The 57,671-nt window shown below is 33.3% G+C and carries 50 protein-coding genes, 2 pseudogenes, 1 riboswitch and 2 other annotated features (1 of these 55 cut by a window edge); of the genes and pseudogenes, 41 read left to right on the top strand and 11 right to left on the bottom strand.

Translation table 11 applies throughout. The features are described 5' to 3' along the window. The 4 genes from TX86_RS11100 to TX86_RS11085 form a co-directional block, all read left to right on the top strand. A protein-coding gene (locus tag TX86_RS11100) for a TIGR00282 family metallophosphoesterase (RefSeq protein ID WP_042348816.1) crosses the window boundary here: on the top strand, positions 1-89 show its end. Its footprint begins 709 nt before the window's first position; only the last 89 of its 798 coding nucleotides appear in the window; its start codon lies beyond the left edge, outside the window; its stop codon occupies positions 87-89. A 407-nt stretch (positions 90-496) separates the two neighbouring features. Next, on the top strand, positions 497-757 hold the full coding sequence (gene spoVS / locus TX86_RS11095; protein ID WP_003211281.1) for a stage V sporulation protein SpoVS: 261 nt from the start codon (positions 497-499) through the stop codon (positions 755-757). A 392-nt stretch (positions 758-1,149) separates the two neighbouring features. Next, on the top strand, positions 1,150-2,880 hold the full coding sequence (locus tag TX86_RS11090) for a 2-oxoacid:acceptor oxidoreductase subunit alpha (RefSeq protein WP_042348815.1): 1,731 nt from the start codon (positions 1,150-1,152) through the stop codon (positions 2,878-2,880). Between the two features lies 1 nt (position 2,881). After that, positions 2,882-3,748, top strand: a complete 867-nt coding sequence (locus TX86_RS11085; RefSeq protein WP_042348814.1) for a 2-oxoacid:ferredoxin oxidoreductase subunit beta — start codon at positions 2,882-2,884, stop codon at positions 3,746-3,748. Positions 3,749-3,839: 91 nt separating this feature from the next. On the opposite strand, the gene TX86_RS26725 is transcribed toward TX86_RS11085, so the two are convergent. Continuing rightward, positions 3,840-4,199: a hypothetical protein gene (locus TX86_RS26725; RefSeq protein ID WP_154663101.1), complete on the bottom strand. Its 360-nt coding sequence runs from the start codon at positions 4,197-4,199 to the stop codon at positions 3,840-3,842. Positions 4,200-4,871: 672 nt separating this feature from the next. Here TX86_RS26725 and miaB point away from each other — a divergent pair. The 6 genes from miaB to mutL all read left to right on the top strand — a co-directional run bounded on the left by miaB (position 4,872) and on the right by mutL (position 13,192). Further along, positions 4,872-6,410 (top strand): tRNA (N6-isopentenyl adenosine(37)-C2)-methylthiotransferase MiaB, encoded by a 1,539-nt coding sequence (miaB, locus tag TX86_RS11080; RefSeq protein WP_042348813.1) that lies wholly within the window; start codon positions 4,872-4,874, stop codon positions 6,408-6,410. A 1-nt stretch (position 6,411) separates the two neighbouring features. Continuing rightward, a complete protein-coding gene (locus TX86_RS11075; RefSeq protein WP_042348812.1) occupies positions 6,412-6,843 on the top strand; it encodes a YlbF/YmcA family competence regulator in 432 nt (143 codons plus the stop codon). Positions 6,844-6,950: 107 nt separating this feature from the next. Further along, a complete protein-coding gene (locus TX86_RS11070; RefSeq protein ID WP_230203612.1) occupies positions 6,951-7,592 on the top strand; it encodes a DNA alkylation repair protein in 642 nt (213 codons plus the stop codon). A 317-nt stretch (positions 7,593-7,909) separates the two neighbouring features. After that, a complete protein-coding gene (cotE, locus tag TX86_RS11065) occupies positions 7,910-8,455 on the top strand; it encodes an outer spore coat protein CotE (protein ID WP_042348811.1) in 546 nt (181 codons plus the stop codon). Between the two features lie 108 nt (positions 8,456-8,563). Next, positions 8,564-11,224 carry a DNA mismatch repair protein MutS gene (gene mutS, locus TX86_RS11060; RefSeq protein ID WP_042348810.1) on the top strand — a complete coding sequence of 887 codons (2,661 nt, stop codon included), beginning with the start codon at positions 8,564-8,566 and terminating at the stop codon, positions 11,222-11,224. A gap of 36 nt (positions 11,225-11,260) precedes the next feature. Continuing rightward, the gene (mutL, locus tag TX86_RS11055) at positions 11,261-13,192 is read left to right on the top strand and encodes a DNA mismatch repair endonuclease MutL (RefSeq protein WP_042348808.1); all 1,932 of its coding nucleotides are present in this window, start codon (positions 11,261-11,263) and stop codon (positions 13,190-13,192) included. 189 nt (positions 13,193-13,381) lie between these two features. On the opposite strand, the gene TX86_RS11050 is transcribed toward mutL, so the two are convergent. From TX86_RS11050 to TX86_RS11040, 3 genes are read right to left on the bottom strand one after another with little or no spacing between them, the layout of a single operon-like run. Next, on the bottom strand, positions 13,382-14,494 hold the full coding sequence (locus TX86_RS11050; protein WP_042348806.1) for a Ger(x)C family spore germination protein: 1,113 nt from the start codon (positions 14,492-14,494) through the stop codon (positions 13,382-13,384). Beyond that, the gene (locus TX86_RS11045) at positions 14,484-15,599 is read right to left on the bottom strand and encodes a GerAB/ArcD/ProY family transporter (RefSeq protein WP_042348804.1); all 1,116 of its coding nucleotides are present in this window, start codon (positions 15,597-15,599) and stop codon (positions 14,484-14,486) included. The genes TX86_RS11050 and TX86_RS11045 overlap by 11 nt, the downstream gene beginning before the upstream one ends. Further along, positions 15,596-17,140, bottom strand: a complete 1,545-nt coding sequence (locus tag TX86_RS11040; RefSeq protein WP_052343643.1) for a spore germination protein — start codon at positions 17,138-17,140, stop codon at positions 15,596-15,598. Before TX86_RS11040 ends, TX86_RS11045 begins: the two co-directional genes overlap by 4 nt. A gap of 246 nt (positions 17,141-17,386) precedes the next feature. Between TX86_RS11040 and miaA the strand changes: the two genes are divergently transcribed. From miaA to TX86_RS10995, 9 genes are all read left to right on the top strand, one after another. Further along, entirely contained in the window at positions 17,387-18,304 is a 918-nt protein-coding gene (miaA, locus tag TX86_RS11035; protein ID WP_042350413.1) for a tRNA (adenosine(37)-N6)-dimethylallyltransferase MiaA, read from the top strand. A gap of 35 nt (positions 18,305-18,339) precedes the next feature. Beyond that, complete coding sequence (hfq, locus tag TX86_RS11030) at positions 18,340-18,573, top strand: RNA chaperone Hfq (RefSeq protein ID WP_042348802.1); 234 nt, start codon at positions 18,340-18,342, stop codon at positions 18,571-18,573. Positions 18,574-19,168: 595 nt separating this feature from the next. Beyond that, complete coding sequence (gene spoVK / locus TX86_RS11025; protein ID WP_042348801.1) at positions 19,169-20,113, top strand: stage V sporulation protein K; 945 nt, start codon at positions 19,169-19,171, stop codon at positions 20,111-20,113. A 435-nt stretch (positions 20,114-20,548) separates the two neighbouring features. Further along, on the top strand, positions 20,549-21,820 hold the full coding sequence (locus TX86_RS11020) for a methionine gamma-lyase family protein (protein WP_042348800.1): 1,272 nt from the start codon (positions 20,549-20,551) through the stop codon (positions 21,818-21,820). 247 nt (positions 21,821-22,067) lie between these two features. Beyond that, a complete protein-coding gene (locus tag TX86_RS11015) occupies positions 22,068-22,472 on the top strand; it encodes a MerR family transcriptional regulator (RefSeq protein ID WP_439096763.1) in 405 nt (134 codons plus the stop codon). A gap of 37 nt (positions 22,473-22,509) precedes the next feature. Beyond that, positions 22,510-23,844, top strand: a complete 1,335-nt coding sequence (glnA, locus tag TX86_RS11010) for a type I glutamate--ammonia ligase (protein ID WP_042348799.1) — start codon at positions 22,510-22,512, stop codon at positions 23,842-23,844. Positions 23,845-24,204: 360 nt separating this feature from the next. Then, positions 24,205-24,534, top strand: coding sequence for a hypothetical protein (locus TX86_RS11005; RefSeq protein ID WP_042348797.1), 330 nt, complete (start codon positions 24,205-24,207; stop codon positions 24,532-24,534). Positions 24,535-25,051: 517 nt separating this feature from the next. Next, positions 25,052-25,136: riboswitch (cyclic di-GMP riboswitch) on the top strand. A 150-nt stretch (positions 25,137-25,286) separates the two neighbouring features. After that, positions 25,287-31,787: an NPCBM/NEW2 domain-containing protein gene (locus tag TX86_RS11000; RefSeq protein ID WP_052343642.1), complete on the top strand. Its 6,501-nt coding sequence runs from the start codon at positions 25,287-25,289 to the stop codon at positions 31,785-31,787. Positions 31,788-32,007: 220 nt separating this feature from the next. Then, entirely contained in the window at positions 32,008-32,193 is a 186-nt protein-coding gene (locus tag TX86_RS10995) for a hypothetical protein (protein ID WP_042348795.1), read from the top strand. Between the two features lie 361 nt (positions 32,194-32,554). Here the strand turns inward: TX86_RS10995 and TX86_RS10990 are convergent, their stop codons facing one another. Then, positions 32,555-33,196 carry an acetate uptake transporter gene (locus tag TX86_RS10990; protein WP_042348793.1) on the bottom strand — a complete coding sequence of 214 codons (642 nt, stop codon included), beginning with the start codon at positions 33,194-33,196 and terminating at the stop codon, positions 32,555-32,557. 197 nt (positions 33,197-33,393) lie between these two features. Between TX86_RS10990 and TX86_RS10985 the strand changes: the two genes are divergently transcribed. The 5 genes from TX86_RS10985 (at position 33,394) to TX86_RS10965 (ending at position 38,333) form a co-directional block, all read left to right on the top strand. Then, positions 33,394-33,657 carry a hypothetical protein gene (locus tag TX86_RS10985; RefSeq protein WP_042348791.1) on the top strand — a complete coding sequence of 88 codons (264 nt, stop codon included), beginning with the start codon at positions 33,394-33,396 and terminating at the stop codon, positions 33,655-33,657. A 226-nt stretch (positions 33,658-33,883) separates the two neighbouring features. Further along, on the top strand, positions 33,884-34,120 hold the full coding sequence (locus TX86_RS10980; protein WP_042348790.1) for a hypothetical protein: 237 nt from the start codon (positions 33,884-33,886) through the stop codon (positions 34,118-34,120). A gap of 52 nt (positions 34,121-34,172) precedes the next feature. Beyond that, positions 34,173-34,397 (top strand) — a binding site (T-box leader). Between the two features lie 35 nt (positions 34,398-34,432). Beyond that, positions 34,433-34,657 (top strand) — a binding site (T-box leader). Positions 34,658-34,710: 53 nt separating this feature from the next. Next, positions 34,711-36,633 (top strand): threonine--tRNA ligase, encoded by a 1,923-nt coding sequence (gene thrS, locus TX86_RS10975; RefSeq protein WP_042348788.1) that lies wholly within the window; start codon positions 34,711-34,713, stop codon positions 36,631-36,633. A 352-nt stretch (positions 36,634-36,985) separates the two neighbouring features. Then, positions 36,986-37,747 carry a M15 family metallopeptidase gene (locus TX86_RS25775; RefSeq protein WP_052343641.1) on the top strand — a complete coding sequence of 254 codons (762 nt, stop codon included), beginning with the start codon at positions 36,986-36,988 and terminating at the stop codon, positions 37,745-37,747. Between the two features lie 118 nt (positions 37,748-37,865). Then, on the top strand, positions 37,866-38,333 hold the full coding sequence (locus tag TX86_RS10965) for a hypothetical protein (protein WP_042348787.1): 468 nt from the start codon (positions 37,866-37,868) through the stop codon (positions 38,331-38,333). Between the two features lie 118 nt (positions 38,334-38,451). Here TX86_RS10965 and lexA read toward each other — a convergent pair whose 3' ends face one another. Continuing rightward, the gene (gene lexA / locus TX86_RS10960; RefSeq protein WP_042348786.1) at positions 38,452-39,075 is read right to left on the bottom strand and encodes a transcriptional repressor LexA; all 624 of its coding nucleotides are present in this window, start codon (positions 39,073-39,075) and stop codon (positions 38,452-38,454) included. A gap of 202 nt (positions 39,076-39,277) precedes the next feature. Between lexA and yneA the strand changes: the two genes are divergently transcribed. The 10 genes from yneA (at position 39,278) to TX86_RS10905 (ending at position 47,869) form a co-directional block, all read left to right on the top strand. Further along, positions 39,278-39,589: a cell division suppressor protein YneA gene (gene yneA, locus TX86_RS10955; protein ID WP_042348784.1), complete on the top strand. Its 312-nt coding sequence runs from the start codon at positions 39,278-39,280 to the stop codon at positions 39,587-39,589. A gap of 42 nt (positions 39,590-39,631) precedes the next feature. Continuing rightward, positions 39,632-40,294 carry a YneB family resolvase-like protein gene (locus TX86_RS10950; RefSeq protein WP_042348783.1) on the top strand — a complete coding sequence of 221 codons (663 nt, stop codon included), beginning with the start codon at positions 39,632-39,634 and terminating at the stop codon, positions 40,292-40,294. 70 nt (positions 40,295-40,364) lie between these two features. After that, positions 40,365-40,601 (top strand): DUF896 domain-containing protein, encoded by a 237-nt coding sequence (locus TX86_RS10945; RefSeq protein WP_042348781.1) that lies wholly within the window; start codon positions 40,365-40,367, stop codon positions 40,599-40,601. Positions 40,602-40,772: 171 nt separating this feature from the next. Then, positions 40,773-42,776 carry a transketolase gene (gene tkt / locus TX86_RS10940; protein WP_042348779.1) on the top strand — a complete coding sequence of 668 codons (2,004 nt, stop codon included), beginning with the start codon at positions 40,773-40,775 and terminating at the stop codon, positions 42,774-42,776. A gap of 175 nt (positions 42,777-42,951) precedes the next feature. Further along, on the top strand, positions 42,952-43,413 hold the full coding sequence (sirA, locus tag TX86_RS10935) for a sporulation inhibitor of replication protein SirA (protein WP_042348778.1): 462 nt from the start codon (positions 42,952-42,954) through the stop codon (positions 43,411-43,413). An 85-nt stretch (positions 43,414-43,498) separates the two neighbouring features. Continuing rightward, positions 43,499-43,711, top strand: coding sequence for a YneF family protein (locus TX86_RS10930; protein ID WP_439096762.1), 213 nt, complete (start codon positions 43,499-43,501; stop codon positions 43,709-43,711). 1,937 nt (positions 43,712-45,648) lie between these two features. Then, entirely contained in the window at positions 45,649-46,362 is a 714-nt protein-coding gene (locus tag TX86_RS10920) for a metallophosphoesterase family protein (protein ID WP_042348777.1), read from the top strand. A 262-nt stretch (positions 46,363-46,624) separates the two neighbouring features. Next, positions 46,625-46,921, top strand: coding sequence for a hypothetical protein (locus tag TX86_RS10915; RefSeq protein WP_042348776.1), 297 nt, complete (start codon positions 46,625-46,627; stop codon positions 46,919-46,921). A gap of 31 nt (positions 46,922-46,952) precedes the next feature. Further along, positions 46,953-47,492, top strand: a complete 540-nt coding sequence (locus TX86_RS10910) for an RNA 2'-phosphotransferase (RefSeq protein WP_042348775.1) — start codon at positions 46,953-46,955, stop codon at positions 47,490-47,492. Between the two features lie 110 nt (positions 47,493-47,602). Further along, entirely contained in the window at positions 47,603-47,869 is a 267-nt protein-coding gene (locus tag TX86_RS10905) for a hypothetical protein (RefSeq protein ID WP_042348774.1), read from the top strand. Positions 47,870-48,001: 132 nt separating this feature from the next. On the opposite strand, the gene TX86_RS10900 is transcribed toward TX86_RS10905, so the two are convergent. Further along, positions 48,002-48,229, bottom strand: coding sequence for a hypothetical protein (locus tag TX86_RS10900; RefSeq protein WP_042348772.1), 228 nt, complete (start codon positions 48,227-48,229; stop codon positions 48,002-48,004). Then, positions 48,226-48,956, bottom strand: a pseudogene (locus TX86_RS27845) (MCP four helix bundle domain-containing protein). The gene TX86_RS10900 and the pseudogene TX86_RS27845 overlap by 4 nt, the downstream one beginning before the upstream one ends. A 375-nt stretch (positions 48,957-49,331) precedes the next feature. Between TX86_RS27845 and TX86_RS26720 the strand changes: the two are divergent. Further along, the gene (locus tag TX86_RS26720) at positions 49,332-49,502 is read left to right on the top strand and encodes a hypothetical protein (RefSeq protein WP_154663100.1); all 171 of its coding nucleotides are present in this window, start codon (positions 49,332-49,334) and stop codon (positions 49,500-49,502) included. Positions 49,503-50,036: 534 nt separating this feature from the next. Here the strand turns inward: TX86_RS26720 and TX86_RS10885 are convergent. Then, a complete protein-coding gene (locus TX86_RS10885) occupies positions 50,037-51,029 on the bottom strand; it encodes a DUF5050 domain-containing protein (RefSeq protein ID WP_042348768.1) in 993 nt (330 codons plus the stop codon). 1,529 nt (positions 51,030-52,558) lie between these two features. Here TX86_RS10885 and TX86_RS26280 point away from each other — a divergent pair. The 4 genes and pseudogenes from TX86_RS26280 to TX86_RS10880 form a co-directional block, all read left to right on the top strand. Then, positions 52,559-52,747, top strand: a pseudogene (locus TX86_RS26280) (YneF family protein); the annotation flags it as partial. Between the two features lie 579 nt (positions 52,748-53,326). Further along, entirely contained in the window at positions 53,327-53,503 is a 177-nt protein-coding gene (locus TX86_RS26715; RefSeq protein WP_154663099.1) for a hypothetical protein, read from the top strand. 38 nt (positions 53,504-53,541) lie between these two features. Further along, a complete protein-coding gene (locus tag TX86_RS26710; RefSeq protein WP_154663098.1) occupies positions 53,542-53,700 on the top strand; it encodes a hypothetical protein in 159 nt (52 codons plus the stop codon). Beyond that, entirely contained in the window at positions 53,687-53,911 is a 225-nt protein-coding gene (locus tag TX86_RS10880) for a hypothetical protein (RefSeq protein WP_042348766.1), read from the top strand. Before TX86_RS26710 ends, TX86_RS10880 begins: the two co-directional genes overlap by 14 nt. A 1,116-nt stretch (positions 53,912-55,027) precedes the next feature. On the opposite strand, the gene TX86_RS10875 is transcribed toward TX86_RS10880, so the two are convergent. Then, positions 55,028-55,141, bottom strand: coding sequence for an excalibur calcium-binding domain-containing protein (locus tag TX86_RS10875; protein WP_230203658.1), 114 nt, complete (start codon positions 55,139-55,141; stop codon positions 55,028-55,030). A 398-nt stretch (positions 55,142-55,539) separates the two neighbouring features. Here TX86_RS10875 and TX86_RS10870 point away from each other — a divergent pair, with 398 nt between their 5' ends. Beyond that, positions 55,540-55,845 (top strand): hypothetical protein, encoded by a 306-nt coding sequence (locus tag TX86_RS10870; RefSeq protein ID WP_042348762.1) that lies wholly within the window; start codon positions 55,540-55,542, stop codon positions 55,843-55,845. A gap of 141 nt (positions 55,846-55,986) precedes the next feature. Here TX86_RS10870 and TX86_RS10865 read toward each other — a convergent pair whose 3' ends face one another. Further along, positions 55,987-56,856 (bottom strand): SDR family oxidoreductase, encoded by an 870-nt coding sequence (locus tag TX86_RS10865; RefSeq protein WP_042348761.1) that lies wholly within the window; start codon positions 56,854-56,856, stop codon positions 55,987-55,989. A gap of 136 nt (positions 56,857-56,992) precedes the next feature. Here TX86_RS10865 and TX86_RS10860 point away from each other — a divergent pair, with 136 nt between their 5' ends. After that, positions 56,993-57,376 carry a winged helix-turn-helix transcriptional regulator gene (locus TX86_RS10860; RefSeq protein ID WP_042348760.1) on the top strand — a complete coding sequence of 128 codons (384 nt, stop codon included), beginning with the start codon at positions 56,993-56,995 and terminating at the stop codon, positions 57,374-57,376. Positions 57,377-57,671: the final 295 nt, after the last annotated feature.

Genomic DNA, 57,671 nt, shown 5'->3' with positions numbered 1-57,671 from the left:
CTGTCCTAATAGATATTGATGAGAAAACAGGATCGGCTAGAAAAATTGAAACAATACAAATAAATGATGACCGTCCATTCTTTGAATAATGAATGATTAAAAAGGTGTCCAAAAAGTGATTGTACTCACTTCTTGGACACCTTTTTTGCTTTTTTTAATCGAAATCGATTTGGAGTTAAGAAAAGAAGCATAAAAAAGACCGGTGACAGTTTTTCTCTGTCTAACCTTACACCTGCTATGCTTGGAAATAAGCCAATCTGTTTTGAAAACCAAGAGCGGGTTTTCAAGAACAGCTCGTCTTATTTCTGCGGCATAGCTCTTTTTTGATTGGGAGTAAATCAAGGAGTATAAACATCAATCCAAAAAGACCGGTGACAGTTTTTCTTAATTACAGTAATAACAAGTACAAATGCTGAATATAGTAGCAATGAAAGTGATTTACCTGTCACATCGTCCAATAACGATGAAGAAGGAATGGCACAAGGAGGAGCTAGGAATGGAAATATTAAAAGTTTCAGCAAAATCTAATCCCAACTCTGTAGCAGGCGCACTTGCGGGTGTTCTACGTGAAAGAGGAGCAGCCGAGATTCAAGCAATCGGTGCAGGAGCGTTAAATCAAGCCGTAAAGGCAGTAGCAATTGCAAGAGGATTTGTTGCACCTAGTGGAGTGGACTTGATATGTATTCCTGCTTTTACAGATATATTGATTGATGGTGAAGAAAGAACTGCCATCAAGCTGATTGTAGAGCCTCGATAATAAGGGATTATTATGAAGCGTTGTAAGTAATGAAAATTAATCTGTATGCAAATTGCATGCAGTTTTTTTTTCGTTAGAGAAAGATAATAAAGAATGGTGGAATGAAGCATTATTTTATGAATAACGGAAAGGTGAGTTGTATAATAGGAATTGTAAAAAATAATAGACACTACTCCTATTTTTTGTCAATAAATCGGCCGAAAAGCTTGATTTTTTGCTGTTATAGGTCTAGAATGTAACCATTTAGTACGTTTTCATTTAAGGCTAGATTTCTTCTTTAAAATTCTAAATTTTGAAAAAAATTACATTTTATTCACAGTGTCTAGTTGGGAAATGCGCTAAAGTTATTATCTTTTTAAAAATTTCATAGGGCGTCTAAAGGGGTGTAGGCAATGATCAATCAACTTTCATGGAAAGTTGGAGGACAACAAGGTGAAGGCATTGAGAGTACTGGTGAAATATTCTCAATTGCTCTTAATCGTTTAGGTTACTACTTATATGGGTATCGACATTTCTCGTCTCGTATTAAGGGAGGGCATACGAATAATAAGATACGTGTAAGTACAACACAAACACGTTCTGTATCCGATGACTTGGATATTCTTGTTGCATTTGACCAAGAAACAATCGATGTGAACTACAAGGAATTACATGAGAAAGGTATCATTATTGCGGATACTAAATGTAAGCCACAAAGTCCAGAAGATACAAAAGCAGCCTTGTATAGTATTCCATTTACAGAAATTGCAACAGAGTTAGGAACTTCATTAATGAAGAACATGGTGGCAGTTGGGTCATCTTGTGCAATTTTAGGTATTGATATTTCTGTGTTTGAAGAAGTAGTGGATGAAATATTTGGTCGTAAAGGTGAACAAGTTGTACAAAAGAATTTAAATGCAATTAAAGCAGGCTATGATTATATGATAGAAAAGCTTGATAATCAAGTCGGTACATTGCAATTGGAAAAAGGTGACGGCAAGAAACGTTTATTTATGATTGGAAATGATGCAATTGCATTAGGTGCACTAACTGCAGGTTGTCGTTTCATGGCTGCCTATCCAATCACACCAGCTTCAGAAATCATGGAATACTTAATTAAGAAGCTACCAGCAGTAGGTGGTACAGTTATTCAGACAGAAGATGAAATCGCAGCCGCAACAATGGCGATTGGTGCAAACTATGGCGGTGTAAGAACGATTACAGCATCTGCAGGACCAGGATTATCTTTGAAAATGGAAGCGCTTGGTTTAGCAGGTATTACGGAAACACCACTAGTTGTAGTTGATACACAAAGAGGTGGTCCTTCAACTGGGTTACCGACCAAACAAGAACAATCAGACTTGATGGCAATGATTTACGGAAATCATGGTGAGATTCCGAAAATTGTTATCGCACCAAGTACAGTAGAAGAAGCTTTCTATGATACAGCAGAAGCGTTTAATTTAGCAGAAGAGTATCAATTGCCAGTTATTATTCTATCAGACTTGCAATTATCTCTAGGAAAGCAAACAGCGCAACCACTTGATTTAAATAAAGTAGAGATTCGTAGAGGTAAATTAGTTCAAACTGAGCTTCCTGAAGTAGATGGCTATTTCAAACGTTATGAAGTAACGGAAGATGGGGTATCTCCACGTGTTATTCCAGGAATGAAGCACGGCATTCACCATGTAACAGGCGTAGAGCATGATGAAACAGGAAAACCTTCTGAAGCAGCACCAAACCGTGTGGCGCAAATGGATAAACGTATGAGAAAGATTAAGAATCTTAAATTCCAAACACCAGTATATACAAATGCAAAACATGAAGAATCAGATTTATTGATTGTTGGCTTTAATTCAACGCGTGGCGTTATTGAAGAAGGAATGACTCGTCTTGAGCAGGAGGGGCTTAAAGTCAATCATGCACACATTCGTTTGATTCATCCTTTCCCAGTTAAAGAAATGCAAGAGCTTGTTTCTGGAGCTAAGAAAGTCGTTGTTGTTGAAAATAACGCAACTGGACAATTAGCTAACATCATGAAGATGAACTTAGGCCATGTTGATAAAATTAAGAGCATTTTAAAATATGATGGTAATCCGTTCCTACCTCATGAAATTCATTCGAAATGCAAGGAGTTGTTCTAATATGGCTACGTTTAAAGATTTTCGTAATAATGTAAAACCTAACTGGTGCCCAGGATGCGGAGATTTCTCAGTTCAGGCTGCTATTCAACGTGCATCAGCTAATGTAGGATTAGAACCTGAGCAATTAGCTGTTATTTCAGGAATTGGCTGTTCAGGGCGTATTTCAGGATATATAAAATCATATGGATTCCATGGTATTCATGGACGATCTCTACCGATTGCTCAAGGTGTGAAGATGGCTAATCGTGATTTAACTGTAATCGCTTCTGGTGGAGATGGTGACGGTTTTGCTATTGGTATGGGTCACACTGTCCATGCAATTCGTAGAAATATTGATATTACATACATTGTTATGGATAATCAGATTTATGGTTTAACAAAAGGACAAACATCACCACGTTCAGGTACTGGTTTTAAAACTAAATCGACACCAGAAGGTTCTATTGAACCAGCTATTTCTCCTATGGAATTAGCATTATCTTCTGGAGCGACGTTTGTAGCTCAAAGCTTCTCTACAGATTTGAAAGATTTAACTGCAATTATTGAAGCTGGAATTAAGCATAAAGGCTTTTCATTCATCAATGTTTTTAGCCCATGTGTAACGTACAATAAGATAAATACGTATGATTGGTTTAAAGAGCATTTAACAAAATTAGCAGATGTTCCAGATTACGATTCTTCTAGTCGTGAAATGGCTATGCAAACGTTAATGAAACATGACAGCCTTGTAACAGGTATTATTTATCAAAATACGGAAAGAAAATCGTATCAAGAATTAGTACCTGGCTATGCTGAAACGCCGCTTGCAAATGCTGATTTAGAATTAAATCAAGAGAGTTTCGATAAATTATTAGCGGAATTTATGTAATGTAGATTCAAGATTTATAAAGGGGAGCCTAAAGTGATTTTTTCAATAGGCTTCCCTTTTTTACAATTTTATTAATGTATTAAAGGCTAAATTAGAAGAAAATGCCACAACAGCAACGACGACATCTGCATCTGCAGCGGCAACGACAGTCACAGCCACGTCTAAAACTACTAGATTCTTCACGATTACGGCGTCTGCAGTCTCTTACAGCTTCACAGAAATCATCTCGATTAAATCTAGTTCTAATGTTAAAATCACGATTACGACGTCTATGATCACAGGATTCATCGCGATTACGGCGTCTACAATCATTAGACTCGTTCTGATTACGACGTCTACAATCTCTTACAGCATCGCAAAAGTCATCTCGGTTTAACCGAGCTCTAATATGAACATCACGATTGCGATTATCATCACATCTATTATTATCTCTTTCTCTTGAACAACTCATAAAATAACCCTCTCCTCAAATGTTAGTTCTCTGTAATGTATGCAGAGAATAGGCGTGAGGAAAGGGCGTTTACCTAGATATAATATAAATGTCTAAAAGTCATATGTTGATTGAAAAGGAGAGCTTAGAAAATTTATTTCAAAAAGCTCTCTATTTATTAATTGATGGCTAATAGATGAAATGAATTACCAACTAGAACGGCAGCAGCAGCAGCTACGACGGCAACGGCAACAACGTTTTTTATGGTGCTCTCTCTTTTCACAGCTACTTGATTCGTGTTTTTTCTCTCTGCACTCTCTTACAGCATCACAGAAATCATCACGATTAACTTTTACTCTAAAGTTAAAATCGCGATTACGATTTTCGTTACAGCTTTCGTGTTTTTTACCTTCGTTTTTTGAACAACCCATTAAAAATCCTCTCCTTTTTGTAAGTTCACTGTAATGTATGAATATTTCGGACAAGAGGTAAGGGCGTCTCTATCATTAATTATAAATGTGTTAAAGTACTAAATGTAGTAATATCAAGTGTTAACATGTATTGTTAATTGTGAATAAAAGATTTATACTATTGTAATGTGTATAAGATAAGCACTATACATTTAATGGAATATTTGATATATACAACAATGCGACAAAACTTATTATTTATGTGTAGAAAGGAGATTAATGCATGAACGAGCAACAACGTGTAGAATCTCAACAAGTAAATTCAAAAAATCCAGCGGACAAAAAATCCGAAAAGGATTACAGCAAATATTTTGAAAAAACATATGAAGCACCATCTCTTAAAGACGCTAAAAAACGTGGTAAAGAAGCTGTTCAATATCATAATGATTTCACGATTTCTGAGCAGTTTAGAGGAATGGGAGTGGGGCGTAAATTCCTTATTCGTACGTACGGCTGTCAAATGAATGAGCATGATACAGAAGTTATGGCCGGAATCTTTATGGCATTAGGTTATGAGCCAACGGATGATGTGAATGAAGCGAATGTTATCTTATTAAATACATGTGCAATTCGAGAAAATGCAGAAAATAAAGTATTTGGTGAGCTTGGTCATTTAAAGCCACTTAAAATGAAAAAGCCAGATTTATTAATTGGTGTGTGTGGATGTATGTCTCAAGAAGAATCTGTAGTAAATCGCATCCTCCAAAAACATCATTTTGTAGATATGATTTTTGGTACACATAACATCCATCGTTTGCCTAATATTTTACAAGAAGCATATCTTTCTAAAGAAATGGTAATCGAAGTATGGTCGAAGGAAGGCGATGTAATTGAAAACCTTCCTAAAGTTCGTAAAGGTAATATTAAAGCTTGGGTTAATATTATGTATGGCTGTGATAAATTTTGTACGTATTGCATCGTGCCTTATACGCGAGGTAAGGAACGTAGCCGTCGTCCAGAAGAAATTATTCAAGAAGTACGTCATTTAGCTGCTCAGGGCTATCAGGAAATAACGCTTCTTGGCCAAAATGTAAATGCATACGGAAAAGATTTTAAAGACATGGATTATCGTCTAGGTGACTTAATGGATGAAATTCGTAAGATTGATATTCCACGTATTCGCTTTATGACAAGTCATCCTCGTGATTTCGATGATCATTTAATCGAAGTTTTAGCAAAAGGCGGAAACTTGGTAGATCATATTCATTTACCAGTTCAATCAGGTAGCTCAAGTGTATTAAAAATTATGGCGCGTAAGTATAATCGCGAGCAATATTTAGAATTAGTTGGTAAAATAAAGAAAGCTATTCCAAATTTATCATTAACTACCGATATAATAGTTGGGTATCCGAATGAAACGGAAGAGCAGTTTGAAGAAACGCTTTCATTATATAAAGAAGTGGGATTTGATATAGCATACACATATATATATTCACCACGAGAAGGAACACCTGCTGCTAAAATGAAAGATAATGTACCTATGGAAGTAAAGAAAGAACGCCTACAACGTTTAAATGCACTTGTGAATGAAATTTCTGCTGAGAAAATGAAGTCCTACGTAGGAAAAACAGTAGAGGTTTTAGTTGAAGGGGAAAGTAAGAAGAATCCAGATGTTTTAGCCGGATATACTAAGAAAAGCAAGCTGGTAAACTTTGTTGCACCTCAATCTGTAATTGGTACAATCGTAAAAGTGAAAATTACAGATGCGAAAACATGGTCATTAAACGGTGAATTGGTGGATCAAACAGTTGAGGTGAAATAAGGTGGCAAAGTATACGAAGGATGATCTTATTACAAAGGCAGAAGAACTTGCAACGATGATTGCTGAAACAGAAGAAGTAGATTTCTTTAAGAAAGCGGAAGCAAAAATTCATGAGAATCAACGTGTTCGTGAGTTAATCGCTAGTCTAAAAAGTTTGCAAAAGCAATCTATAAACTTCGAGCATTATGGCAAGGAGAAAGCGTTCAAGCAAGTTCAAGACAAAATTGAAGCAATTGAAAGTACGATTAATGAAATTCCAGTTGTACAACAATTTAAACAAACGCAAATAGAAGTAAATGAACTTCTACAGTTAGTTTCGTCAGCCGTTTCAAATAAAGTAAGTGACATCATCGTAGAATCCACAGGTGGAAATATTCTTCGTGGAGAGACAGGTTCTCAGGTGAAAAATCAAAGCCAAAACAGCTGTTCATAATGGAAAGACTTCGCATTTTGCGAGGTCTTTTTTTAATTTCAAAGTGAAAAAGGTTTGTTATGATTAAAAGTAGAAATAGGATATTGTAATAGGGAGGAATAGTACTAGTGGATATTTTTGGAATCTATATGACAAATGAGAATGAGGAAAAAGCGAAAAAAATGAGCGCGTATATGAAGGACCATTTCTTGTTTCTTGGAATTCAAAAACCTGAACGAACTAAAATTAGTAAAGAGTTTTTAAAGGAAAAGAAGAAGGAATGTGAAATAGATTGGGAGTTCGTACTTGCTTGTTATGATCGACTGGAAAGGGAATTTCATTACTTAGCTATTGATTATTTAATCGGAAACAAAGCGAAATTAAGAGATGACGATATACATACAATTGAAGGATTGATAAAAAGGCATTCTTGGTGGGATAGTACGGACACGTTGAATAATTTAATTGCGTATCTTTGTGAAAGGAATCCCAAACTGAAAGAAATCATACGAATTTGGATGGATTGTGACAATATATGGTTAAGGCGTGTTTCAATATTGTTCCAACTTAAATATAAAGCCAAGACAGATACTGAATTTTTAAAAATCGCGATTGTTCATAATTTGAATAGTGATGAGTTTTTTATTAATAAAGCTATTGGATGGGCATTAAGAGAATACTCAAAAACCAATCAGGAATGGGTTCGAGCGTTTATTAACGAGCATTCCCTTTCTCCATTAAGTGTTAGAGAAGCAAGTAAATACTTATAAACTATCTTAAGGAGGTTGTCTAAAAAGTGATTGAAAATTACTTTTTAGACAACCCTTTTTTCTTTTGTTTGAAAATTTCACTTTGTACTATTTGTGAGACAAATACACACTCGCCTGTATTATGCATACAATGAAATATAAAAAATGCCAAAATTCTTGTTGTACCAAAAGTTTTTTTACTGGCACTTTATGTTTTATCTTATTTTTTAGATTGATTTAGGAGCCTTAGTGCCAGTTTGAACAGGATAAATTAGTAATCACACTAGTCTTTTAACACGCATAGGATGAATTGAAACTGAACGAGGAGGGTTCGCTTCATGTCACACTATAGAGAGATAATTACTAAGGCAGTGGTTGCCAAAGGACGTAAATTTACAAAGTCCTGCGAAACAATCAAACCTGCTCATTGTCCTTCTAGCATACTTGGATGTTGGTTAATAAACCATCATTATACAGCGAAAAAAGTAGGGAAAACGGTTCATATTAGCGGTAGCTTTGATGTAAGCGTCTGGTATTCATATAACAATAATACAAAAACAGATGTTGCAACGGAAACGGTTAAATACACAGATGTCGTAAAACTAAAGTATCGTGATCCGAATTGCCATGATGATCGTGAAATTGTCGTAAAAGTTATTCAACAGCCAAATTGCGTAGAAGCTTGTATAGCATCTTGTGGAAAAAATGTTGAGGTTGAAGTAGAGAAAGAATTCTTTGTAGAAGTAATAGGTGAAACGAAGGTATGCGTAGCAATTAGTCCAAATAGTGAAGCCTGTGATGATGATGATTGGTTTTGCGATGTAGACGATGATGAGTTTGAAGAAATTAATCCAGATTTCATAATTAACAGCGATTGTGATTAATCAAGGACTAGGGAGGAAACTTCCTAGTTTTTTCTATTTGTTTCTATCATTAGTGTATATGTTATAATGGGTTTTGATGAATTTATGTTGGAAAGGTTTTGAAAGAGTATGACTACTTATACGCCTATGATTATGCAATATTTACAAGTAAAGGCAGATTATCAAGATGCCTTTTTATTTTTTCGTTTAGGTGATTTTTATGAAATGTTCTTTGAAGATGCGATTAATGCATCTCAAGAATTGGAAATAACATTAACAAGCAGAGATGGTGGATCGAAAGAGCGAATTCCGATGTGTGGGATTCCATATCATTCTGCTGCTAATTACATTGATACATTAATAGAAAAAGGCTATAAGGTTGCGATATGTGAGCAAGTGGAAGACCCTCGTCAAGCTAAGGGCGTTGTAAGGCGTGAAGTAGTACAATTAATTACACCGGGTACGATAATGCAAGGTCGAGGCATGGATGAAAAGGAAAATAACTACTTAACATCGCTTACTTTATTTGAAGATGGGACATTTGGTTTAGCATTTGCTGATCTTTCAACAGGTGAGAACAAAGTAACTTTACTTTCAGATTCTTTCCAAGACGTTTTAAATGAAGTGGCTGCACTTTCTGCGAAGGAAATTATTATACATGAAAGTTTTCCTGAAGAATTACAGCAACGTTTAGTAGAAAGCCATGGTGTTGTTCTATCGATTGAAAATGAAGAACAAGTTGATGCTAGTTTTGAAGCCATTATTAGCGGTTTAACACAAGAAAAGCTAGTCATTACTACATGTCGACTGCTTCATTATTTATTTAAAACACAGAAAAGAAGCCTAGATCATATACAAACAACTGAGACTTATGAAACTAACCGTTACTTAAAGATTGACTATCATTCAAAACGTAATCTAGAGCTAACTGAAACAATTCGCGGAAAAGGGAAGAATGGCTCATTATTATGGTTGTTAGATGAAACGAAAACAGCGATGGGTAGTCGGATGCTTAAGCAATGGGTTGACCGCCCATTGATTTCGCAAAATGCGATATCTGAGCGTCATGATATGGTAGAATCGTTAATTGCGAATTATTTTGAACGAGAAGAATTACGTGAGAATTTAAAGGAAGTATATGATTTAGAGCGTTTATCAGGAAGAGTAGCCTTTGGAAATGCGAACGCTCGTGATTTAATTGCCCTAAAAAAATCATTGCAGCAAGTGCCAAGAATCGCTGCGATATTTGAGAATATAAACAGTCAACAATTACAAAAACTACTTGCTCGCTTAGATCCATGTGAAGAAGTAGCAGATCTTTTAGAATCGTCACTTGTTGAAAATCCACCGCTTTCTATTAAAGAAGGAAATATGATTAAGGACGGCTATGATGAATCTCTTGACCAATATCGTGATGCAAGTCGTAACGGTAAAACATGGATAGCGGCACTAGAGAAACAAGAACGTGAAAAAACAGGGATTAAGTCATTGAAAATCGGCTTTAATCGGGTGTTTGGTTATTATATTGAAGTAACGAAGGCTAATATTCATCTTTTACAAGAAGGACAGTATGAACGTAAGCAAACTCTTACGAACGCTGAACGTTATATTACGCCAGATTTAAAAGAAAAAGAAACATTAATTTTAGAAGCAGAAGAAAAAATGGTGGACCTTGAATATAGCATCTTCTCAACCATTAGAGAGCATGTGAAAGAATATATTCCAAGGTTGCAAGCACTTGCGAAATGTATTAGTGAATTAGATGTGTTGCAATGTTTTGCTACAGTTAGTGAGAAGCGTCACTATACCAGACCTGTTTTCTCTGAACAACGACATGTGAACATTATTGATGGACGTCATCCAGTTGTAGAGAAAGTGATGCAAAAGCAGCAATATGTACCAAATGATTGTATTTTAAATGAAAATCGTGAAATGCTGTTAATAACAGGACCAAATATGTCTGGTAAAAGTACGTATATGCGTCAGATTGCTTTAACAGCTGTCTTAGCACAAATGGGCTGTTTTGTACCTGCTGAAAAAGCTGAGCTACCGATTTTTGATCAAATCTTTACACGAATAGGCGCAGCGGATGATTTAATATCAGGACAAAGTACATTCATGGTGGAAATGCTAGAGGCGAAACATGCGATTGCCCATGCTACTCAAAATAGTTTAATTCTCTTTGATGAAATTGGACGAGGTACATCCACATATGATGGAATGGCTCTCGCTCAAGCAATAATCGAGTATATTCATGGTAAAATTGGTGCAAAAACGTTATTTTCAACTCATTATCATGAATTGACATCTTTAGATCAAAGCTTGCATGCCCTACAAAATGTCCATGTTAGTGCTGTTGAGCAAAATGGGACAGTTGTATTCCTTCACAAAATCAAAGAAGGAGCAGCAGATAAGAGTTATGGTATACATGTGGCGCAGCTTGCAGAGCTTCCAGAGGAATTGATTAATAGAGCTAATGAGTTATTACAGCAATTCGAATCAGAGCAACCTGTAGCGGCTCCTAGCGTGATAAAGGAAGCTGTTAAACAAGAAGAAGTCAAAACTGTTGTAAATGAAGTCGTTAAAGAAGAAGAAATCAAAACACCGGCAACAGAGGATGAAGAAGCGCAACTCTCATTCTTTGAAACAACTAAAACAATAAAAAAAGAAAAGTTATCATCGTCTGAACAAAAATGTTTACAGCAGTTAAAAGCATTAAATATTTTGGATATGACGCCTTTAGACGCTATGAACGCGTTATATGATTTGCAGAAAAAAGTAAAAGCATAAGCATGTCTTTGAAAAGGAGAAAAGAGGTGAAGGAACTTGGGAAAAATCATCCAATTAAGTGATGAGCTATCTAATAAAATCGCGGCTGGTGAAGTAGTTGAAAGACCTGCATCCGTTGTAAAAGAACTGGTCGAAAACTGCATTGATGCTAATAGCACCATTATTGAAATTGAAATTGAAGAAGCGGGATTAAAAAGTATTCGCATTATTGACAATGGTGATGGTATTGAACAGGATGATGTTGTGAAAGCTTTTGATCGCCATGCAACGAGCAAAATAAAAGATGAAAATGATTTATTTCGTATTCGTACATTAGGCTTTAGGGGTGAAGCTTTACCAAGTATAGCTTCTGTTTCGATGTTCGATTTAAAGACAAGCACTGGGCGAGATGCTGGGACGCATGTAGTGTTAGAAGGTGGAAAGCTTCTTTCTAACACTAGTTGTTCAGCGAGAAAAGGAACGGATATTACCGTATCTGATTTATTCTTCAATACACCAGCGCGTTTAAAATATGTAAAAACAATTCATACAGAGTTAGGTAATATTACGGATGTAGTCAATCGCCTGGCACTATCGCATCCGGAGGTATCGTTTAAGCTTTCTCATAATGGTAAGAACATCCTTCATACTAATGGTAATGGTGATGTAAGAGCGGTATTAGCTTCTATTTATGGCTTTAATTTAGCGAAGAAAATGATACCAATCTCAGCACACTCTTTAGATTTTCGTTTGAAAGGATATATTTCTTATCCTGAAAGTACAAGAGCGTCGAGAAATTATATGTCGCTAATGATTAATGGTCGATATATTAAAAATTTCCTTTTGTCTAAGGCTATTCTAGAGGGTTATCATACACTCTTGCCAATTGGGAGATATCCAATCGTCTTGCTAGATATAGAGATGGATCCAATCATAGTTGATGTGAATGTTCATCCAGCTAAGTTGGAAGTTCGTTTAAGTAAAGAACAAGAATTAATGGAATTAATTACTGAGACCATTATTAAAGCCTTTAAGAAAGAAGTGCTTATTCCTTCAAATGTTGAGAAGCAAAAACCTACAAAGCAACAGTCGGAGCAGGTTGCGTTCTCACTAGAATCAAACTATACACCACCTAATAAGCTGGAAAAGCAAGCAATTTCGACTTTGAATACAACAATTCGTGAAGATGGAGCGCTACATTCCATTCCAACAGTTGAGCCGATGTTTATACCACCACCAAAATTGGAGGAGACAGAAACATTTATTACTCCAGTTGAAAATTACTCTTCTATATCATATGAAGAAGAGCCTGAACTAGAGGAAGAAATAGTTGAGGTAGAGGAAGAGATTTATAAAGAGCCAGAAGTAAGTGAGGTTGTAACGGGAAAAATAGAGGAGCCTACAAGTAGAATTCCTACGCTCTATCCAATTGGACAGTTGCATGGCACTTATATACTCGCTCAAAATGAAAATGGTCTCTATATGATAGACCAGCATGCGGCTCAGGAAAGAATTAAGTATGAATTCTTCCGTGATAAAGTAGGCCAAGTGGGTAATGAAATGCAAGATTTATTAGTGCCTATCACACTTAATTATTCGTATGATGAAAGTATTAAAATTCAAGCAAATATTGAGTTGCTAAAAGAAGTCGGGATTTTCTTAGAGGACTTCGGTCATAATGCCTTTATTGTTCGTTCGCATCCACAATGGTTTCCTTCTGGTGATGAGCAAGAATTAATTGAAAGCATTCTTGACCAATTACTACACATGAAGAAGGTTGACATTAAGAAATTGCGTGAAGAAGCTGCTATATTAATGAGTTGCAAAGCTTCGATAAAAGCTAATCATCATTTACGTAATGATGAAATTACTTCATTGCTAGAACAATTAAGACAAGCATCTGATCCGTTTACATGTCCGCATGGAAGACCGATTATTATTCACTATTCAACACGTGATATTGAGAAGATGTTTAAAAGAATTATGTGATTTTGAATAAAAAACAGGATGGTGTAATTTACCATCCTGTTTTTTGGATTGTCAATCGGCTTCAAATGATATAGCTGCAATTTGTTTGCTATCTACGATAAATGTGGAACTAGGTTCGGTTGTTTGATCAGAAAAGTAAGCACAGCCAGTTTTGTCGTTGAAGTTAATAAATCTTTTCTCTTTATGAACTTAATAAATTAAGCCGTGTTGAGTAACCTTTACATTGAAATCAACACTAATATCACCATTTTTGTAGCCTTCTTTTTCCCAATCTATTTTTTTGAATTCTCTACTATGGAAGGCCATAAATTGACGACCAAATGCTAATCCATCACAATTGGCTTTTTGTAATTTTTTAATTACTGCATTCCCTTGCTTAGTTAGTTTTTCCTCTAGTAAGCTTTGGATTTTATGAACATTACTTTTTACTTTTACTTTAGGAGACTCAACAATTTCAACACGTACATCCATTGTTAATTTGGCTGTTATTTTTCCGTTCACAATAGACGTTTTTATTTTATGCTTTACTTTTGTAAAGTTGATTGTAATATAATCCTCAATAGTAGGTTGATTATCATTAAAAATTTTTTCAATAAATTCTGGATGTACTACATTTGTTTCTTCATTCATGATATTGAAAAGGATGCTTTCATGGACAGAAAGAGTTTCCCCAGTAAATTTGCCTTCATTGAAAAGTGCGACCCCAGCAATTTTAGGTGTTTTATCGGAAGATTTACTTACATAAGGAACGACAATGTCTTTTCCTTTATTTTTAAATATTCGTGAAGCTTGAAGTAAATAAACTTCAGGGATAATATTCCTTTTAATTGCTGATCTAAATAAGTCCTCGTAATATTGTGAAGGTAGACCCTCATTTGGGATAGGGTCTGTAAAGTAACTTTTTGCTTTTCCTTTTGTTACAACAATAAATGAATTCATCGGATTATTTGGGTCACGTAAAGCGATATCAAGGAATGGATAAATACCGTCTTTTTGCGCTAATTTATCTTCGAAAAAGATCATCTTTAGTTTTGTTGAATCGAGAGTTTCAGCTACTTTATTATTCACATTTTGCGTTAAACTTCGTATGTCTGTTCCTTCTACTGTTGTAACGATTGTAGATTGTGGGAAATTATTTGAGTTTGGTGTTGTATAGGTTCCTTCAATTTTTCCTTTTTTGTCTTTATCTAAGCCGATAGAGAGAATAAATCTTGTATCTTTTAATAATTTTTCATCCCAGCAACCTGTTAGAAAAATGAAACAAATAAAAGTAACTACAACAATATACAACTTAGATTTCATTTGTTGTCACGCCTTTATTTCTTTTATTTTGAAAAAAGATTGTACAACCGACGATCAGTGGAATTAATAATATGATGGTATATGTACAATAATCTTGAGTTTTGGTTACGATTCTCCAAAAATCTTGACTTACGAACAATTGAGATATTATTGAAAGAATGAAGACACCTATGGAAACTGGCATGACAAATCGTATATGACTTTTCGATTTCTTCCATTTCGAGACGCCCAATGAGCAAACATACAAAAAGCAAATAAATGATGTTGCCATAATAACAGTCCATCCTGCTAAGAAAAACACTTCCACTCGTTCAACAATTGTAAATTGCATTGGAACTAATAAATAAACAACAGCATTTTCTACATTTCGAGCGGCATTAGGAAAATACATAAAACATATTAGGGTTGCGACTAAGTAGAGCGAAGAGACGATCCAGATGGCTATACTAAAAATCGATAGCTTCGTTTTTTCGGAAAAAGCGCTAAAGGAATGGACAAATAAAAAGGTCTCAAATCCTGCGAAGGCGATGGTTCCGTTATATGTACCCTTTAATATGTTTACAATCCCTGCTTCTCCAACAGGTAAAATGTATAAGTAGTTTAAATCCTTAATGGCCCATGAAAGAAAAAAAACGATTGTAAAAATAAAAACAGATGAAATAACCAAAAATCTACCGATTACTTTTAGCTCTGAAGAAACAATGAAATAACCAATAAATATGAATAACCCCATAATCACCCATGTAGGCGTTCGGTAATAAATCCATAAATTTAGGATAGAAGCACATTTTGCAGCGACTATAACTAAATATAGAAAATAGTAAATAATTAAAAATAAATTAATCAATTTTCCTAATGTTTTTCCAAATACGATAACTGTAATGTCGTAAAAGGTTTTATTAGGATAGTTTTTAACAATGTAGTAGTAAAGAAAACCGAGCAATTGGATAAAGACACCTGCTAGTATAACTGAAATCCAGCCATCATGACCAGCTTCCTCACCTAATACATGAGGTATTAATAAAAAGGCGATTCCGATTTGTGCGTGTAAAAGAAAACAACACATTTGTAGCTTTGACATTTGATTATTTGTTTGAGTATTCACGGTTTTTTCCACCACCTTGAAAATCTTTCGCGTATTGTATTAATATTACGGCTTCCTTTTGGTCTTCTATTCATCATAAGAATTGGTGCTCTTATAAATGTGTCTTTTATATCATTACCGATAAATGGAGCAATTGGTGATAAGTACGGAACACCGAATGGTTGTAACTTACATAAATGCCCTACTAAGATAAGGGAAGCAATTAAAATACCGTAAATGCCTAAAAATGAAGCTGCAATCATAAAAGGAAAACGCAAAATGCGAACGGTAAGACTCATTTCTTCAGTAGGGAAGAGGTATGCAGAGATAGCTGTTAATGCAACGACTACCACCATTAAGTTAGAAACTAATCCAGCTTTTACAATGGCATCACCAATAACGAGCCCTCCAACGATGCCAATGGTGGGTCCGATTTTTGTTGGGAGGCGTAAGCTCGCTTCGCGTATTAATTCAATCATTATTTCAACGATACTTGCTTCAATTAAAGGACGATATGGAATACCTTCAACAGATTGCTTTGCTAAAAAAAGTAAATAAGATGGAAGTACCTCTGAGTGAAAACCAACAATGGAAATATAAAAAGCAGGCATGATAATCGCAAGAAAAAACGCCATATAACGAATTAGTCGATAAAAAGATCCAACTGTAAAGCGAGTGTTATAATCATCTGGCGATTGAAAAAATGCGAAAAATGAAACAGGCAAAATAACTGCTGCAGAAGAACCTTCACAAAATAGAGCGATTCTTCCTTCCATTAAATTCGCAACGGCACGATCTACTCGTTCTGTTTTTAATGTTTGAGGAAAGGGTGTAACTGTATAATCCTCAATGAAAGCCTCTACATATGCAGAACTAAATAAAGTATCAATCTCGATACTATTTAGTCTGTTTTCAATATCTTGAACTAATTTTTTATCCGCTATGGTACTAATATAAGCCATACCAATTGGACGAGGAGCTTCCTTACCTATTTGATAGTTTTTAACAACTAAATTAGGTGTAACAAGATTTTTTCTTAATAGAAATGTATTTGTTTCTAATGATTCAACAAATCCTTCGTGTGAGCCTCGGACCACACTTTCATTAGGTGGTGGTTCCACTCCGCGTCCGTCATGTTTTCGAGCCATGAAGCTATATGGTAACTGCTGCCCTTCTAAAAAGATGAAAGCATATCCAGCTAATAAATCATTCAGAATATTAAAAGAAGCATCTTTCTCCTCGTATTTTTTTAAAGAGAAATTTAAAGACTCTTCTAATGAAAAACTACTGTCCATTAAGTCATCTATTGTTCTTTGAATATCCATCCGATCTGATAAAGTTCCGAAGAAGAGCAATTGGGCATTTACTCCCTGAAGTTTCATAGGTTTTGTAGTAATGTCTGAGCTATTGCCTAAAGTTTGTTTAATAATCTCGATATTTTCATTAGGGTTGTTCGTTAAATTTAGATTTATTTCTTTTATTTCTTGCGTTGTTTGAGGTTGTGGTTGTTGTTTTTGTTTGTTTTTATCCATCTTTTTTTTTCGAAAAAATGAAAAAGCCAACTGATTGCACCTACTTTGTAATGAATTATGATAGTTAGTATGCTTAAAAACTTAAATAATATAATCATTACTTTGTGTTTTAAATGTCGGGAATATGGGAATAACTTAATCGGTGAATGTCTTTGTTTAGCGAATAAATAATATCGAGATGAATGTCTGCTTTTTAAGAAATTATGATACTATAAAGGAAATAGATATAAGGTAGTTGAAAATATAGTGATTCGTAAACAAAAAGTAATATGTATTATGGGGCCGACAGCAGTAGGTAAAACAAAACTAAGCATTGAACTAGCCAAGAAATATAATGGTGAAGTAATTAGTGGTGACTCCATGCAAATATATCGCGGTATGGATATTGGTACAGCGAAAATCAAGAAGGATGAGATGGATGGCATTCCACATCATTTAATAGATATTAAAGATCCGAACGAAGCATTCAATGTTGCGCAGTTTCAAGAAATTGTGACAAATTGTATTAACGATATAACAGCAAGAGGAAAGCTACCGATTATTGTAGGTGGCACAGGATTGTACATAGAAGCGGTATTACAAAACTACACTTTCTCTGAGGCTATTAATGATTTAGGTTATCGAAATGAATTAGAGTTATTAGCAAAAGAGCAAGGTGTCGAGGTTGTTCATGAACGTTTACGTGAAGTAGATGAAGAAAGTGCGAAAGCTATTCATCCAAATAATGTTCGTCGAGTTATTCGTGCATTGGAAATTTTTCATTGTACAGGACAGAAGATGAGTGAACAAATACAGAAGCAAGACAAAGAATATATTTATGAAGTTGCACTCATTGGGTTAACGATGGAACGGGATAAGCTTTATGAAAGAATTAATCATCGAGTAGATATTATGATGGAGGAAGGTTTACTAGATGAGGTGAAATTCTTCTATGATCAAGGTTTGAGAGATTGTCAATCGATTCAAGCGATTGGATATAAAGAGCTTTACGACTATTTCGATGGAAGCGTATCATTAAATATGGCTATAGAGAATTTGAAACAAAATTCAAGACGTTACGCTAAAAGACAACTAACGTGGTTTAGAAATAAAATGAATGTGACATGGTTTGAAATGGATGGTCACAATTATGTAAAAAAGTTTGGTGAAATATCTGAATTTATAGAAGGAAAGTTGGCTTTGAAAAGCGAATAGTAAACAATAGTGTTAAATGAGGAGGATCAACTGTAATGAAAACATCCGTAAATATTCAAGATCAATTTTTAAATCAATTGAGAAAAGAAGGAACTTATGTTACGGTATTCCTTTTAAATGGTTTCCAAATAAGAGGACAAGTCAAAGGTTTTGACAACTTTACCGTATTATTTGAAAGTGAAGGGAAACAACAATTAGTATTTAAGCACGCTATTTCAACGTTTTCACCACAAAGAAATGTGCAAATAAATTTTGAAAGTAAAGAGTAATAATTCGATAGAAATGTTCTGGAAAGAGGCGTCCTGAAAGTGATTAAAAATCACTTTCAGGACGCCTCTTTCCGCTTTATAGAAGTTTAGTACGTCGTTACGGTTAATAGGTAATTTAGTAAGTTGCTTGAAAAGGTGAATATTTGGCATTTTGTTTGAGATGTAGACTCGTGTTTCATTTGAAAGTTTAAGCAAAACACTATATATAATGAAATATATTTAATAGGGCTTATTGGACAATCTTCTTTTCCGCTTTTGAATATGATAAAGCCCCATATACTTCTAAATAATCAAATTTTTAATTAGATATAAAAAATAAATCAAAAATGACTAAAATCATTCCTTTTTAGTTATGTGAGTTAAGCATGTCGATAAAAAAGTTCATGTATAAGTAGGATGATGAATATAGATAAACAGAGAAATTATTTCTTAGGAAAGCGCAAAATATGACAAAATTCAACATGGATAGACTGCTATTGTCATTCATGCGATAACTTATAAAAATGAGTCTAACTTCAAAATAGTAACCCTCTCGGAATAAGCCATTGAGGTGAAGATAGACCCTTTTAGCATATCGTGTGCGAGGTGAGTATTTTTGGATGAGTCTTCTAGAAAGCGAAATAATGGAACGATAAATGTTGTAATCAGTAACCAAAAAAGAAAAGTACTTAAAAAGGATTTACCGATAAAAGAAACATATGACAGAGAAATTCCCCAGCACCATCAAGCGTTAAAACAAATAGAAGAGGAGCTAGCAGCACTTGTTGGAATGGAGGAAATGAAAAAAACAATCAAGCAAATTTACGCGTGGATTTATGTAAATAAAAAACGAGAAGAAAAAGGCTTAAAAGCCGGGCGGCAAGTGTTGCATATGATGTTTAAAGGAAATCCAGGCACAGGAAAAACCACGGTAGCCCGATTAATTGGCAAGCTTTTTCTGAAGATGAATGTGCTATCGAAAGGGCATCTTATAGAAGCAGAGCGAGCGGATTTGGTGGGAGAGTACATTGGACACACAGCACAAAAAACAAGAGATTTAGTAAAGAAGGCCTTAGGTGGAATATTGTTCGTAGATGAAGCGTATTCGTTAGGGAGAGGCGGAGAGAAGGATTTTGGAAAAGAAGCAATAGATACGTTAGTGAAACATATGGAGGACAAATCACACGAATTTATTCTTATACTTGCCGGTTATTCAAAGGAAATGGAGCAGTTTTTAGCGTTAAATCCAGGTTTGCACTCTCGATTTCCAATCGTTATTGATTTTCCGGACTATGATGTTCCTCAGTTAATGGACATTACGGCACTAATGCTAAAGGATAAAGAATATTTATTAAGTAATGATGCGGAAGAAAAACTTCAAAATCATCTTACTTATATTAAGTCAACGTGGAGCCCAATTAGTTTTTCAAATGGAAGATATATTCGTAATGCCATCGAGAAATCAATACGAGCTCAAGCAATGAGGTTATTAATGAATGATATGTATGATAGAGATGAATTACTAACAATCCGCAGTCAAGACTTACAAATTGATGAATAAGAGAGGGGGAAATCGTCTCTCTTATTCATATAACCATTAAAAATAGAGGTATCTGATTTAATTTTTTTCTCTGATTTTTGCTGAGTTAATTCTTTGTATCTGATATATTGCATTCGTATGTAGAATGGTAAAAGATGTGCTAATTTTTCTCAGAAGCAGATGATTTATCTTCCGTTACGGTATACAATAAGAAAGATGTGATTTATCTATAATTTGTATTACAAGTTACGGAGTTGAAGTAGGTTAGTGCTTCTTTACTAAGATGATGTACGAGCACTACTGACGGTGATATTTGTATCATTAATAATGAAACAATATTTAATAAGTAAGACTTTCCTTAAATAGTAAGAATGCTATGCGTATCTTGATTATACGTCTATACTTAGCAATCAAATAGGGGAAATCAAAGAATATAACATATAGAGGAGAAACATAATGTATCAGCAATTAACATATGGACAACAACTAAAAGCATTAAGTGAGAAAGTAGAAGCTAAAATCGCAGATATGCATCGTATTGCCGATGATTATATTGATCAGAATCAATATCGGGTTTTAAAAAGTTTCCAAAATAACAGAGTGAGTGATTCTCATTTCAATCCGACGACTGGATACGGTTATGATGATATGGGACGTGACACATTAGAAAAGGTTTATGCAGAAGTTCTAGGAGGAGAAGCGGGTCTTGTGCGACCACAAATCATTTCAGGTACACATGCTATTGCTCTTTCTTTATTCGGTATTTTACGACCAGGTGATGAGCTTGTGTACATTACTGGTAAGCCTTATGATACTCTCGAAGAAATTGTTGGGATTAGAGGCAGTGGTAACGGATCGTTAAAGGAATATAATATTGATTATCGTGCGATTGATTTAACGAGTGAAGGTAAAGTCGACTTTGATGCAGTCAAAAATGCAATTTCGTCTAAAACAAAAATGATTGGGATTCAGCGTTCGAAAGGCTATGCTTCTAGACCTTCTTTTACAATTGATGATATTCGTGAAATGATTGCTTTCGTTAAAGAAATTAAACCAGATGTTGTGGTATTCGTTGATAATTGTTACGGAGAATTTGTTGAATTACAAGAGCCTTGTCATGTTGGAGCGGATTTAATGGCTGGATCTTTAATTAAAAATCCAGGCGGTGGTTTAGCGAAAACAGGTGGTTATATAGTAGGGAAGAAAGAATATGTTGAAACAGTTTCGTATCGCTTAACAACTCCTGGAATTGGAGCTGAGGCAGGTGCATCACTATATTCTCTTCAAGAAATGTACCAAGGGTTCTTTATGGCACCACATACAGTTGGACAAGCTATTAAAGGTGCTCAGTTTACAAGTGCTATTCTTGAAGAAATAGGCTTAAATACATTTCCAAAGTGGGATGAAAAGCGTACAGATTTGATTCAAGCTGTACAATTCGATAATCCAGATTTAATGATTACATTCTGTCAGGCAATTCAATATGCTTCGCCAATTAACTCACATGTAACACCTTATCCGAATTATATGCCAGGTTATGAAGATGATGTTATTATGGCAGCGGGAACATTCATTCAAGGTGCAAGCATAGAATTAACGGCTGACGGTCCAATTAGAGCACCGTATATTGCATATGTTCAAGGTGGGTTAACTTATTCACATGTTAAGGTAGCTGTACTAACAGCCCTTAATTCATTGCTTGAACAAAAACATATTACATTAGCGTAATGAAGATAGCCCTCGTGGCTATCTTTTTTTGATTGTAAAAATTTTGTGAAAATTATAACGTTTAATTGTGCTATTAACAATCATTTATGTTACATTCTATAGGGTGTTATTTTTGACTTTGTAATAGTACGTATTTAAAACATTCGAAATACCAGAAAATTTCGATGTGAGATTTTCTAACATCTGATTGACAAATTTTCTGACATAGAATAAGATGGGAATAACAATAAAGTGAGGAGGGAAAAAGTTGGATAAAAAAAACATTCGAAGATCTATGCCACTATTTCCTATCAGTATCGTTATGCAACTCACAGAATTGTCAGCGCGTCAAATTCGATATTATGAAGAACATCAATTAGTTGCTCCTGCAAGAACAGAAGGCAATAGAAGATTATTTTCTTTAAATGACATTGATACATTGTTAGAAATTAAAGAAATGCTAGAACAAGGGGTTAATCTTGCAGGGATTAAAAAAGTTTTTTCAGTAAAAGAAGAAGCACAAAAACAAGTAAGTACTGTTAATCAGCAAGAAAAAGTAAAACGTGATCTTACAGATGAAGAATTAAGAAAGCTTTTAAGAGCTGAATTAATTCATAATCAAAGAAGTCGTTCTAATCTTCGTCAAGGAGACATGTCTCGCTTTTTTCATTAATAAATAGAGAACAGTAAAAATGGGAGGAATTATAAGTATGGCAAAGTATACTCGTGAAGATATTACTCGTTTAGCAAAAGAACAAAATGTAAAGTACATTCGTTTACAATTTACAGACATTCTAGGAACAATTAAAAACGTTGAAATTCCAGTAAGTCAATTGCAGAAGGCGTTGGATAACAAAATGATGTTTGATGGATCTTCAATCGAAGGTTTTGTGCGTATCGAAGAGTCAGATATGTATTTATATCCAGATTTAGATACTTGGGTTGTATTCCCTTGGACTGCTGAAAAAGGTAAAGTTGCTCGTCTAATCTGTGACATCTATGATACATCTGGCAATCCTTTCGAAGGAGATCCACGTGCGAACTTAAAACGTGTTCTTGCAGAAATGAGAGAAATGGGCTTCACGGATTTCAATCTTGGACCTGAACCTGAATTCTTCTTGTTCAAGCTAGATGAGAAGGGTGAACCAACTTTAGAACTTAATGATAAAGGTGGATACTTTGACTTAGCTCCGACAGATTTAGGGGAAAATTGCCGTCGTGACATCGTTCTTGAGTTAGAAGAAATGGGCTTTGAAATCGAAGCATCTCACCATGAAGTAGCTCCAGGACAACATGAAATTGACTTTAAATATGCTGACGCTGTAACTGCATGCGATCATATTCAAACATTCAAATTAGTTGTAAAAACAATTGCTCGTAAGCACGGTTTACACGCAACGTTTATGCCAAAACCATTATTCGGAGTAAATGGTTCAGGCATGCACTGCAACGTATCTCTTTTCAACGGAAAAGAAAATGTATTCTATGATACAAAAGGAGATATTGAGCTAAGTGAAACTGCTATGCAATTCATCGCAGGTATCATTAAGCACGCACCAGGCTTTACAGCTGTAACAAATCCAACTGTAAACTCATTCAAACGTCTAGTTCCTGGATACGAAGCACCTTGCTACGTTGCATGGTCTGCTCAAAACCGTAGCCCACTAGTACGTATTCCAGCATCTCGTGGTTTAAGCACTCGTGTAGAAGTACGTAGCGTTGACCCAGCTGCTAACCCATATTTAGCTGTAGCTGTTCTACTACAAGCTGGTCTTGATGGAATCAAAAACAAAATGACTCCACCACCAGCAGTAGACCGCAACATTTATGTAATGTCTAAAGAAGAGCGTGAAGAAGCGGGTATCACTGATTTACCGGCAACTCTATACGCTGCATTAGACAAACTAAAGAGCGATGAAGTTATTAAATCAGCACTAGGTGCCCATCTTTTAGAACACTTCATTGAAGCTAAAGAGATTGAATGGGATATGTTTAGAACACAAGTCCATCCTTGGGAACGTGACCAATATATGACGATGTATTAATCGTTGGAAACCCTTGATATCATTAGATATTAAGGGTTTTTTATTTTCGGGGCATTATTAAGGCGATTACAATGTTTTAGATAATGCCCGATTTTTGCCCGATAAAAATCCAAAAAAATTATTCGAGAACATTTTTTATCTACTCTTCGATTTGATCTATTCTATCCTTTTCAATTTTCTTGCTTATATGTGAATAAATATCTGCAGGATTCTTTTCAAATGATTGATCTTGATCTCGCAAAGTATCATCTTCATGTCTATATTCTGTTGATATTGTATCAAAAATGCTGTTGTATCCAAAAGGTGAAGGAAAATATATCCTTTTGTCGAAGTAGTTTTTGGTGGGAGGAGAGAGGATTAATGAATAAGAGAGAGAGAAAGATATTATTAAATTGGAAAAAAGAATTAGAGTTAGAAAAAGAAGGGACTATCGCAAGGATTAAGGCCTTAGAGAGTAAAAGCAAAGCGTATACATTAAAATGTAAATGCATAGACAAAGCTATAGATCAAAATAGTGAACTAAAGAAAGAGTCTGATAAATTTAGAGAGTTTATGAATTATAAGGAACTTGAAGCTCAGATTGTTGAGACATTTAAGGATTTAGTACGCTTAACTGACGATACGAAAGATGAACTTAAATACTTAAATGCGATGATTTCTCACATTGCACTTATTACCGATAATAACTAAGCATCTCATATGAGGTGCTTTTTGTTATGCCTAAATGGATGTGGAGAGAATGAAAAATAACAAGAGAATGACCCCCAGTTGAAAAGACAGAAAGTGAGTTATCACTAGAATGCTCTTTAGATAAAAATAATGACAATTTAGTCTGCGTTCGATACATAATTTCATTGTATACATAGATATTTTCCTACATGCACGCTTAAAGCCGCAGTTTTGAGAAACTTATTTAGGTTTAGTGAAGCAATTAGGATTATTTGTTCTAAAAAATGTTATTAGTGTGTAAATTGAAGATTATTTTTTGATTGGTATTAAAATATATCGATATAACTATTCGTTTATCAGATTAGGATTATAAAATAGTTCTAAGTTCTTATTTATTAATCTTTTTTAGTGCGTTTTGAAGATTATTCTCTATAAAAGTCATTAATAATATGAATTTTATCGAGGTATTTTTGTGTTAGTTTTATAAAATCGGAATATTTTTATAAGGGGAATATTGTAAAGGAATTTTAAAAATATTATAATCAAATAGCAAACTTAAAGAAATTTAAGGACGCAAAGCTATAGGGACTAAGGTTTATTAACTAAGTCAGCCAGTTGCCAAAGAGTACATTATTACTTTTTGTTTTTTAAGATTTAGAGAAAAATCATCTAGGTGGTTTTAGCTGAATCTTAAGCAAGTGAAAGTTACTCTTTGTAAGAGTAACTTTTTTTTATGTACTTCTTAGGAAAATAATCCAACAGGAGGAATGTGTATGAAGGTGGTAGCGGTTGCAACGATAGCAGCTATGTTGGTGAATGGTGCAAGTGTACCAATCAATGTCTTAGCACATGAAGTTGCAGATGCGAAGATCGTGACGACAGTGAATGAAGGAGGTGTTAAACAATCAATTAGTGCACTTGTTAGTAAGTTCGATTTATACAGCAGTGATTTATACAATACATATAATGACGTTTACAAAATGAACAATTCTAACATTGAGTCTATATCAAATAATGGTGGCAATTATCCAGGGTCCCCTATTGAAAAAGCAATTGATGGTGATATGAATACGCATTGGGAGACGGGGAGAGCTAACAATGCAACATTTACTAATGAAATGGTGTTTAAGTTTAGAGAAGCGATAACATTAGATAGAATCGTTTATGCTGCTAGACAATCAAGTGCAAAAGGGAAAGGGTTTGCACAAGAGTTCGATATCTATGCCTCTACAACAGATGAAGGTGAGGATTATACATTTGTTTCAACCGGTGAATATAAAGGTTCTACAGGAGATATTGTGGAAATTCAGTTTAAGACTACCGAATTTAAACGTTTGAAATTTGTTTATAAAAAAGCAAATCAAGATTGGGCAAGTGCGGCAGAATTTCAATTTTATAAAGAAGACTCTGTTTCTGATAAAATCAAGAACCTGTTTAAAGATGATACATTAAGTTCTATAAATGAAGAATTTAATTCAGTTGAAGCTTTAAATAAATTAACAGAAGAAGCAAAAAACCATCCGCTATATCCTTTGTTTAAAGAAGACATTGAAAATGCCAAATTACTTTTAAACCAACAAGAAATTGAAGCCACTACTGCAAAGGTTTCAAAATTAAAAGGCCATGGTACAGATTTTGAACAAGCTTATAGTGCAGTGTTTAGAATGCCAAATTCTAACGTATCAAAGGTAACTACAAATGGGGGGAGTTATCCTGGTACGAAGCCAGAATATATGTTGGATGATCAACCAAACACGCATTGGGAAACGAATAAGAATAATGATACAAACTTTACAAATGAAATAATATTCGAATTAGAGCAAGCAGAAGTATTAGATAGAATAGCCTTTTTAGCAAGATCAGTTAATCAAAAAGGTTTTCCTGAAGAATTTGAAATTTATGGGTCTGAGACTAGCAAAGGGGAAACATTTCAATTAGTTTCTAGTGGAACAGCGGTACGAACAAGTGATTTCTTGGAGTTTAAATTCCAACCAACAAAGTTTAAACGAATAAAGTTTGCATTTAAGAAAGCTTATACAAATCGACCATTTGCAGCTGAATTTAGATTTTATAAAGAAGATGCTCTATCTAATAAAATGGAGAATCTATTTACAGATGGTAATAAAAATCAAGTTTCAGAACATTACAATACAGTTGAAAAATTACAAGCTTTAGAGAAAAGTGTAAGATCACATCCTTTATATGAAGAATTTAAGGAAGATATTCAGAATGCATTCGCACTAATAAATGGAGAAAAGATTGAACCAACAAAAGCAGTAACGAAATCATTTGATTATTATTCTAAAGAAGATTATTCAAAGTTATATAGAATGAGTTATGAGAATATTAAGAGCATCCGAAATAATGCTGGAAACTGGGCAAGTCAAGTTATCCAAAATGCTATTGACGGTGATTTGAATACTTATTGGGAAACGAATAAAGGGAATTCTAATGATTTCTCTAATGAGGTAGAGGTAGAATTCAAAGAAGCAGTAGAATTAAATCGAATTATGTATGGTGCAAGACCATCTGACCGTAAAGGTTTTGCTGAAGAGTTCGAAATCTATGCTTCTCAAACTTCTCAAGGTGATACTTATCAACTTGTAGCATCTGGACAACATAAAATGGTTGCTGGATTAGTGGAAGCTAAATTTCAACCTACTACTTTTAAACGTGTGAAATTTAAGTTTAATAAATCAAATCAAAACTGGGCAACTTTATCAGAATTAGCGTTCTACAAGGAAGACGCAATTGAGGATAAGGTAAATAATATTTTCACCGATGGTACAATGAGTGCAGTAGTACCTGAGTTCAATAGTGTAGCTAAAATCAATGCGTTAGAAAAAGAAGCGAAATCACATCCTTTATATAGTATTTTAAAAGAACGCTTAGATTTAGCGAAAAAGCTAGTAAATGGTGAAGTAGCTACAGAAGGTAGAATCATTCGAGCAGAGCAACACGGGAATATGGTCAAGCATGCTAATGATAATCTGAAATTCGGGTTAGGGAATAACTTCCAGCCGACGGGTTTAGCTGCAAAACCAGGTGAGAAAGTAACAATATATTTAGAAGCTGATTCAAATGGTCCATTACCACAAATAGCGTTCGCTCAACAAGAAGGAAGCTTCGCTAACTGGGCAAGGACAGTAAACTTACAACCAGGAAAAAATGAGATAACAGTACCTGAAATACCAGCAGATAGCTGGTATAAAAATAAAGTCACAAAAGGTGGAACAATCTATATTGTTAATCCATATACACCTGAACAACAATCACAAGCTCCGATTATTCGTATTGAAGGTGGAGAACGAATCCCTTTTGTAACGCAGGATACAGACCCAGAAGAATTCAAGTCATTTTTAATAGATTATAAAAAACGGCTGGAGCTTGATGCACAACAGCATCCAAATGTTGAAGATAGAGAATTAATCGATGTTGTAGAAGTAGTAAGCGATCACTTGGTATTCACAGGAACTGCCACAGGTGCCTATAAAACATACATAACGGATGGTTACAACCCGTTAGATACTGTCAAATCCTATAACAAATATATGAATGAAATCTTTAACTTTTACGGCTTAGACGGAAGCAATGAGAAGAACGATCCTAAATTTATCCGAGAGAATATTAGATTAGCACAGCCATATGGCTATATGTATGCCTATACTAATCATGTTGGTGTACAAGGTGATGTTATGGTAAGTATGTTAGTTCCGATGGAAAAAAGTTCTGGCTGGGGCGTAGCGCATGAAATAGGACATAGAATGGATGTAAATGCCCGCTTATATGGTGAAATAACGAATAACATGATTCCGATGTATATGTCAGTATTCTATGGCAGAACGGATCAGCGAATCCCTTATGAAAATAAGATTTATAAAAATGTTATTAATGAAAATTCTAAGTCATATCAATCACAAGAATTAGCTGAGCGATTAGGTGTATTCTGGCAAATAGAAATGTATCACAAAGGTTATTGGGGAGAATTAAACAAGCTTTATAGAGAAAGAGACATCCAATTAGATTCAGCTAATACGGAAAACTCTAAAATGCAATATTTAGTGGAGCTTTCATCTGAAGTTGTTGGACAAGATTTAAGTGAACATTTTGCTAGACATGGATTCGAAGTGAATCCAGAAACAAAAGAAAAAGTAAGCAAATATCCAAAACCTAAAAATGTATGGTACTTAAATAATAGTGTGATAGATTATGAAGATACCGGCTTTGCTAAAGATGCTTCATTCGATGTGAGTCTAACTCGTAATCAAGAAAATAAAACAAATACGTTATATTTTAATATGAACAAAAAGGATAAAGAAGATTTATTAGGCTATGAAATTATTCGAAATGGTGAAGTAGTAGGATTCACGGCGAATACAACATTTGTTGATCAAAATATTGAACCGGATGAAAACTATACGTATGAAATAGTTGCTTACGATAAGAAGCTTAATACATTAAAACCGGTAGAATTTAAGGCATTCAAACCTACCATTTCTGTTGAAGACCATGTAACGCTTAAATTACGTCAAAAATTTGACCCGATGAATTATGTGAAAGCAGCTAACTATCAAGGAGATGACATCACAGAAGACGTAGTTATTAAAGCAAATAATGTAGATATAACAAAAAAAGGAAACTACGAAATTGTTTATGAAGTGAAAAATGCAAATGCTAAAGAAATAAAAACAACAAAAGTTACAGTAACAAGTGATTATACCTATATTTCAGATATGGATGCAAAATTGGCTAATATAGCATGGGGCGGTTTGAAAAAAGATCTAGCACCTGCTGGTAGTGCAATTACACTTGTTAGACAGGGTTTAGATGCTACCTATTCTAAAGGTATAGGTGCACATGCAAATTCTGAAGTTGTTTATGACATCGATGGAAAAGGCTTTGATTTCTTTGAAAGCTATATCGGAATCGACCAAGCGATGAAAGGCAGACCATCATCCGCAACATTTGAAGTGTGGGTTGATGGCGAGAAGAAGTTTACTAGTGATGTATTCAAGGTAAACAACGAACATGAATTTGTAAAAGTACCTGTAGCAGGTGCAAAAGAAGTAAAACTAGTAACCACGGATGCTGAAAATAATGGAAATACAGCTGATCATACCGTTTGGGCAGATGCTAAGTTTACACAAAATGCTAGTAAACCAATCCTTACATTAACGGAAGATTTCTCAATGGTGAAGTTAAACAGTGATTTTGATTTTCTAAAAGGTGTAGAAGCATTTGATGCAGAAGATGGAGATTTAATCAATCAAGTAAAAGTAACGGCTAATGGATTTAATCCTAACAAATCAGGTATGTACAATGTAGAATATTCTGTAACAGACGAAGATGGGAACACGGTAACAAAGGCAAAACAAGTCTATGTTTATAGTGATATTAAATATGCTACGGATACAGATTGGAAGTCTGCACAAACAGCTTGGCAGACGGTAAATAAAGATAAGGCTTCTTCGGGTGGAGCTATTAAATTACTTGTTAACGGGGAAACAAAGGAATTTGCAAAAGGGATTGGAACACATGCGAATTCTGAAATCGTTTATGATCTTAAAGGTAAAAATTACGATTACTTCGAAACGTTAGTTGGAGTAGATAGAAACATTTCTGAAAATAATAAATCAAGTGTAACATTTAAAGTATTAGCGGATGGGGAAGAAGTATATAACAGTGGGGTAATGAGATATAATACTGATGCAAAAGTAGTAAGAGTTCCTCTAAAAGGTGTAAAAGAATTAAAGCTAATTGCTAATGATTCTAGCAATGGAAACGAATCTGATCACGCTGATTTCGCAGATGCGAAGTTCTATATTTCGAATGGATTACCGGAACTTACTATTCCTAAGTCCGTTGCAACTAAAGTAGGAACTCCTATTGATATTAATGAACAATATACTGCAATAGATGCTGAAGATGGTGATTTAACATCTGCTGTACATGTAACAGGGGCAGATCAGGTTAATTTCAATCGAGCTGGCAAGTATGAGATTACTTACACTGTAACGGATAGCGATGGCAATGAGGTAACAAAGAAAAGAACGGTTTCTGTTGTAAATATGGAAGATTACAAGTATCTCTCTGATTTTGATTGGAAATCTACTCAAAATAGCTATACCGCGCCTAGAAAAGACATCTCAATAAGTGGTAAGGCATTGAGATTATCGAATGAAGATGGTAGTGAAGTAGTCTACGAGAAAGGTATAGGAGCACATTCTAATTCAATGATTGTATATGATTTAACAGATAAAGATGCTGATTACTTTACTTCGTATGTTGGTGTAGATCGACAAATGTATGGTTCTGTTGGGTCTGTTATATTCCAGGTATACGTTGATGGAGAGAAGCAATTCGATAGTGGTTTAATGAATTCTAGAGACCCACAAAAGTTCATAGAGGTGAATATTAGTGGTGCAAAAGAATTGAAATTAGTTGTTACTGACGGTGGCAATGGAAATGGTTCTGACCATGCTACTTGGGGAGATACTAAATTACATTTTGCTAATGCTGATCGAGTCTTTACACAGAATTTAGAAGATATTATTGCTGAGGCAAAAACGATAAATGCTGAAGACTATACAAAAGAAAGTATGGATGTTTTATTAGCAAGTCTTGCTAAAGCGGAAGATGTTTTAGCTAATAAGCAGTCTACTCAAGCAGAGATAGATCAAGCTACTCTGGAATTACAACAAGTAAAAGATAATCTTATAGAAATAGACTTAAGCAAAATCATTACGATAAAAGACAAAGATTTAAAAGCATCTATTAAGGAAACGTTGGGTATTACAGGAGAAATCACACTTAGTGATATGTATAAACTAACTACGCTTATTAGTCCAGGTACAGGAAAAACAAGGGTAACTAGTCTGGAAGGTTTAGAATATGCTAAGAATCTAGTTACACTAGATATTTCAGGGAATGAAGTAACAGATTTTTCTCCATTAAAAGAACTAAGCAAATTAGAAACGCTTTTAGCTGACCCACAAATAATAGAAATGCCTAGTGTAAACGGTGAGAATTCAATATTTACTATTGAAAATGTAGTAAAAGGATTAGACGGTAAGAAAGTGAATCCTTATCTAATAGGTCTAAGAAATACAAAGACATTTAAAGAAATTTCTTTAGATGTAGAGCAATTAGAGCCAAATGCTGAACAATTTACAATAGATCTTTCAGAAGAAGATAAAGGATACTATATGTTAGTTTTTGCTTATAAAGTAAAAACTAATTTAGTGCAGATAGTAACTTTTATCGAAAATAAATAATCAGTTATAACTTTTATCGAAAAGAGCGAGGGAGTTTAGTTGTTTTACTTTCCTTGCTCTTTTGCTTTTATAATAAAAATCTGTTTTCCAAGTCGAAGTTCTGAGGGTCTTGTTTAGAATTTGTAATTGCACAAGCCTTAAGGGCATCTCAATCACTATTATCTAATTTTACAATCCGAAGTAAAATTGTTATTGTAGGATAAGACAAAGGAGGATATATATGACAAAAAGAAAATTATATTGGATATTAATGCCATCCTTTGCGTTGATTGCTATTATCAGTATATTCTTGTTACCGCAAACGAAAAAACATTATAGTTTTGCTATTATCATTGTATTTTGGATAGTCTACTATTATACACTAGGCTACATAGAGAGAAAGAAAGCGAAAGACCAATCTGAATAGTGAATGGTCTTTGAGGGTACTTATTGAAAAGATTAGAAGCGATAATGTATAGGTGATTGATAGAATCAAGTTAATGGAAATTCTCAGTATAAATGTTCTGATGAAGGAGTAATCACCCAATGTACTTCGATTGGCTCTCTTTTGCTTTCAATGAATATATTATACTTTTCCTCGATTTTTAGAACATCAAAAGATACGTCTAAAGTAATGAAGTCTTTAAATTTCACATCTAATCTCTCATAGAAATCAAAAGTTACAACATTAGAAATTATAAATATCTTTACAAGAGGGTATTATTACTTAGGAGGCACTCTTTATTAGAGTAAAAAAAACGTCAGAATTAATCTGACGTTAAAAAAAGTTATGCAGCCTTTTTACTTGATGCAGTTGGATGTTTCTTGAAGATACCAAATGGTTTACCTACAGGTATAAACGTATAACCAAAATGTTGATTTAATACGTTAGCAGCAACACCATAGAAAGATAATAAAGCGATTAATAACTCAGAAACAGCAGCAAGCATATGCATTTCATGTGACATGATACCTAAAGTACTAAGTGATAAACCGATAAATAAGAAATCAATAAGAACGAAAATGAAAAATAATACTTTGTTTGTTTCCATAGATCCAATTGTCATAATTAGAGTGAAAATTAAATAACCAATAAATGCAACGCCTAGTTGTCTTGAATCAACTGCTGCAGCTAGTTTTTCCCAAAATACACCTAAGTCGATTAACCAGCTCATAGCAACACCTAGCCAGAATAATCCGTAAGCTCCGAATGCTGTAGCACCGAATACATTATTATGTTTTGAATCTTGCACACATGCAAAAAGCTGTGCGATGGCTCCTAAGAAAATTGCCCAAGGTAATACAAATGCAACACCATCTGTTAACCCAAGCTTTTGAGTAGACGCAACTAATGTAACCATAGCGAGGCCAAATAAGCCGATAGCAGATGGATCAGCAGTTACAATCTTAATATTCTTTGTGTCTGACATGATGAAACCTCCTAAAAATAATCACGTAGTCCATCATAACAAATAAATGAGAGTAAGAATGTGAACATTTGTTAACTATTTTCCATTTTTGCAAAAATATTTACTGTTTTTGAAAATATATATTTATAAAAATCACGAGTGGAAAGGGGAATATCTTCTTTTCATCGAAGTATATTGTATATATGGAGGTGTTTATATTGGTAATTGATCAAAATGATATACTAAAAAGGCAACAACTAAGAAATGAGTTGCTGTTGAAAATTTATAAACATCATTATGATAATAACAGCGCCTCATTTAAAGTAACTGAAAGTGAATTTTTGAAAAACAATGAACTAAAACTAGCTTGTAGCTATCTAGAAGGTAAGGGATATATTACTAATAATTCATATAGTGGATATTGGGAGTATAAACCAACTCCACAAGGAATCGATTATGTTGAATCATATTGTTTAAAATAAACACTCGAAACTGAGTGTTTTTATTTTGCTTATTCGTGCTATGTGAATATATATAAGTTGTTAATTAGTGTCGTTTGTTTTGGAAGAAAACTCCCTAATGGTTATAGAGTAACAATTCTATTAGTTGACGTAATAATAATCAGTTGTTTTCACTTTTCATATCTTTTTAAAAGGTATTTGTAATAATTTGGAGAATATTAACAGTAGGAAAGGAGAGTAATGCATAATGTTGTTTAAAAGCAGCAATAAACGACGACTGTTTATTAATAATCAAAGAATAGAAGTCGAAATTGATCAAACGGCAGTAGGTGATTTTATAGCTAGGGCTAATTTTGCAGGAAAATATGAACTGGCTGTAGGGCGTAATCAAGATCAAGAAGTTGCTAAAGAGATATGTATTAAAAAATTATTTGATACTGTTAAGAATAGTGATTCGTCAAAAAATAAAAAACAGTATTGCTAATTTTTTTCATTTGTTATAGAATACCAATTAATTAAATTTTTACATGATTATAATAAAAGCAATGATAAGGACTTGAGTTACTTTTTACGGTTTACAGAGAGGGAAGGATTGCTGAAAACTTCCTAACGCAGAGGAGTATCTTACCACCTTTTGAGCTGTATTGGAGAAAATAAGTATCCAATACCGAATATGCTACGTTACAGCACCAAAGCCATAAGTTGCAGGTTTTCTTATGGGAAATTGGGTGGAACCACGAGCAAACACACTCGTCCCTTGTATGAGGGATGAGTGTGTTTTTTGTTTAATAAAAAAATAAAAGCGATGATGAGGACAAGAATTATTCTTTACGGTTTACAGAGAGGGAAGAAATGCTGAGACTTCCTAGCTTAGGAAAATAATTTACCACCTTATGAGCTGTATTGGGGAAAACAAGTATCCAATACCGTGCATGCTACGTTACAGCACCAAAGCCATAAGTTACAAGTCTACTTATGGGGAAATTGGGTGGAACCACGAGTAAACGCACTCGTCCCTTGTATGAGGGATGAGTGTGTTTTTTTATATTTAAAACTATAAGGAGTGTTTGAATTATGAATGAAAATGTGATTACAATTATTTTTCCTGATGGGAATGTAAAGCAATATGAGAAGGGAATTACAGTATGTGAAGTAGCTGAATCGATTTCATCAAGTTTGAGAAAGAAAGCTGTGGTAGCAAAAGTAAATCAACAGCTTGTGGATTTAAACTTCAGAGTAGAACAGGATGCTGACTTATCAATTTATACGCTGGATTCTGAAGAAGGTCAGCAAGTTTTGCGACATTCTGCAGCTCATATTATGGCGCAGGCAGTTGAAAGAATCTTTGGTCATGTGAAATTTGGGATAGGACCAGTGATAGATAATGGATTTTATTATGATTTTAAGTTAGAAAAAAACTTGTCTAATGACGATTTAGTCGTTATCGAAAAAGAAATGGAGAACATCATAAATGAAGATTTGATATTCAAGAGAATTGACGTTTCATTTAAAGAAGCAGAACAGTTTTTTGAACGTAAAGGTGATCAATATAAGTTAGAAATATTGCAAAGTATACCTAAAGGTGAAAGGATTTTACTCTATCAACAAGGTGAATTTATCGACCTTTGTCGAGGACCTCATTTACCGTCTACATCTTATTTAAAAGCTTTCAAATTAACTCGTGTCGCAGGTGCATATTGGCGAGGGAATAGTGAGAATGAAGTACTTCAACGAGTATATGGAGTAGCGTTTGAAAAGAAAAAAGACTTAAATGATTATTTGCATTTCCTGGAGGAAGCAGCTAAACGGGATCACCGTAAGCTTGGGAAGAAACTAGAATTATTTATGTTTTCAGAGGAAGCACCTGGCATGCCATTTTACTTACCGAAAGGACAAATCATACGGAATGAATTAGAAAGCTTCTCTCGTGAGCTGCAAAATAAAGCATATTATGAAGAGGTTCGAACTCCGTTTATGATGAATCAAAGACTTTGGGAAAATTCGGGACACTGGGATCATTATCATGAGAATATGTATTTTTCAGAAGTGGATTCTATGAAGTTTGCAATGAAACCTATGAATTGTCCTGGTCACATGCTTATTTTTAAAAACAATTTATATTCATATAGAGATTTGCCAGTTCGTTTCGCTGAGTTTGGTCAGGTCCATCGTCATGAATATAGTGGTGCATTAAATGGTTTGTTGCGTGTTCGTACATTTTGTCAAGATGATGCTCATATATTTGTTCGAGAAGATCAAATTGAGAGTGAAATTCAGCAAGTGTTTCATTTGATTGATGAAGTATATCGTACTTTTGGTTTTGAATATACTGTGGAGCTTTCTACTCGACCAGAGGATTCTTTAGGTGATGATCAACTTTGGGAAGCCTCTGAAACTGCATTGGAAAATGTATTGAAGAATTTAGGCATAGCATACTCATTAAATGAAGGTGATGGGGCCTTTTATGGACCAAAGATAGACTTTCATATTAAGGATGCACTGGGTAGAAGTCATCAATGTGCAACAATTCAACTTGATTTTCAAATGCCAATTAAATTCGATTTATCCTATATCAATGAAAATAATGAAAGAATTCGTCCTGTGGTGATTCATAGAGCAATTTATGGCTCAATTGATCGTTTCCTTGGAATACTTATTGAACATTTTGCAGGAGCTTTCCCTATTTGGATTGCACCAGTTCAAGTTCAAATTATTCCTGTATCTAACGTTCATTTGGCATATTGTATAACTGTTCGAAATGAACTAAAAAAAGTAGGAATTAGGGTGAAGATTGATGACCAAAATGAAAAGTTAGGATATAAAATAAGAGAGGCACAGATGCAAAAAATACCATTCATGCTTGTTCTTGGGGACCATGAAATGAAACAAGGTACTGTTAATGTTAGAAAATACGGAGAGAAAGAATCATCCAGTGATTCAATAATTGCTTTTCAAGATAAAGTAGTTCGACTTATAAATCATCGTAGCATTCGTTAAAATAATCAACTATAGAGAGGTTATCCAAATAGGAATTTATTATCTGTTTGGATGCCTTTACATGTATTTAAAGTTTTTAAGTTATATGAAATAACCTTTAAGGGTGGGACTAGTTTTATTTAGCAATATTGGTAGAAATGAAACAAAAATATCACTTTATATATTAAGAAAATGACTTTCTCATGCATACGAATAAATAGTTTTATTAGGATACCTTTTTTAGAATATAGATGCTTTAACTGTTTTGTATCTCCATGTATCGAATTAGTAAATAGTCTAATCGAAAAGTAGATAGAGTTCATATATTAGCATAACTAATATTGTAAATTACAACGAAGGTAGGTGTGTATGAATGACGGTACAAATCTTGATAAATAAATCTATAAATCGTATGGGATTAGTACATCCAGTGGTAAAAGATACTGCTATTGAATTGGTGAAAAGAGCATATAAAGAAGGTATATATGTGCTCATAACAGATGGCTATAGAAGTTACGAAGAACAAGCAAAGTTGTACGGAAAGGGGCGTAATTCATATATATACAAAGGAACGGAATATGGCGATCCTAAAAGTCTAATCGTGTCAAATGCAAAACCAGGAAGTTCTAATCACAATTTTGGTCTAGCAATTGATTATGTTTTAGCAAATGCAGATGCTACTGAAGTATATTATACCGTAAATGATAAATATAAGAGAGTAGCGGCAATAGCCAAAACACTTGGTTTTACTTGGGGAGGAGATTGGAGTTCATTTAAAGACTATCCTCATCTTGAAATGATGGGAGGATTGAAAAAAGAAGATTTACAAAATGGTAAGCGTCCCAGTTTAGCGATAAACTTTACACCAACAGTCATTCAAGAGGAGAAAAAAGATCCTAATAAGATAGTAAATAAAAAATTAGTGAATTTTAATCCATCAAATGAAGAATTCTTCAATGCTACTTCAAAAGTGCTAAAACGATTTGAAGAAAAAAGCGTACATGGTGAGAAGGCAATTAGTTCAATTCATAGAGAAAAGTTATTGAATAGAGAACTTTCTTTAGACGATGCGATTGGAATATTATATGTAGCTTTAGAAAGAGGATTAATCATAGGCCCGAAAGAGAGTAAATAATGTAGACCATGGAAGCTATTTACCATGAAAGTTGGAAAGGGACAAGTTCTATAAAATCTAAAATATTGTGATATAATTATTATGTTTTCACTATTTATCATGCAAATAGGAGTTAGAAATGGCCAAATTTATTAAAATATCATCCGAAAAAATATTTAGTATGATTATAGCTTTTTTCATGACAGGGATTGTTTACTTAGTATTAGTAGGTATTGCTGAAGGCTTCGGAGCTATGTTTGCTACTGGTTTGGGTAACATGTTTCTCATGGCAATGGTTGCAATCATCTATGTTAGTCCTGCGGTTATCTTTGTAGGAATTCCTATCTCCTTTTTAGCCGATTTTTTTGCAAATAAGGCTTCTAAACACCAAGTTGCTATTAAATTAGGTGTTTATATTGTACTAGTAGTTTTAATAGCTTTAATAGTTAAGTTATTGAATATACAAGGGACGAGTGCAATGCTTGTCTTACAATTAGGTTTAGCAAGTGCAATAGGCTTCTGGTGTGGAGAACTTCTATTCAGTAGAATAATTAAAATTCTAATAGAGAAAAAGATAATAAAGTTCTCTAGTAATGAATTAAAGTAAAAGAATTATCGACTCTTACCGAGTAAAGCATCAATTTATGTAATTATGTAAAAGGCAGAACTATTTACTTTGCAAGCGACTGCAAGTAAATAGTTCTGCCTTTTTATTAGGAGCATTATTAATGAATTTCTCTATACAAACCAATTACTTTTCCTAGAATTGATACACTTTCAAGAATAATTGGTTGAAGAGAAGAGTTTTCAGGTTGTAAACGGAAATAATTATTTTCTTTGAAGAAACGTTTCACAGTCGCTTCGTTATCTTCTGTCATTGCCACAACTATATCACCATTTTGTGCATTTTGTTGCTGGCGAACAATGACATAATCCCCGTTAAAAATCCCAGCTTCAATCATACTATCGCCTACGATTTCAAGCATAAATACTTGTTGGTCGTAACTAGCTAAATGTTCTGGAAGAGGAAAGTATTCTTCAACATTTTCAATCGCTGTAATAGGCTGACCAGCTGTTACTTTACCTAGCAATGGAACATTTACTACTTTTCTTTTTGGAATAAATGATTCTTCCTCTAATTCTAGTATTTCAATCGCGCGTGGTTTCGTAGGATCTCTTCTTATTAAACCTTTTGCTTCGAGACGAGCTAAATGTCCGTGTACAGTTGAACTTGAAGCTAAACCAACTGCTTCTCCAATCTCCCTAACGGACGGGGGATAACCTTTTGTTTTTACTTCTTGCTTTATAAAGTCAAGAATATCTTGTTGCCGTTTTGATATCTTATTCATTGATACACCCCATCTCTTTCTATTATTACATAAATTATAACATGCAATTTTTGGGTAGACAAACATATGTTTGAATGTTTTTATTTCATTTGAAAAATAAAAAAACAGAACATACGCTCTTGACTAGAAACAAATGTTCGTATTATAATTCAAGTATCAAAAAAACGAACAAATATTCGCATAGTAGAAGGAGACGAATGTAATGAGAAATTTTGTTGTGAAGAATAGTTATTCCTTACTGTTTTTAGGACTTATTGTAATGTTTTCTATAGTATGTTTATTTAAATATAGTGTTGATGATTCAGAAAATTATGTTGAGGTTACCGTTGTTCAAGGGGATTCTCTTTGGGGAATTGCCAAGAAATACAATTATGATAATATAAATACTACACAGTTGGTCTCTCATTTAGAGAAGTTAAATAATATAAATGGAGATTCTCTAAAAATTGGTGATGTTATACTTGTTCCGGTTAAAGAAGGTAAAGAAAAGTATTTAACAATGAGCAATAACTAGAATGTAGAGGCTTATTCGTAATGTGAGAGGTAGTAATATTTAATGAAACGAGCGGTTATTTATTGTAGAGTAAGTACTGATAAGGAAGCTCAAGAAAGCTCCTTACAAAGACAAGAACAAGAATTGTTGGCTTTAGCTGACGATTTGCGACTTGATGTAGTTAAAGTGATTAAAGAGAAAGAAAGCGGCTTTGAATTGAATCGTGATGGTGTGTTTGAATTGCTAGAATGTATTAAAGAGCAAAGTATAGACGTTGTTTTAATCCAAGATGAAACAAGGCTTGGTAGAGGTAATGCCAAAATAGCGTTATTACATTTCTTGATGAAAGAAGGCGTACAATTATTCACTTATACGCATAAAGGAGAAATGGAGCTATCAGATGCTGATTCAATGGTATTACAAATTGTTGGCATTGTAGAAGAGTATCAACGGAAATTACATAATATGAAGATTAGCAGAGGGATGAAGAAAGCTATTGATAATGGTTATCGTCCTGAAAAAAATATAAAAAATAGAGATCAATCTAAAGGACCCGAAAAGAAAAAGGTACCAATCGAAGAGATTATTCGTCTTCGAGAAAATGATTTAACTTTTGCTGATATAGCGGCTACATTAAGAGGGTTTGGATATAATGTTTCAAAAGCTACTGTTAATAGAAGATACTTGGAGTATATTGAAACGTTATCGAAAGAAGAAGAGAACTAATGCTTGCTACATTGGTTATTTTCTTATAACATGACAATATTAAGATGAAAAGTAAGAAGGAGCGTTTCTAATGTTGTCAAAAGAAAAAATAGCTCGTATTAATGAGCTTGCTAATAAATCAAAGTCAGAGGGGTTAACTCCTGCAGAAGCAAAAGAACAAACACAACTAAGAGGTGAGTATTTACGAACTTTTAGAAAGTCTATGGCTAATACGATTGAAAATATGACAATCATCGATCCTGAAGGAAATGATGTAACTCCTGATCGAGTAAAAAAAATCAAAGAGAATAATAAAAGATTACATTAAGACAAATAATAAAGGATGCTAAATAATAGCATCCTTTTTTTGTGAAATTTAGACATTTTTTCAGAAAAAATATAACATTTTAATTATTAGTTCTTTTTTATATTGTCTTTCTTTTATAAGATAGATAATATAAATAAGAACAAACGAACTTATGAAAGGGAGTATCACATTTTGAAAAAAGTAGATGAACTGTCCATTAACTCCATACGAACATTGTCAATTGATGCAATTGAAAAGGCAAACTCAGGTCATCCTGGTATGCCAATGGGAGCTGCGCCAATGGCATATACGTTATGGACAAAATACATGAATCACAATCCTAAAAATCCAGATTGGTTTAATAGAGACCGTTTTGTATTATCAGCAGGACACGGGTCTATGCTTTTATATAGTCTATTACATTTATCAGGTTATGGTTTAACAATTGAAGATTTGAAAGATTTCCGTCAATGGGGTAGTAAAACACCAGGTCATCCAGAGTATAAACATACTGTAGGTGTAGAAGCTACAACAGGGCCATTAGGACAAGGGATTTCAATGGCTGTAGGTATGGCAATGGCTGAACGTCATTTAGCAGCTACTTATAATAGAGATGAATATAATGTTGTTGATCATTTTACATATACAATTTGTGGTGATGGCGACTTAATGGAAGGTGTTTCTGCCGAGGCTTCTTCACTAGCAGGACATTTAAAACTAGGACGTCTTGTTGTTTTATATGATTCAAACGATATCTCATTAGATGGTGATTTAAACCAAGCGTTTAGTGAAAGTATTGAAGAAAGATATAAAGCATACGGATGGCAATATATTAAAGTTAATGATGGAAATGATATTGAAGAGCTATCTAAAGCAATTGAAATGGCTAAGCAAGATACAGAGAGACCAACAATGGTTGAAGTGAAAACTGTTATTGGTTACGGTTCACCAAATCGTGCAGGCAAATCGGATGCGCATGGTATGCCTCTAGGTGCTGATGAATTGAAATTAACAAAAGAAGCATACAAATGGACTTTTGAAGAAGATTTCCATGTTCCAAACGAAGTGTATGCTCATTTTGAATCTGCAGTTGTTGAAGCAGGTCAAGATAAAGAAGCTGAATGGGATAAGAAATTTGATGCGTACAAGGAACAATATCCTGAACTAGCACAAGAATTACTGGATGCTATTAATAACGTATTACCTGAAGGATGGGATTCTGCAATCCCTGTATACGAAGAAGGAAGTAGCTTAGCTTCTCGTGCTTCAAGTGGTGAAGTATTAAATGCTATTGCGAAAAATCTTCCATCATTCTTTGGTGGATCAGCAGATTTAGCTGGTTCAAATAAAACGATGATTAAAGGTACAGAAGACTTCTTACCAGGGCAATTTCAAGGTCGCAACATTTGGTTTGGAGTTCGTGAATTTGCAATGGGTGCTGCTTTAAATGGTATGGCATTGCATGGCGGATTAAAAGTTTACGGAGGTACATTCTTCGTATTCTCTGATTACTTACGTCCAGCGATTCGTCTATCAGCCTTAATGCAAGTACCTGTAACATATGTATTTACGCATGATAGTATTGCAGTTGGTGAAGATGGCCCTACACATGAACCAATTGAACAACTACCTTCATTACGCGCGATGCACGGTTTATCTGTTATTCGTCCAGCGGATGGTAATGAAACAGCTGCAGCATGGAAGCTTGCAATCGAATCAAATGATACACCAACAGTACTTGTTTTAACTAGACAAAACTTACCTACTTTAGCTCAATCAGCACAAGAGGCATATGAGGGTGTATCTAAAGGTGCATACACAGTTTCTCCTTCTGGAAAAGAAGAAGCTGATGCTTTATTATTGGCAACTGGTTCTGAAGTTTCATTAGCTATATCAGCTCAAAAGGCTCTAGCGAATGAAGGTATTAATGTTTCAGTTGTAAGTATGCCAGCTTGGGATCGTTTTGAAAAACAATCTCAAGAATATAAAGATTCGGTATTACCTCCATCTGTTACAAAACGACTTGGTATCGAAATGGCTGCATCGTTCGGTTGGCATAAATATGTTGGTAACGAAGGCGATGTTCTTTGTATCGATCAATGGGGCGCTTCTGCACCAGGAGAAGTTGTAATGGCGAAATACGGATTTACAACTGAAAATGTTGTTTCTAAAGTAAAAGCGTTACTACAAAAATAAGTAATTTGTTTTGATGAATTATTTGAAATTAAAAATCCTTGTCTTAAAAAGACAAGGATTTTTAATAAGGCATACCCAAATTTAGGCTCGACAAAACTAGTGGGTTTTTTTTACAGAAATCAGCAATTTCTTTATCATTTCCTTTATATACTTGGTCTAAAAGGGAATGATAGAGATGATAGAGAAAAGAAATTATCAAATCTATTTAATAGATGAACAAATAGTGGATTATTATATAAGCAGAGAGCGGATGTTTTTTGATTTATTTAATGATTATGCACACTCTAGAGGAGAGTATGCCCGCATTCTAGGAAAGCAGATAGACTATATCACAAAAAATATTCCAGTTAAGGAACTCAAACAAACATTTGAAGAGCAATTGTATTATAATAAGAGCATATATAATATGAACGGTTTGTATTATGTGCTCACAAAAGGGAAAAACCTAAAGATGAAGAGTTCAGCTCAATTAGAAATTCATAATAGAGTATTGCAAATCTCATCGGAAGGAAGCTATGATGCAGAGACGATTTTCTTTGAATGTTTACGCAAATGCGAGAATTGTTTTCTTGCAATTGACCTTGAACATGAACGTTATGGCTGGTTAAAACCAATTAAACAGAGAAATTTCATTTAAACAATACAAATTGTAAAATGAATATTGTATAATAACATGTGGTCTAGTACACTAATTAGTAGACAACTTGAAGGAGGAAATACTTATGTGGATTTACACTCTAGTTGGTCTTGTTGCCTTACTAGCAGGTATTGCAATCGGGTTTTTCATTGCACGTCGTTACATGATGAACTATTTGAAAAAGAACCCACCAATTAACGAGCAAATGTTACGCATGATGATGGCGCAAATGGGAATGAAACCATCACAAAAGAAAATCAATCAAATGATGCAAGCTATGAACAAGCAAACGAAATAATAAATCGCTTTATATCAAGGGTTTGAACGGTGTCGACATTATAACTGAAAGAGGTCAGAGTTGCTCTGGCTTAACTTTCGTTTCTTATATTTTAGCTCCATAAAACGCTTTTGGTTTAGTATTTCACAGATCATCTTTCTCGATGAAAAATCCATTGAGAAGGGTGGTCTTTTTCGTGTTAGTGGAAGATATGATAGAGGATTATTACTATTGTCAGTCTAGAAATTTTACTGAAGTGGCGTTGGAAAATAAGAGACAGGAATTGAAACAAGTTCTACTATATTTAAAAGAAAAGAAAAGAAAATGTCACAGAACATGAGAATGTTACGGCTCATGATCTAAAGGCTTATGTGCGTTTCAAGCAACAATTTGGTTTGAAACCTCAAAGTGTTGTTAGTATGTGGAAGATGGTTGCTGCATTTTTAAATTGGTGTCATAGGGAGGAGTATATAAAAAAATTATATCAAAATTCGATATGCCAAAGTTACCGAAAGTGGTGTTAAAGGACTTGATTATGATGAAATTACTAAAGTGATTGATGCTTTTTCATACAAATCTTATATAGAAGCTAGAAATAAATATATTGTCGCTATGCTTGCTGATTGTGGTTTACGAGCTATTGAAATTAGAACATTAAAAGCCAGTAACATTAGGGAGACTATGATCCTTGTTAATGGTAAAGGTAATTAAGAGAGGGTAATTAAGAGAGTTATGTATTCATTAAGTCCAGCATTAAAGCAAATTATGATTAAATATGATCGAATAATAAAAGAGTATTTTAAGGATCAGACGGTTAAAGATGTTACTTTTTTTTTCGTATCAGTGTAAGAGACTTTCTCGTGTTGCGCTGGAAAATGTCATTAAAGAAGTTGGTAAACGAGCAAATGTTATTGGTAAATTTTTCCCTTTCTATGCTGTCCGATGTTTGTTGAATGGTGTTGATTTACACTCATTAGCTAGGTTACTTGGTCATTCTGATATTTCTATTAACCAGCGTTATAAACTCGATGACTGAATCTCATCAACAGGATAAAGTTATTTCTGCTAGTCCTTTAATGAATAAAAAAAGAAAAAATGATACATGAGAAAAATAAAGCTATAATCGACTTTTGGGTTGAATTTTTCTTGCTTGAATTTTTCTGTAAAAAATATAGAAAAACGAAAAATAAACCAGCAAACAAACCGGTGTAATTATACACTGCTTTTCTTTTTAGATACATCTTACGTCCACCTATACATCTTTATATATATCCCACCATTTTTAGTTCCCACTTCTCATAATAAGGGGTGTCGTTTTTATTTATCTTTATATAGTTGTGTGGAGATTATGTCATAAGGTGAGTCGTTATGAATGATGAAATTCGAATAATATAAAACCTATTCTTATAGTGAAGGGTGTAAAACAATTATTTGATTGCTAACAAAATATATAAGTGGAGTTATTCATAATAAGTTGTAGCTTCTAGGTCGTTGGCTGTAATTACCTGTTGGATGGAATGGTTTATATGGAGTTGGGAGCTAGTGAACGTATCGCTGTTTCTTTCATAATGAAATTGGAATAAAGAAGGAAACTCTCTTTAAGAATATTAAAGGGTATGAAAATAATAGAGTTTGAATGATATATGTAAGCGGAAATAGTATTATTGCATTTATATGAGCGGCACAAGCCGCTCTTTATTTGTATTATTAATGATTTAGTTACAATATTTTGAATCATGCAAACGTGATTGGTGAAAGAATAACTCTAAAATGTACGTTTGCTATGATAAGAATGAATTCCATTTGGACGAATAAGATTTGAATTATTGGAATAGTAAAAAGTGGTTCATTTTTTATCATATTGAATTAGTAGAGCTACAATACATGAATGAATTAACTCTTAATGTTATAGTAATAAAAAATATTTTGAGTGCAATTTATAATGGTGGGTGTAAATAATGAAGAAAGCATTTGTGATAAGTGATATTCACGGCTGTTATGATCAGTTAATGATACTTTTAGAGCATTGGGATAAAGAAATGGAACTTGTTATTCTCGGTGATTTGATTGATAGGGGTGATAAATCACTGAAGGTTGTGCAGCAAATGATGAATCTTATAGAAACATATGGGGACAAGATAACCGTATTGAAAGGAAATCATGAAGATATGTTTCTGAATTTTCTTGATGATCCAATTGAGTGTGGCAGGATGTATGACATGGTTGGAGGTGGTGAGACGATCATAAGCTTTGTAGATGACTCATCGATTATGAAAAGAGACATTATAGATATTTCAAGAGTAGTACAACAAAAAGCAAGTCGAGAAGTAGCTTATATTAAAAAGTTACCTTTGTATTATGAATTTGGAGATGTCCTTTTTGTACATGCTGGCATTAATCCTTTGTTTTCTGATTGGAGAAACAGTTCAGAAAATGACTTTATGTGGGATAGAGAAATGATACGTCACAAAAATGAAACTGGGTTAACGATTGTATTTGGACATACTCCTACTCGGATGCTACGTGAGGATACTAATAATAATGATATTTGGGTAAGTAGAGATGGTAGTTATATAGGTATTGATGGCGGTTGTGTATTTGGTGGACAACTAAATGCAATTGTGATTAATGAGAAAGGTGTGATATTAGAGCATTATAGTGTGAAAGGATGATTCAACGAAGCTAGAACTATATCAAACATTTGAGTGAATCTCATCCATTTGAAGCTTTGTTATTTATATAGTGGGGTATTAATAAGTTACAAATGCAATTAGGAGGAGAAAAATGTGTAAATATAGATTACCAAATAAGAAGAAATGGTTATTAACGGATGAATTTCTACTCACGTTCAAGTAAGAGCTAGACCGAATATTTAAAATTAATCCAGAAGATAATCGTACGTATTGGGGTAATTATGTTTGGTTAGATAGTACAATGAGTTTCTATGAAGCATTGAAAATTGGATCCGAAAAACATAATGTGAAGAAGGCTATTTATGAATATGCTCATAAAATGCCTTGGTATTTAGCTGATTATTTTGATAGTGAATTAACGATATTGATGTATAAGAAAGGGATTATAGAGGAAGGAAGTTTTGATGAAACAGAGCCTGATTATACTGAAGAGGATCTAGCCAAATGGGAGAAAAATGGTGAAATAAGATGGGTGGAAGAAGTTAAGCACTTTAATGGATACTTTGTAACTAGGAGAGTCTGGGAGGTTGTAGAATAGAAACTCAATTTCATTAAAGGAGATTTATAACATGACTAGCAACAATGAAAGATTAAGCAAATTTATTAGTTTAATTCTAAGACATAAACCAGAAGCTATCGGTATTACACTAGATGAATTTGGATATGCAAATGTGTGTGAATTGATTGAGGGTATTAATGATAGTGGTAGATATATAGACTTAAATATCCTTAAAAATATCGTAAAGGACGATAAAAAGGGGAGATTTATCTTTGATGAATCAATGACCTTAATTAGAGCTAATCAAGGTCACTCAATTAATGTGAACGTAGAATTGAAAAAAGTAACACCACCTAGATATTTATTTCATGGAACTGCTAAAAAGAATTTAGATAGCATTATTGACAATGGGATAAAGAAGATGAATAGATTGTATGTACATCTTTCGGACAATACTTCTACAGCAACCAAGGTAGGGGCGAGACACGGTGAACCAATTGTCTTAAAAATAGATTCGCAAAAAATGTATGGAAATGGTTTTGAGTTTTACTTGTCTGAAAACCATGTTTGGTTAGTTGAGTTTGTACCAAGTGAATATATAAATCTATAAAAACTAAACTCAGAAAATATAGAAAAGGCTATTCTGATTAATAGAAAGTTATAGCATTATGTGATTTAATTTTATGAGTAATGTATTAGTACATATCATGGAGGGATAACATGAAAATACATAAATCAGTAATAGTCAAACAGGAAGTAGAACTATTAGAATCTATTACGTGTAATAAATGTGGTAAGACTACGGTTCTTAATGGAGATGAGTTTGAAAGACAAATCAAAGCAGAGGGTTTTCAAACAATTGAATGTGAGTTTGGATACGGTAGTAAATACGACTGCGAAAAGTGGACTTTTGATATATGTCAAGAATGTTTATTAGAGTTTACAAAATCTTTTAAGTATCCACACGAAGTGAAGGAAATGTGTTAATTAGAAGGATTGAACATCCTTCTTTTTTGAATAACTAATAATAAAATCTTAATTTCATTATATAAGGAAGATAATTTGGCTTATTAAAATTCACAATTATGTTGAATAAAATAAACAAGTCTAGATAATATACTAGACTTGTTTTAAACTAGCTGAAATTTGTTGAACTACTGCTGTTGTATTGTTTACTTCTTCGACTTGTTTAACCGATAAATCTGCAATCTCATTAATTGAATTAGCTATATCACCAGTAGCTTGTGCGGATTGTTCTGCACTTGCTGTTAATTCTTGTGATGCTGCTGCTACTTGTTCAGAAGTATCTTGAATATTAAAAATTAATTGTTTTAGGTGGTCTATCATTTCGTTGTTTGCACAAGCATCTGTAGTAATTTTATTTTATTAATGACCATTGTTATCACCATTTTATTATCTAGATATATTAATAATTCCACTCGAAAACTAATAAATGTAACTCGAAAAATCGCAGCAGGTGATTTAAGTAGTAAAGTAACCATAAGTGGAAAAATTTTAATGGATTGTGCAAAAATACGGTTAACATCGTCCTTAGCTTTATTAGTTACTTCTTTTGAATAATTAACACTTTCTGACAATTGTTCTGGGAGTTTGTCATAAAGTGTTTTTGACTCACCCATTAGTAGATTCAAAGCTTCTTCGTTTTTATTTTGATTGCTTAATTCCAATATTGATTGATTAATCGTTAGATACTGATTCCAACCATCTAGAATTTCATCCCAAACTTTTTTTCTATTTTCAGACAGAAGTTTAACGTTCTCTTGTTCAATTTCTTCAAATTCATTAATCATTTTTTTATTTCTTTTTCTATTTGTTGCTTTGCATCTGGTGTTGTGGATGCTATATGTTTGTACTCTTGAATTCTAATATCGGATGACAAAGTATTAAGGGGGTGTGCCATATCAAGCCTTGGTACATAATTTAATGTCACGTCAGTTGCATTTTGATTAACTTTATTAAGGGTGATTATTGAAGAGCCGCCACTAACTGCTAAAAATATTAGAATTACTCCAAATGATAGGTATAGCTTTAATTTGATTGATAAATTTTTCATAAAAGTAAATGGAATAGGAAAAGTTATGCATAAGTTTAGAACAGAAAAAGAATTATATGAATTTGAATGACGATGATATCAGAGTTTAGGCTCTGCAGCTAATAAAGATGGTAAATAAATACTTTTGTAAACCTCTATATTTATGTTTCAAGAGCTTATAAACTTCACTTATATGGAAAAGACTTCAGAATGCTGTTAAAAATCAGGAGAAGCACCCCCCCCCCCCTCCTACAGTGAGAAATAGGTACTTGAATTGACTATGATGTAAATGCACATTTTATCTCCTATTTTTCAATAATATATTTACTCTTTATAATTTTAGGGTAAAGAATAAAGAAGATATTTTTAAGCATCTATGAGAGGAGAAGACCAGAAATGATGATGCAAATATCTGCTATTGTATTTGTAGGAATAGTATTTATATTTATGTTATTTCAAGGAGAATACTTAGTTGCTATAACTTTAGCAATCATTGCATTTGTAGCTATTGCTTACATGGATAAACAGAATAAACAGAAAAAAGGAGAAGCTGATAAAAGAAAATAATTGGTCAAATATATTAAAATTCATATTTATGTATATTTGTTTGTAATATTTTGTATTTATTTAATATTCAATTTTCTTGTTGTGTTTAATGAAAATGGATCACTTCTACAAAGTTCTTAGACCTCTTTTATAGAGGTCTTTTTACTGTAATTCTATTTATACTACATCCCTTTAGATGGTACAATATACCTTAAAAGGAGTGATTAATGTGCCTATCTATATTCTTAACAGTTGATAAAGCAAAGGAAGAAATTAAACATCAATAAAACTTCATGAAATTAGTAGAATCCTATTATCCTGACACAATCGAGAAACTTATTATTTTTGAATATGCAAATCTCGGTAGTGGTAAGAAAGTATTTAACAAGTTAAACAGAATTGGACCTGTTGATGAGTACCAATTTGTCATGAATGTTATTAAATCCAAGCCTATTGATAAACTCATAAACTTGTTAGAGATGATTATATGTTTAGGACTAGGAAAAAGCGAAATAGAAAATAAAAAAGCAACCAAATCAATGGCTGCTAATGATTTTATGGATAGTATACTCTAAAAAGAACACTTGGACTACTTAATTTTCCATTTTTAACACTACCTAGTCTGTAGTCAGCCCATCCATTTAGAGCAATGTTCTGATTAGCATATATAATTTTATCTCCCAAAACAAATAGATTATCAAAAGTTTTTGTTGTTAATGCAGATATATTCTTCCCATTTGTATTCATAACATATAACGGTGATGTATTCGGATAATTCACTGTATTTGAATATATAATTTTTCCATTATAAAAATTATAAGTTGCTACAGAACTTTGTGTTAATCGTGAATTATTTGTCCCATTCAAGTTCATTTTATAAAGTTTATTCTTATCACTTTTATTAATATAATAGATTGTTTTATCTGAGATTATAGGTTTTTCTGCTTGGCTTGAAGTAAGTTTTACCTTACTTTTATTATCTAATGTTGCTCGATATAACCCATTATAAGTTTGATAATATAAATAGCTTCCTTCAGTAGTAAAGCTTGAAACTGTACCTGTTAATTTCTTCTTATTCTTTCCATTTAGATCAGAAACATAGATACTTTTATTAGACCAATTCATATCACTATATGCTAAATAGTATATTTTATTATTTACTATTTTATAATATCGAGCATCCATGTTTGCAATTTGGTCAATCGATTTGTTCACCAAATTCAAACGGAAAATTCCTGATTTTGAACCAGGTGAACCGAACATTAAATCTGAATAATAAATATAATTTCCTACTAATGTAAGTTCTACAGGCGCTATGACTCCAGATTTAGATGCATCAATAATTTTTACTCTGCCAGTACCATCTTTCTTAATTTTCGAAATTCCACCATCATAGAAATAATACCAGTCTTTATCCTCTGTTATGTATCCGTAGTTTGCTAAATTACCTTGAGAGCTCCCTTGTATCCATTGAGCACTCGCAAAACTTGGAGAAGCGAAAGCAAGCATCAAACCTAATGCTATTATACTTAATAATAACTTTTTCAAACAATACACCCCTTTGTAAACAATATCCATTAGAGTTTACCAGGTTCATGATAAAATTTCACCATTAATTTACTTTAAAATACAATATTTCCTCTTTTTTAAATTAAATTATTATATTTCAATTTGAAAATTTTCATACTTTTAGTTAGATATATTAGAGATAGCATTGACAGACTTTATAAGCAATTCTTAAAAAGAATAGGGGGACAGTTATGAGCGTTAGGCAGTTTATATCTGTCCTTTTTGTATTTTCATTTTTTGTAATCATAAATATCATTCTAGTAGTTGTATTGTAGAAATCAGCTAAGGAGTATTTCTGTTTGTATAGGATTAGATTTAGTTGAAAGGAGGAAATCGGCTATTTTGTTTTATGATGTTGCGTGAGTAATGCTAGTAAGTGCAGCTGAAGTGATTGAAGGAAATGAGGATGTAGAGCTTTTTGTCTAGTTTGATCCAGAGGGATTTCGTTTAGGGGTAGCTGATATGATTTACTGGAAGCACAAATATGCAATTTGTTTATTTTAATTGAGAGCTATTCAATTAATCGGATTATGAATTACAGGAAGATATATATTTAATAAGCCGTTTGTGAAGCATCATTCATCAGGTGATTTATTGAAGTAATGTTTACACATTGAGATAGGAAATCTTATGGACTTTCTTATGGCCTTGGAAATTCACAACAATATTTCAACTGAAGTTAATTTAATTAATACGCCTTTAGTATATTGCTTTAGTGAAGGTTTTAATTCATAAATGAAGCGGCTAGGGGGCCTATTTTACAACCTGTGTTATGAAGAAACATGCCATTTGAGCACGTGCACTTACACTTCCACATCCACATCCACAGATTATTGAAAATGATATTCATAGGGATTTTGTTATTTATATATACTTATTAATTTCTTTAAGTAATGATGGGGATGCTAGATAATAAGAATATAGTAGCTCAAACAGGTTTGCAAAGCCGTTAGAATCGATTTAGAGCGATTGTATTTAGGATGATAATAAATAAATCCTATTTTAGCTTCTTTACGCAGGGTTATAGATCAAACTGATACAATTACTCTTGGTGCAAGTCTTATCATGACGAGTGGTGTGCTTTCAATGTATTAAGCCACCCAATACTGTAAATGCTGCAAAAGTAAAATCACTGAAAATCTACAACAGTTAGCGAAAGAAGATAATAGTAATTTAAGTAACCATTTAACCAAAGTTGTACAAGAGCATATATCAAAAAAATAGATGAGAAATAGGCTAACCTTCAAAGCCTTTTCATACAACGCCAGCTACAGCAATAGCTTATAAAACGAAATGTATGTTCTTCTAGGTTATTAATTAATATTAAATTGATTAGCATTTAGCCATTTTAAAGTATTTAGTTTTTTGTATCTCTGACAGTAACGAATAATATAATAAAAATATGGTAAAGTAAGGTTATTGGTGGTTTATGAAGTAAAATTCAAATTGTGAAAACACGAAGGAGGAATGTATTTGAAAAAAGATTTTAATAAACTTGCAGATAATTTTTAGTTGCCTTACTAGCAGGTATTGCAATCGGGTTTTTCATTGTACGTCGTTACATGATGAACTATTTGAAAAAGAACCCACCAATTAACGAGCAAATGTTACGCATGATGGTGGCGCAAATGGGAATGAAACCATCACAAAAGAAAATCAATCAAATGATGCAAGCTATGAACAAGCAAACGAAATAATAAATCGCTTTATATCAAGGGTTTGAACGGTGTCGACATTATAACTGAAAGAGGTCAGAGTTGCTCTGGCTTAACTTTCGTTTCTTATATTTTAGCTTCATAAAACGCTTTTGGTTTAGTATTTCACAGACCATCTTTCTCGATGAAAAATTCATTGAGAAGGGTGGTCTTTTTTGTGTTATTGGAAGATGCGATAGCGGATGATGACTACTATTGTCAGTCTAGAAATTTTACTAATAAGTGGTTGAAAAATAAGAGCTAGGAATTGAACTAAGTTCTACTGTATCTAAAAGAAAAGAAAAGAAAAGAGAAGAAAACATAGGCGTAAATTATCATAGCTCATATGAAGGACTTTGCAATTTTGCAGGGTCTTTTACTTTTTTATGATTTCAAGGGCGTTCATACACTTTGTATAAATATACATTAATTTTTTGGGATATGCCCATTCTCATTTTATCTTTTAGAAGGATATTAAAATGAATGGAGCATTGATGTGTGATGACATAATCAGTATAAGTAGTAAAGAGTAGGCAATCTAATCAACATTTTTTGGAACATATACTTAAAGAATGCTTTATCATGCAAACTGTTGAAATGGCAGATGCATATTGTGAGTTTCTTGAAAGCAATAGTGAAGATGAAGTTTTTATAAAATATCAAATCCAAATTGATGAAGAAATCCAAGCGTATAAAACTACAGATGAAGAGATTGAAGCACGTATCCAAGCTACGGTTCCAATGTTAGATATCCTTTGAAGTTTTTGATACTTACCTTTAATAGGAGGTCATTAATAATGACTAACGATAATATAATTAGATTAAACTTCAAATTAATAGAAGAGGATGCAGAAAGAGTAGCTAAATTTGATGCATTTGCAAAAGAAGTAGTTCGTTTAAATATGGAACACGTTACTCACTCTATTGAAAATCGACTAGAAAATGAAAGTGTTTAGTGACATTCTAAGTGCTTACATAAATTCAATTCTAGCCGGTAGGTTCGCAAGCCTTACGAAAGAACAAATACTAGGGGATATACAGAACGGAAGATTTATTGAATTAAGAGATATTATCTTTGATGCATTCGAAGCAGACGAGCTTATCAAGCTCCATCTTGAGGAGTTAGGATCACATCCTGAACTGGAGATGAACTTAGAGAAGAACTGAACGAGCATTATAAACAGGCTTATAAAGAAATGGAGGAGCTTGCTTATGTATAAGGTAAAAAACTTTTTGTTTATCAATCTACCAACTGTTTCATTCTTTCTTTTAATTGTCTTTTTCAGTATAATTTCCATATTTAGATTCGCAGAATAGGGCTTTAAACAATAAATTAATAGAAAAATATATTTAAATATCAGATAACTAAAATTAATTCTATGATTTTAATAAAAAATATTAGAGAGACCACTATTGGGTGGTCTTATTTCTTTACATATAAAATGTTAATTTTCATACACGTTGTCGTTGCAATAATTCCTACAAATATCCCCAAACTGAAACAGGTGACATAACCATTTGATAACATATGAAGAAGAAATTTTATAATGAAATTGGAAAAAAGAAAGAATATTCTCTAAGAAAGTTAAAGAGTATGAAAATTATAGAGTTTGAATGATATGTGTAGTCGAAAATATTATTTTTGCGTTTATAAGAGCTGCACAAGCCGTTCTTTATTTGTATTATTAATGATTCAGTTAGTACTATTTTGAATCATGCAAATGACGTACTTGGCAATATAATAACTCTAAAATGTACGTTTTCTTTGATAAAAACTAGATTTCATACATAGTTGAAACGACTATTCTGATTAATGGAAAAATAGAACATTATGTGATTTGATTTTATGATTAATAGTATTAGTGCATATTATGGAGAGAAATAATTAAAATACATAAATTGGTAATTGGTGAGCGAGAAGTAGGGGTATTGGAATCTATTACGTGTAATTAATGTGTTGAAACTACGGTTCTTAATGGAGATGAGTGTGAAAGACAAATCAAAGCAGAGGGTTTTCAAACAATTTAATGCGAGTTTGGATACCGTAGTAAATATGATTTTGAAAGATGAACTTATGATTTATGCCAAGAATGCTTAACAGAGTTTACAAAATCATTTAAGCATCCACACGAAGTGAAGGGAATTTGTTAATTAGAAGGAGTGAACATCCTTCTTTTTTGAATAACTAATAATAAAATCTTAATTTTATGTAAAAAGAATAGAGAGACTTAGGGACGTTTAGATTAATTAAAGTGGATTTTAGTAAATTTTATTAGTATTTTATCATCCCAAAGGCTCGCAACCTATGTCATCACCATTACGATCTAAATGGGGATTATATCCTGAATCACCTCTATAGATAGGTGCTGCGCCTGCTGCCTGCTTCTCGAATTTCATCACAATTATAATAAGTATAGGTATCGTTGGTTTCATTTTCTTCGTTATCAGAATAACTGTTGTCTTCAATTGCTATATTTTTATGAGAACTGAACTCATGTTTAAGTATCATGATAGAGGCTATTTCAACTTTTACATAATTAAGGTGATGAATAAAGAAAGCAGAATTCTCATGATATTTAAAGAAAAACAGAATACATTTTCCTGGATCCTTCGGTCATGCAGCGATTTCCTTCTTTTATAGTTCATTTGTAAATAACCTAAATAATGAGTATCTAAAAAACAAAGAAACTCATTATCTATTGTAAAAAGGAAATAATAAACATGCGTAACAGGAAAATCCATCTAATTGGAAGAATTATATTATATTGATGTATTGGGAGAAGGAGGAAGAGAAAATGACGAACTTAAAAATGAAAAAAGAAAATCAACAGCCGCTTTACCTAAAAGTAAAAGCAGATAGCACAAACGTTGTGTCAAAAGATACTGTTTCTAAAGGAAAAGAAAAACCAGCTATTACATTACATGTAGTAGTTAACAGTAGCACTGAGAAATCTAAAGAACAAGAGTCTTTTTCACAAGATAGTATGTTGATTAATCATCATTCTAAAAGTACATTCATTCTATTCTGTAATCTCTTATATGCATATGCAGGTAAACTATTAGCTGTACTAATTGAAGAAAAACTAATACGCTTTGATTAACTACGTATACAATAGAGCGTTAGATAGAGAACATACCAATTCTAATCTGTTATGGGTATTTATAGAAGTGCCAGTCCAAATGTGAACTGGCACTTTGTAAGATACAAAACTAATTATCCGGTTTTGGTTTGGAAATTTGCTTTATCTATTTTTTATTAATAAATGTGTCAATGCTTCTTTAATTGATGTAGCTGGCCGGTTTAATAGTAATTCTAAATCTGATTTTGGTGCTTCTAATCCGCCTTCACGAATACCCTGTTGCATCATTGTTAACATTGGAAAGTAATAATCGGGAATACCTGTATCTTTTAAAAGCTCTTCATACTTAGCGTCATCAACTGAGACTAATGCTACTTCTATCTCTAATACTTCGCTTAAAGTATTAACAAATTGTTTTTGTGTTAAGTTTTTACCAGAAAGCTCATAAATGTTGTTTTCGTGACCTTCGCCTACTAGTACATTTGCTGAAGCTTCAGCTAGGTCGGGTCGGTATACCCACCCGATTTTACCTTCACCTGCTGATGTTACCCAAGGAGCACCTTGCATACAACCTTGAACTGTACTTAATTCATTCTCTATGTACCAATTGTTACGTAAAATCACATATGGAATACCTGATTCAATTACTGCAACTTCTCGTGATCTATGCAACTGAGCTAAAAAGAAATCATTATCTGCCGCACGCGTGACACTTGGATATATAATTTGTTTCACACCAGCTAATTTTGCTGCTTCAACAGCGTTTGAGTGTTGACGCATAACTACTTCAAAATCACCGAAAGTCGACATAATGAATAAACGATCAATGCCTTCAAAAGAAGATTTTAATGTTTTGGGGTTTTCAAAATCCGTTACACGAACTTCAATATCTCGTTTTTTGTATTGAACTGCTTTTTCAGAATCGACATCACGAACACCCACAACGATATCGTTTATTGATGCTTTAGCTAATAAGCTTTCAACTATTTTTGAACCTAAATTACCATTTGCACCGGTTACTAAAATTTTCATATAATCTCCTCCACTAAGGCGCTTTTTTGATTTTTTGTATATAATACATATACTAATTCTTAAGAAGGATTTATGTAAGAAGGCACAATTAAATAACATAGTCATAAAAATAGTACCTAGAGAAAAGGGAGGCATTATGGCACGTTTTAGTTATCAAGATGAAACAATCTCTGAAGAAATGCAGCAAGAAATTTGTCCATTAACAGTTACCCAAAATGCAATTGCAGGTAGATGGAAAATCGTGATTTTATGGCATTTAAGCAAAAATGAAACTATTAGGTTTAATGAATTATTGAGGATGTTACCTGGTATTTCAAAAGGAATATTGACTAGACAATTAAGAGAACTTGAAGAGGACGAGCTAGTACACAGGGAAGTTTATAAAGTTGTTCCACCTAAAGTAGAATATTCATTAACAGTGCAGGGGAAAAAGTTTATACCTGTATTAGAAGCAATGCAAGTCTGGGGTAAAGATTTACTAAATAAAAAAGTAGAGAGGTATGAAAAATCTGAGGATTAATAAATCCGTACTAACTTTCTATTACCAATAGTTAAAAGGTGTCGAGTTCATATTAAATAAATGAACAAATTCATATTTTAGTAATGTACAGGAAAATAAAAAATAATTACGCTAATAACGGAGAACTTTATCTTGAGTAGTATCTTTAGTAAGAATTACATTTCTAATTCAACTAACAAAAGGGTGCAATAGTAGAAAATCAGAGCTGTCATGTAGACGGCTTTTTTCTTGTGTTGCTATCGAGAGAGTTCAATAAGAAATATATCTATGTATATTGTTTTATTGGAGAATGAAA

The sequence above is a fragment of the Bacillus massiliigorillae genome, from assembly GCF_000380245.2.
Lineage (GTDB): Bacteria > Bacillota > Bacilli > Bacillales > DSM-1321 > Bacillus_AD > Bacillus_AD massiliigorillae.
Note: the sequence above shows the minus strand (reverse complement) of the source record. Positions and strands in the feature narration are given on the sequence as shown.

Excerpts from the sequence above, each read along its gene's own strand:
- spoVS (WP_003211281.1), top strand. The coding sequence starts at position 497 with ATGGAAATATTAAAAGTTTCAGCAAAATCTAATCCCAACTCTGTAGCA.
- TX86_RS11090 (WP_042348815.1), top strand. The coding sequence starts at position 1,150 with ATGATCAATCAACTTTCATGGAAAGTTGGAGGACAACAAGGTGAAGGC.
- TX86_RS11085 (WP_042348814.1), top strand. The coding sequence starts at position 2,882 with ATGGCTACGTTTAAAGATTTTCGTAATAATGTAAAACCTAACTGGTGC.
- TX86_RS26725 (WP_154663101.1), bottom strand. The coding sequence starts at position 4,199 with ATGAGTTGTTCAAGAGAAAGAGATAATAATAGATGTGATGATAATCGC.
- miaB (WP_042348813.1), top strand. The coding sequence starts at position 4,872 with ATGAACGAGCAACAACGTGTAGAATCTCAACAAGTAAATTCAAAAAAT.
- cotE (WP_042348811.1), top strand. The coding sequence starts at position 7,910 with ATGTCACACTATAGAGAGATAATTACTAAGGCAGTGGTTGCCAAAGGA.
- mutS (WP_042348810.1), top strand. The coding sequence starts at position 8,564 with ATGACTACTTATACGCCTATGATTATGCAATATTTACAAGTAAAGGCA.
- TX86_RS11050 (WP_042348806.1), bottom strand. The coding sequence starts at position 14,494 with ATGAAATCTAAGTTGTATATTGTTGTAGTTACTTTTATTTGTTTCATT.
- miaA (WP_042350413.1), top strand. The coding sequence starts at position 17,387 with ATGGGGCCGACAGCAGTAGGTAAAACAAAACTAAGCATTGAACTAGCC.
- hfq (WP_042348802.1), top strand. The coding sequence starts at position 18,340 with ATGAAAACATCCGTAAATATTCAAGATCAATTTTTAAATCAATTGAGA.
- TX86_RS11020 (WP_042348800.1), top strand. The coding sequence starts at position 20,549 with ATGTATCAGCAATTAACATATGGACAACAACTAAAAGCATTAAGTGAG.
- glnA (WP_042348799.1), top strand. The coding sequence starts at position 22,510 with ATGGCAAAGTATACTCGTGAAGATATTACTCGTTTAGCAAAAGAACAA.
- TX86_RS11005 (WP_042348797.1), top strand. The coding sequence starts at position 24,205 with ATGAATAAGAGAGAGAGAAAGATATTATTAAATTGGAAAAAAGAATTA.
- TX86_RS11000 (WP_052343642.1), top strand. The coding sequence starts at position 25,287 with ATGAAGGTGGTAGCGGTTGCAACGATAGCAGCTATGTTGGTGAATGGT.
- TX86_RS10995 (WP_042348795.1), top strand. The coding sequence starts at position 32,008 with ATGACAAAAAGAAAATTATATTGGATATTAATGCCATCCTTTGCGTTG.
- TX86_RS10990 (WP_042348793.1), bottom strand. The coding sequence starts at position 33,196 with ATGTCAGACACAAAGAATATTAAGATTGTAACTGCTGATCCATCTGCT.
- TX86_RS10980 (WP_042348790.1), top strand. The coding sequence starts at position 33,884 with ATGTTGTTTAAAAGCAGCAATAAACGACGACTGTTTATTAATAATCAA.
- thrS (WP_042348788.1), top strand. The coding sequence starts at position 34,711 with ATGAATGAAAATGTGATTACAATTATTTTTCCTGATGGGAATGTAAAG.
- TX86_RS25775 (WP_052343641.1), top strand. The coding sequence starts at position 36,986 with ATGACGGTACAAATCTTGATAAATAAATCTATAAATCGTATGGGATTA.
- TX86_RS10965 (WP_042348787.1), top strand. The coding sequence starts at position 37,866 with ATGGCCAAATTTATTAAAATATCATCCGAAAAAATATTTAGTATGATT.
- lexA (WP_042348786.1), bottom strand. The coding sequence starts at position 39,075 with ATGAATAAGATATCAAAACGGCAACAAGATATTCTTGACTTTATAAAG.
- yneA (WP_042348784.1), top strand. The coding sequence starts at position 39,278 with ATGAGAAATTTTGTTGTGAAGAATAGTTATTCCTTACTGTTTTTAGGA.
- TX86_RS10950 (WP_042348783.1), top strand. The coding sequence starts at position 39,632 with ATGAAACGAGCGGTTATTTATTGTAGAGTAAGTACTGATAAGGAAGCT.
- TX86_RS10945 (WP_042348781.1), top strand. The coding sequence starts at position 40,365 with ATGTTGTCAAAAGAAAAAATAGCTCGTATTAATGAGCTTGCTAATAAA.
- sirA (WP_042348778.1), top strand. The coding sequence starts at position 42,952 with ATGATAGAGAAAAGAAATTATCAAATCTATTTAATAGATGAACAAATA.
- TX86_RS10930 (WP_439096762.1), top strand. The coding sequence starts at position 43,499 with ATGTGGATTTACACTCTAGTTGGTCTTGTTGCCTTACTAGCAGGTATT.
- TX86_RS10920 (WP_042348777.1), top strand. The coding sequence starts at position 45,649 with ATGAAGAAAGCATTTGTGATAAGTGATATTCACGGCTGTTATGATCAG.
- TX86_RS10915 (WP_042348776.1), top strand. The coding sequence starts at position 46,625 with ATGAGTTTCTATGAAGCATTGAAAATTGGATCCGAAAAACATAATGTG.
- TX86_RS10910 (WP_042348775.1), top strand. The coding sequence starts at position 46,953 with ATGACTAGCAACAATGAAAGATTAAGCAAATTTATTAGTTTAATTCTA.
- TX86_RS10905 (WP_042348774.1), top strand. The coding sequence starts at position 47,603 with ATGAAAATACATAAATCAGTAATAGTCAAACAGGAAGTAGAACTATTA.
- TX86_RS10900 (WP_042348772.1), bottom strand. The coding sequence starts at position 48,229 with ATGATAGACCACCTAAAACAATTAATTTTTAATATTCAAGATACTTCT.
- TX86_RS26720 (WP_154663100.1), top strand. The coding sequence starts at position 49,332 with ATGATGATGCAAATATCTGCTATTGTATTTGTAGGAATAGTATTTATA.
- TX86_RS26715 (WP_154663099.1), top strand. The coding sequence starts at position 53,327 with ATGCAAACTGTTGAAATGGCAGATGCATATTGTGAGTTTCTTGAAAGC.
- TX86_RS26710 (WP_154663098.1), top strand. The coding sequence starts at position 53,542 with ATGACTAACGATAATATAATTAGATTAAACTTCAAATTAATAGAAGAG.
- TX86_RS10880 (WP_042348766.1), top strand. The coding sequence starts at position 53,687 with ATGAAAGTGTTTAGTGACATTCTAAGTGCTTACATAAATTCAATTCTA.
- TX86_RS10875 (WP_230203658.1), bottom strand. The coding sequence starts at position 55,141 with ATGAAATTCGAGAAGCAGGCAGCAGGCGCAGCACCTATCTATAGAGGT.
- TX86_RS10870 (WP_042348762.1), top strand. The coding sequence starts at position 55,540 with ATGACGAACTTAAAAATGAAAAAAGAAAATCAACAGCCGCTTTACCTA.
- TX86_RS10865 (WP_042348761.1), bottom strand. The coding sequence starts at position 56,856 with ATGAAAATTTTAGTAACCGGTGCAAATGGTAATTTAGGTTCAAAAATA.
- TX86_RS10860 (WP_042348760.1), top strand. The coding sequence starts at position 56,993 with ATGGCACGTTTTAGTTATCAAGATGAAACAATCTCTGAAGAAATGCAG.